We start from the raw sequence: 43,602 nt of genomic DNA on the forward strand, positions 1-43,602 counted from the left end.
CGCGCCGGAGGCGGACGCGCATCTGCGGATGTACCGGCCGTGGGGCTGGTACCAGCGCATCGACCTCGGCGAGCGCTTCCAGGTGAAGCGGATCCAGGTGGTGCCGGGCGGGCGGCTGTCGCTGCAGAAGCACTACCACCGGGCGGAGCACTGGGTGGTGGTGCGCGGCACCGCCGAGGTGACGATCGACGAGCGGGTGGTGCTGGTCCACGAGAACGAGGCGGTCTACCTGCCGATCGGCTCGATGCACCGGCTCGCCAACCCCGGCAAGATCCCGCTCGAGCTGATCGAGGTCCAGGTCGGCTCCTACACCGGCGAGGACGACATCATCCGCGTCGAGGATATCTACGGACGCTGAACAGGTAAGCTTTAATAATCTGAGCGACCGACCTACTTACGCATAGCTTCAGACTTCTTAGTCCGACATGTTATTATTACCGCTTAAAGAGTGCGATCGGAAGGAGTGAAATTAATCGCTTTGCAATAATCCATACTTGGCCGAATATCGGATATGCTGCTTTCGAGGCGACTGAAAGGATCGAGCTTGCTTGTATAAATTGGGGGATAAAGCCGATGTCGTGAACGAGCAGGACTTGATTGTTGGCTCGTAAAATTCAGGATTTTAAATCGTTCGGGCTCTGCTAGAACTCATTTATTCGCACCCTCGATACATCTTCAATCTCGAAAATTGTTATCTTATAAACTGATATTGAGCTTTAGAACTCCATTGATTGTCGTCGTGTATTTGGACTTTTTGCTGTGAACGAGAAAATTTGCAGTTACGGTGATGTTTTATCCTGCGAATCGAAGCAAGTATAATCCGCCCCGGCGCGGTTGACCTGACTGGCTGGCTTTGGACCGGGCTGATTGAGAGGATCAGGCAGGACTGAAGGAGTCGGAGATGCGGCGAGGTCAGAATACGAGCGCGGAGCCGGTGGTGCTGAGGCTGCCCCAGATCGAGGTGCAGACGGTGTCAACGGGCGCCGAAGTCTGGTTCTCCCGCATTTCGTGTGTCGCGGAACGCGTGATCAGGTCGCGGTGAGGGCGCGCTGGCGTAACAGCGCGAAGCCCGCGCGGCCGAACATCGTGCGCTTGAGCATCTTCAGCCTGCCGATCTGCGCCTCCACCGGACTCGTCGACCAGGGCGTCGTGATCGCGCCGGGTAACGCTTCCCTGTCGCGCTCGAGGCCGGCGGCGAACTTCGCCAGCGGCGTCGCGGCGGCCGCCGCGAACCAAGCCTCCAGACTCTCGCCCGAGCGCCGTCGTACGAGGTCGGCAAAGCGCGTCGCGACTGCCACGCTCTTCGCCAGATCGGGTGCCTCCACCCGCAGGTGATCGAGGAAGCGGCGATCGTCCGCAACGATTGCGCTCGGGTCCGCCTGCAGGAGCCACGCCGTCCGGTTGATCGACGGGGGCCGCCATCGCGGCGCGCTCATCGAGCCCGGCGTGGCGTCCATTACGTCCGCGCTCGCGCGACGCCGTCTCATCGCCCAATCCCGCACCACCCTCGGACGGATGTCGGCCCCCGCGCGGATCAGCCCGCGGGCGAGCTCGGCGGCGTTGCGGCAGCCGGCCTGCCAGCGCGCCTCGAGATGATCGCGGTAGGGGTCTAGGATCGTCGGCACGGTGCGGCGTCGCCGCCAGGAGGGCGGCGCGTCCTGGCGCAGCCAGACCCGCACCGTCTTGCGATCGAGATCCTGAGCGCGAGCCATGCCGGCCACCGAAGCGCCAGCCTCGGACAGCCGTTTGAGCTCGGAGTACCGAGCCCAATGCCGCGCGTGCGTCGCCCGCTTCCGAACCTCGATCGCCGTCGGCGGCCGCGTGGCTTCCTTCGCAGCCTGCGCTGCTTCGACCTCCTGATCGATGAGCGCACGACCGACGGCGCGGATCACGCCATGATGATGGGCGACGATCGCACGTAGGGCGACGCTGAGGTTACGCAGCAGGTGAAAACGATCGAGGACGTGCTGGGCTTGCGGCGCGCCCGCGCGGGCGCCCTCGGCGAAGACGTCGGCGCGGTCGCGAGCGATGACCTCGATGCCCGGATGGGCGCGCAGCCAAGCGGCGACGCTCCCGGCGTCACGGTCGGGCAGGAGATCGAGGACGGTGTGACGTTCGAGGTCGACGACCATGGTGCCGTAGCTGCGCCCGCGCCGCCAGGCCCACTCGTCGATGCCGACGACGCGCGGCTCGGGCTTTGTCGGCAGAGGCGCCGCACGCACGAGGCGCACGAGGGTATCGCCGCTCACCGGCATCGCGAGACGCTGCGCCATACGGGCGGCGGGCGCACCACCGAGGGCGAGACCGAGATGGCGCTGGAGCACGCGCAGCCGCTCGGATCGGCGGGCATGAGCGGCGGCGACGTCACCGACACTCTCGCTGAAGGTCCGCCGCGGGCAGGCTGGGTTCGCACAGCGGAAGCGTCGCAGCCGGAGGCGCAGGCGGACGGACCGGCCCTGCCAAGGCAAATCGGCGAGGGTGCGCTCGCAGTGACCGTGCTTGCGGCCCGCGGACGATCGACAGGTGGGACAGCACGTCGGGCCCGGACGGGGTACGACGCGCACGATGAGCGGGTCGGTCGCCGGCTCGATGCCGACGACGGTCAGGCCATCGGGCACGAGGGGCAGGATACGGCGGGGCATGGCGTCCTCCGGAAAGCCGATCTCCGGAGATGGGGCACGTCACGCCGGCCGGCACACTTCGCCACACGATGTGCGGAAGAACCAGTATTCAACGCCCGCTGACACGTCACAACGCCATGCTGAAAACCTTCCGTGACCGGCTCATCGCGACCGGCAAGCCCAAGCTCGTCGCCCTGATTGCCGCCGCTCGAAAGCTGATCACGATCCTCAACGCCATCTTGAGAGACGGAACGCCATGGCAAACTGCTTGACCGACAAGACAGTCGCTCAATCGGCTCGCTCCAAAATACCGGTCAGGTCAGCCAACTATCAGACCATCAATTTAAATGCAGCTGTAATGCTACATGCCAAACCCCTCCCAAATTTCATGAAGTCGGGATCTGTATCGACTGGCGATCGCTTGAACGCTGAAATTATCTCTTACAAATTGCGCCGCCCGAAGGCCTCGCATTTTCGCTTCGTCGCGGTTTGACACAACTTCAAGCATAGCGGCAGCAGCACTTGGAATATTCGGATCAGCCCAGACGCTTCCCCTTTCAACCGAAAGATACTCATCATACCCGACAGAAACGAGATCATAATCGACAAGATAGCTGTTCTTAGGCGTACAGAAATCCATATTTCCGGAATAACCCGTTGCAATCACGGGGCGACCGAGCTGCATGGCTTCTAGCATGCCGAATCCAAAACCTTCAGCTCGATGAAGAGATACATAGCAATCGCAAGCTAATTTCAAGGAAAGGATCTGCTCGTACGTAAAAGTTTCGTCGATAACTCGGATTCGGGGATCGTCTAGAATCAGATCATCGATCGCACGCCAAACGCTAACCTGAAAGGCATTGGAAACCCGGTTCCTGTTCCAAGTCTTGATAATGAGGGCTACATCCCGGTTCTTTTTGTCAAAGGCCGCTTTGAAGGCGCGAACGGCCGCGAGAGGGTTTTTGCGTTCAACAAAAGAGAAGGAGTCAAATGTGGTTAAGAAGGTGAATACCCCATCCTGACAAAAATCACGATGCGGCTCAAGATGTGGTGGAAGGTTCTCGACGGCCATGCCGACATTGACCACTGGTTTATGCGTCCGCGCTGCATAGATTTCACGGACGTAATCCGAAGACGTCCAAATTTCATCCAATAATTCGAGTGCAAGAAGGTGGGATTCAGGGATCTTGTTGATTTCCCAGAAAAAATATCCAATATTATAACTATTCTCATAAGCTGATCTATCAAGTATAGAGAATGAAATAGGAATAAAATCTGAATTGAGATGGAACAAGTTGACGCGATGCGGATGTTTCGCGTGATGATAATCGAGGCGACTCGAAAATCCAACAAGAGCGGGATTTTCAACATTGAACGGTAATGCGGACAGCGAAGGCGTTATGCCCTGCTCGAGGATCTGATAAGAAAGGCGTGTCGCCTGCCCGAGCCCGGAAGTTTTGTCGATAGGACCGATAACAGTCACGCCTTCTTTGATCTCGTTCCGAGCGTCCGCTGTCAGCGCTGCGCCGCTTCCCGCGTTTTGAGCCGCTCTTGGACTGATGGCGACACCATGGGCGTCGCTATACAACCGGGCGGTGTGGGCGAAAGTGCTGGCGTCAGGAGCATCCTGAAGAAGAAACGAGAGATTATCCTCGAAGGAGTTGACACCGTTCAACTTGCTCGCGAGGAGGGCTCGCACCGGTAGGGGCGGAAGAAGATTGGCGACGTAAGGATGCTTGCAGCTCAATAGAAGAAAGTAGTGAAGAGCCGCCAGGCGGCCGGCGCTGCTGTGTAGGTTCAGACATTGCAGCTCGGGGGTTCTGGCGATGTGAAGGCGCATAAACGTGCTGAGCGGGAATTTACTTGTGCATGAAGAATCGATCTTTTGAAGAACTGACGTCTGCTCGGGCGTGACAAGCTTCCGCTCAAGGTTCAGTTGTGGCGTCTTTTCGAAACACCACCAGTACAAGGCCTCATTTTCTACCTCCGGCATTGTGACATCAAGCAGGTCTGGACGATTCCGCCGGAGAAGGTTCCAGAGGGCCACGGTGACGCTTGCGGGGAATTCGGATACCGGCAGCGGAGCATTGAGAAATCGAAGCTGAGTCTGCGAGAGCGGGACGCTCAGCGACCGGCCCCATCGCAGGCTGTACTCCCCGATGTACCATAGGAGTACGTCCATCCGATCCTTCGCCGTGCCAGACAGCTTCGCTTTGAGGTCCGTCCCGCCCGACCGGATCACTTCGTTGTTGAGAAATTTGGAGATCAGGCCGTCTGGATCATCATCGGGATTAGCCGTTTCCAGAAGTATGGCCGAGAGCGGTCTGCCGTTTGGCGAGGATCTGACGTCATCAGAAAGACGAGTCCGATCAGTTCCGCCATGTGTAGTGGGAGCCGCTGCTATGCGCAGTTCGGCAGCCATCATCGTCATCAGCGCCGAGAAAGAGTTCGGAAGCGGCGGAATGGCACGGCAGAGACTCAGGGTGTCTAGGTGAATGTCGTTGGCGAGGATGTGATCGCTGCCGAGGATCGAGATCTCGATGGCACCGTCCGCGCTCGAGAAATTCTGAAGGTCGGCCACGAAACCGTGTCGTCCATCACCGATCCCGTGGTCCTTGAGATCCTGGCGAAAGATGTCGGCTCTCGCGATCTCCTTCTTGCCGCGGGCCGCGGTGATCTGGACGAGAAGGGGCAAATTTGGATTGCGCGCATCGAAGGCCCATCCGGTGATGAAAGGCTCGTCGATGAAGTCGACGAAGCCGCGCCACCTTTGATCGTCGGTCATGTGCAAACTCGTGAATAGGCGTCGTGCCACTGCCCAGGCATGGAAGACGCGGGCTCGGATCCGCTTGGTCCGCCTTCTAGCACTCCCTCGACAGTTTAGGCGATGCTGTGGGTTTTGGTCCTGCCGCGGCTCCTGAGAGGCGGGGATTGCTGGAGCTTCGTTGGGGCAAGATCTCGGGGTGTGCCCCAGCGCGGCGGCAAGGCCGCTAGGATGTCCGGTCCCGGCATGTGGTGTGACGGATCGAGCCTGAAGCGTTCGGGCTCTTTCGTCCAGGTCTGGCAGATGAACTGGTAGGGCGTGAGGCCGCGCAGGGTCTTGAGCCGGCGGCCGTAGTTGTAGGCATCCACGAACAGCTGCAGGTGCTGCCGGAGCTCGTCATGGCTGGCGTAATGGTAGCGCTTGACCGTGGCGTCCTTGATGGTTCGGTTCATCCGCTCGACTTGACCATTCGTCCACGGGCAGCGCGGCTTGGTCAGGCGATGCTCGATCTTGGTCTGCTCGCAGGCCCAATCGAACGAGTGCCAGCGGTAGATGCGCGGCCGATCCTGGGTCGCCCAGTAGGCAACCGCCTTGGCCTCGGCCTCCTCGTCTACCGGATGATTGTCGGCGAACTGGATGCCATTATCCGCCAGCACCGTGTGGATCGTGTACGGCACGGCTACGACCAGACCGTGTAGAAAGGCTGCCGCGATCCGCTGTGTTGCCTTCTCATGCAGTTGAACGAAGGCAAACCTGCTCGTTCGGCATGCCCGCCAGAGCGGTCGGGGGAGTAGAAGTAGGCCACAGCCGGTGGTTCGGGTCCGCCGAAGGGGCGGTCGTCACGCACCACCGTCCAGAGCCGCCCCGTGCGGGTCTTGCCCTCGGCCAGGACCGGTACGGGCGTGTCGTCGAGATGCAGGCGCTCGGCTCCTCGAACATGGGCCTCGATCCGGGCGACCAGGGGCGACAGAGCGGTGGTCACAGCTCCGAGCCAGCCGGCCAGCGTCGAGACGTCAATCGGTACGCCCACGTGGGCGAAGCGCTGACCCTGGCAATGCAGCGGCAGGTGCAGGCCGAACTTGGCCCTCATCACCTCGGACATGAGGTTCGGGCCCGCTCGTCCGCGGGGATCGGATGGAAGGGGGCCGGAGCCTGCGCGATCGTCTCGCTATTGCTGCACGAGAAGCGCTCGCGCCCGTGCTGGATCACGACCCAGCGCGCTGGGATCCGCTCCAGGGTCACGGTGACGTGCTCGCCGAGGTGGCGAAGGCGGGTCCCGCCGCAACAGGCGCAGGTCGTCGGACCGGGATGGACGACGCGCTCGCGCGGCAGGTGCTCGGGGAGAGGCCGGCGGGCGGGCTTGCGCCGCGAGGAAACCGCACCGGAGAGCGCTTTGGACTCGGCGGCCGCCTGCGCTTCGCTCTCGGCCAGCATCTCCTCAAGATTCTCCAGGACTAGTTCGAGTTGGTCGATCCGGGCGCTGCGTTCCGAGGAGGTCCCGAGGCGTTCTCGCCGCGGCCGGGCGACCTCCAGCTTCAGCCGTTCGACCGCGATCTCCGAGGCGAGCCGGGCTGCCCGCTTGGCCAGGATCATGGCATGGGCGGCGGCAAGATCCGTGAGAAGTGGCGGGGGGCGGGCGCGTTCTGCACGCTTAGGCGGAGAGTATATTCCTCAAGTGTTGTAACGCGTCACCCTCAGCCGAGTGCGCTCGGACGCCAGCTCTGCTGCGGCATTCGCCAGTCGATTCCCGAGAGCAAGTAGCCGAGTTGCGCCGTCGAGATCGTCACGGATCCATCGGCAACCGAAGGCACAGGAAACGGCCGCGGTCGAGCCGCTTCGTGTATAGGCACGCCCCTCGCCGTCGTGCCAGATCACCTTGATCAGGTCGCAGCGCCGTTCTCGGAACACGAACAGATGCCCGCCATGGGGATCGCTCGAGCGTCTTCTGGACGATCAGGCCCAAACTGGAAATGCCTTTGCGCATACCGGGTGTGGCCGGTGGCCAGCCACACCCGCACGTTGGCCGGCAGCGAGATCATCGGCCCTCCACGACATCGAGCACCCGCCGCAGCGCCGCGGCAACGATGTCGGAGCCGACCCGCACACGTCGGCGTCTGCCGAGATCGATCTCGATCATCCCGCCGGAGTGACGGCCGCGGTTCGGCCCTCGACTAGGCTCCGCCGTCGTCGTGGCGGGCGTAGGAGTGATCACAACACGCACAAGCGCTGGCGTGGGAGCACCGACACGCTCGCACAGCAGCTTGCGCCAACGGAACAGCTGACTGACGCGGAGACCGGCCCTGCGGGCGACTTCCGAGGCCGACACACCCGGTTCGAACGACGCGGCGACCAGCCGCTCTTTCTCCACCCGCGTCCAGCGTCGACGCCGCTCGGCTCTCACCAGTTCGATCCCGCCTGCGTCATGCTCAAGGTCCTAGGAGCCCGTCCGAGTAACGAGGCTTGAAGCCGGGGTAGAGGGGCGAGACTGGAGCCAATGAGGGCGGATCAGCGGCCTCAGCGTTCGGCCTGTGCCAGCTTCAGGAGGTTGTGGGCCGTGCAGATCATCGCCCACTCGCCCCGGACCTGATCGAGCCCTCTCATCAGGAACTGTCGGAAGCCTCGGGCCTGCTTGATCTGCCCGAACACCGGCTCGACCACCTGCTTCCTGAGACGGTACCGACTGCGGCGCCCAGCCCGCTTCAGGCGGGCGGCCATCGCGCTCATCAACGGCATCTTGGTCAGCCTCCGGCGCCCGGCCGCATCTGCCTCGCCATGACGCGCCCGGCCCGGAGCAAGGTAGCCCGTGATGCCCCGCTCCTTGAGCGCGGCGAGGTTCGCCTCGTTGGCAAAGCCGGCATCGCCCGAGACCTCCTGCGGCTTGCGCCCGAGATGAGCCCGGACCCCGTCCACAAGCGGTACGAGGGCGCGGTAGTCGGCCGAGTTGGTCACGAGCCGATGCACGACGATCACCTGATGCGCCGCGTCGACTGCGACCCGGCCGTCGTAGCCCTGCACGAAGCCATCACGCGTGGGCAGGATCCGGCTGTCCGGGGCGGTGAAGTTGCGCTGCGCCCGGTCGGGCGGACTGCCGTCTTCGCCGCGCAGTGGCCGCCCCTGCCAACGCATGCCCGACGAGGCGCCCGGACCGTTCTCGTTCTCGGGATCGGGCTGATCAGCCGCCTCCGCCTCCAGCGCGGCCTTGGCGGCGCGGATTGCTTCCAGCCGTCGCTGCTTGTCGGCCATCCAGTCCGGCGTCTCGTCGCCGCGCCGGTTCACGCCGTGAGCCTGATCCTCCGCCGCGTCAGCCTCGCGCGCTCGCTCCAGCCAGGCTTGGACTTCAGCGGCTAGGGCCGGCTCGGCCGTCTTCATCCGCCCGTAGCTCATCGCTTTGTGGCGCGAGGCGTTGGCCTTCAGCTTGGTCCCGTCCACCGCCACGGGGGCGAACTCGACCAGACCGGCCGCCCGACACAGGCGCAGCACCTGCACGAACAGGTCCGACAGGGCCACGAGGTGGCGCTTGCGGAAGTCGGCGATGGTGCGGAAGTCGGGCCGGTTCAGGCCGGTGACTGCCATGACATCGACCCGCTCCTCACAGGCGCGGGCGAGCTGGCGCGAGGAGTACAGACCGCGGCTGTAGCCGTAGAGCAGCAGGGCCACCATCATGCCCGGATGGTAGGGCGGGTACCCTCGCTCCTCCGTGTAGGTGTCGAGAATGGCCGAGAGGTCGAGCGCCTCTCGCACTGTGTCGCGCACAAAATGCGCCATGTGCCCGGGCGGCACGAACTCGTGCAGCGAGGGCGGCAGAAGCCAACCCTGATCGACGTCCCAGGAGCGAAACACCTTGGCCATGAGCCGAGTGAATCACCCGCAGCCTCGTCGTCGAGACACTTACTCGGCCAGGCTCCTAGGATTACTCCTATGACCTCAGCCTCAACGGGCCACCTCGCAAGGCGGCCTTCTCCGGACGCGTACTTTGCGAGCGACCGTGCCTATGGTCTATAAAGCGGATCTGTCGTCCGACTTCGATACGAGGGGCGCTGCTCGACGTGACAAATTCGAATTTACAGTTCTGAGATGGTTTCTTATTATACATCTCGATGGATGCTACGCAGTCTCCTCAATGTTTTCAAAGACCGTATGGCGGAGCGAAGACTTGCGCGCTCCGAACTGTTCGATGCTGCGTGGTACCAGGCTCAGCAGGTCCCGGCGTTGTCGCTTGATCAGGCCGCATGGCACTACCTGCAGGAGGGCGCTGCGCTTGGATTTAGCCCCAGTCCGCTCTTTGACGGGCCGCACTATCTCGCCAGCAATCCCGATGTCGCCAATGCAGGCCTGAACCCGCTGCTGCACTACCTCGACAGCGGCCGCGCTGAGGGACGGCCGACTTGCCCTTACGTTGACCCGGAGGCACTGGCACAGGTCGGTGCCTCTGACCTGTTCGACGCGGAATGGTACCGAGTGACTCAAGCTCCCGACGTGGGGTTGGACCAAGTCGCACGGCATTACCTTCAGCAGGGCGCTGCGCACGGGCTGAGCCCCAGCCCGTTGTTTGACGGGCCCTGGTACCTAGCGAACAACCCCGACGTTGCCGCGGCGGGTTTGAACCCGCTGCTTCACTATCTGGACAGCGGACGCGCGGAAGGACGGCCGACCTGCCCAATCGTCGACCCGACGTTAGTGGCGCGGATCGCTGCCTCTGAGTTGTTCGACGCGGAATGGTACCGGGCGACCCAAGCCCCCGACGTGGCACCGGACCTAGCCGTGCGCCACTACCTACAAGAGGGTGCCGCGCGCGGGCTGAGCCCCAGCCGGCTGTTCGACGGACCGTGGTACCTCGAAAACAACGCCGACGTCGCCGCTGCAGGGTTAAACCCGCTACTGCACTACTTGGATAGCGGACGATCCGAGGAGCGTCAGATTTGTCCAGTCGCCGCCCCGGCGTTGGTGGCGCGAATCGCTGCTTCTGAGTTGTTCGACGGGGAATGGTACCGAGCGACCCAGGCACCGGAGGTGGCACTGGACCGGGCCGCACGGCATTATCTTCAGGAGGGCGCCGCACGTGGGCTGAGCCCCAGCCCGCTGTTCGACGGCCCATGGTACCTCGACAACAACGCTGACGTCGCCGCCGCGGGTCAGAACCCCCTGCTACACTACCTGAACGACGGGCACTTGGAGGGGCGGCCGATCTGTCCCTTCGCCGACCCAGTGGCGCTGGCGCGAATCGAAGGCTCCGAGCTGTTCGATGCGGAATGGTACCGGACGACTTACGTCCCCGATCTGCCGCCGAACCAGGCTGCACGACACTACCTCCGCGACGGAGCGGCCCTCGGGTTGAACCCTGGCCCCTTATTCGACGGGGAGTGGTATCTCGGCAACAACGCCGACGTGGCCAGAGCGGGTTCGAACCCGCTGCTGCATTATCTGGAGAGCGGTCGCGCGGAGGGGCGGCCGATCTCCCTGGCATACGTTCGCGACACCGGCGCCCGCGCGATCGAGACACTCCCCATCGTCCTGCGTGAGAGCACGAATGCACGCATCGTCGTCGTCGTTCACGCCTTCTACGTCGACGTGTTCGAGGAACTCCTCCCACACCTCGTGCGGGCGATCCCACACTACGACCTGCTGGTCTCGACCGACCAGCCAGCGAAGAAGAGCGCGCTTGAGGCGGCCGCGGCGCGCGCGGGCCTGATCCACCGCTGTCGCGTCGTGCTGGTGGAGAACCGTGGCCGCAACTTCGGACCGCTCGTCACCGTGTTCGCCCCCGACATCCTGCGCTACGATCTCGTGCTCCACGTGCACACCAAGAAATCGCTGTTCAGCGGCGCTGAGCAGACGCGCTGGCGCGATGAGATCTACCGGGCGCTGTTCGCGAACGCCGCCTGTGCCGCCATCGCCCTGTCCTTATTCGAGGAGGACAGCCGGATCGGCCTGTTCTTCCCGGAGACCAGCGCGCACATCGTCTACTGGGCGCACGCGTGGCTCTCCAACATCGGCACCGGCTACGGTCTGCTCGACCGCCTCGGGTTGCCCTATGACGGGTTCGACGAGTACATCGACTACCCGGTCGGCGGCATGTTCTGGGCGCGGGTCGATGCACTGCGCCCGCTGCTGACCGCCGGATTGACGCCCCAGGATTTTCCCGAGGAGCACGGCCAGACGGACGGGACGCTCGCCCACGCGATCGAGCGGGTCTTCCCCATCGTGTGCCGGTCGCAGGGCTACCGCGCCGTATGCCTCGACTACGACCGCGGGCTTGCCCGCTGTGGCGGCAGCGCCCGCAACTGGCACCAGTACAGCGCCCGCACACAGGACCAAGCGCTGCTTGCGCTGCAGGATGTCGATCTCGTTTCGTTCGACCTGTTCGATACCCTCGTCAGCCGCCCTGCCCGGCGCCCGGACGGGGTACTCAAGCTCGTCGAGCACCGCATCGCGATGGAGGAAGGCCGCCCCATCCCACTCTTCGCGGAGCGCCGGGCGGCCGAGAACCGGGTCCGCGTCCGCAAGCACCATCAGAGCGACGTAAACCTGTCGGAGATCTACGCAGAGCTCGCCGCGTCCGGCACCATCCCCAGCGACGTCATCGCGCGGGCGCAGGCCCTGGAGAAGCGGATCGACCTCGGAGCCCTGCGCCCGCGCCCGGAGGTCATCGCTGTCCTGAGGGCGGCGCACCAACGCGGCAAGCGCATCGTCCTGATGACCGACACCTACTACGAGGAGACCGACATCCGCGGCATCCTCCAGACGATCGGCATCGCCGACCTGTTCGCGGCGCTCTACGTGTCGAACACGGTCGCCGCCCGCAAGGACCGGGGCGACCTGTGGCGCCACGTCGAGGAAGCGGAAGCCGTGCCGCGCGCCCGCTGGCTGCATGTCGGCGACAACGAGCATTCCGACATTCAGGCGGCCTGCGACCGGCGGATCCCCTACTTGCACGTCGCCCACCCGGCCAAGATCCTCGCGCAGAGCGGGTTCGTGCGGGACGAAGGCGATCTCGCGCGGACGTGGTCGTCCGATCTGGTCATCGGCCACGCCATGTTGACGCTGTGCCGGAACCCGTTCCTCGACCGGGCTGCCCCGCCCTACCTGTCGCTCGGCTCGGCCCGCGACGTCGGCTACGTCGTGTTCGGGCCGCTCATGCTGCTGTTCATGTCCTGGCTGATCCGGCACGAGGCCCTGGGCCGGGTCGAGCGGCTGTACTTTCTCGCGCGGGAGGGCGACTTCCTGGTCAAGGTCTACCGGCTGATCCGGGAGCGCTACGGCCTGCGCCATCTGCCCGAGGGTCGGTACTTCCACGTTTCCCGGCAGGTGGCTATCGGTGCGGCCCTCGGCACGGGTTTCCGTCCGGATCTGGTGACCGGGGCAGGCCACTACGTGGGGAGTATCCAGTCCCTGCTCTGGAACCGGGCAAGCTTCACCGCCCCGGCACATCTCGGACTGGACAGCCGCGACGTGCGGCTTCCGGCCGATGCCCCGATCGTCGAGCGCGTCATGACCGACCTTGAGCCGGAGATCATAGCCCATGGGGCGGACCTGAACGCGCGGTTCCGCGCATATGCCCGGCAGGAAGGGCTCGACGCCGGCGGCCTCCACGCCGTGGTCGATGTCGGATACTCGGCCACGATCCAGAAGATGATGCAGCTGGCCCTCGGCCAGCCGCTGATCGGCCTCTACATGACGACCTTCGACGCGGCGCAGATGGTGGAGAGGGACGGCGGCGCCGCCTTCAGCTGCTTCCGCGCGGGCGCCGAGAAGCCCGAGACGTCATCGCTCCCCGTCCTGGCCTACGGCCTCGCGGTCGAGGCTTTTCTGACCGCTCCCCACGGGCAGGTCGTCGGCTACGAGAGCGCGGGCGAACGGATCGCGCCCCTGTTCAAGGCCGATCCGCGGACCCCGGCCGAGCACGGTATCCTCGCCGAGCTGCACGCTGGCGCCGAGCAGTACATCATCGATACGCTCGATCTCTACGGACCGAGCCTCCTCCAAGCCGACATCCCATCGAGAGGGCCACAGGAATTCCTGCGCCTGCTGATGCAGGGGCTGATCGCCACCCCGTCCGAACCGATGCGGACGCTCGGCGTGGAGGACGATTTCTGCGGTCTGCCGATTCACAAGGTGTATGCGGGAGCGGGAAGTCCGGCGTCCGGCTGAGGCGCCGTCAGCGGATGCGCCTCAAGGAGCGACCGTGACCCTCTCCAGAGCCCGCCGCATCGTCGCGGGCGGGACCACGTAGTTCGCGTGCATCGGGTGGACGCCCTCCGCCTGCAGGGTGGTTCCACGGACGAATTGGAGACGCGCCCCGCTGGACTCGACGAAGCTGGTGAAGCCGCGAAAGTAGAATTCCGGGCTCTCGTGGGCGAGCGCCACGACCTGCGCGTCCGGCCGGCAGAAGATGCAGTTGATCAGGGCGGAACTCGCCGATCCGACAATGATGTCGGCGGCGTGGTACATCTCAACCTGCTCGGCGAAGGTGAGCTGCTCAGGCTGGACAACCTCGAACCCGTGGGGCCGCAATGTCTCGACGATCTCCGCCTCGTTGACGAGCTGGCGCTGCGTGAACCCCCGCCGGGACAGGATGATGCGCCTTCCGGTCCGCTGGAGATCGACTCCATCCGCGGCGAGCCGTTGAAGGATCCTGTCCCGCACGGCGGCGAGGATGTCCCGCGGCCAGATCGCGTCGTAGATCGGAATCCCCGGCCGGGTATCGAACGGGAAGAAGGCCGGCACGGGCGCGAGACCGAGTTCGCGGAACCGCGTCGCGATCGGCGGGAGCGTTATGATCGGCCGGTCGCGCGTGTCCACGAGCTCGATGATCTGTCGGTGCGTCTCCGGCATCCCGTCATCGACGCAGAGCGGAAATCCTGCGGGACATTCGGGATCGTTGAAGCACAACATGCGCGGGACGAATTCGAGCAGCCAGTGTCCGTATTGCCGGCTCTGGAAGCCGAACAGCATCAGGCCGGCGTCGATCTCACGAATCTCGGACGGCGCCTCGATCAGGGCGCGTCCGTGCCCCCAGACCGCCGTCATGATCTGACCCGGATTGACCCCGTCCTTGATGTCGGCGACCCCGCTCAGGGGATGGGCCGCTAGATCGTAGATCAGGCGCTCCCCGCGGAGCACGACGTTGCTGCGGGGAAAGGTCAGGCAGTCCTGGAAGAGCGCCACGTATTGCGGCGGCGCATCGAGGGTCCCAGGTTGGGAGGTTAGCGGGATCGGGCCGTCGAGGAAGGTCACGGCCGGGTCGGCGATCTGGCGGCCGGGTCGCAGTTCGTGATAGCGCCCGTGCCCCTCCCCGGCGGCTTGCCGAGCCGTGACGATACCGTAGATGCCGACGGGGCCGAGACCGACGATCGACCGGGTGCTCTCGTGCAGCACCACGGCCTCCTCGTGCCGCCCCGCCTCTGCCAGAGCGTTCATCTGCAGAATGCGCAGGTTCCTGATTTTCCGGCTGAGGCTGTCCCCGTCCACGGTCGCGAGGCCGGTATCGCCGCCGTTGAGGTCGTAGGCGAGGCGGTAGCATTGTACGGCGGGTTCCGCCCGGCCGCGGCACTCGCGGGTCCAGCCGAGTTGCAGAAGCGTCCGCGCGGTCACGTGCAGGATAGTCCCCGCCCTGTCCCGGCTTCGGAGTTCCGCAACGAACGCCGACGCGTCGTGCCAGTGCTCCTGCTCGATGAAGCCGCGCAGGCGTGCCGCGGCGCCGATTTGGTGCCAGCGCTGAGGATCGTGCGGGTCGATCGCGGCGGCGAGCGCATAGGCACGCGCCGCATCCCCGAATTGGGCGCCGCCCTCCAGCCGGAAGCCGAGGGTCTCCAGGTGCCGCAGGGTCGAGGCCGCGCGCGACCCCGACGGGGGCTCCGCTTCGAGCAGGGAGACCAGCCTGTCGAGCACGCGCGCGGCGTTGCCGCTGCCGATCGACCGGACGAGGTCGAGGAAAGTCGCGGTCGGCCGCATGTCGCCCCGTCTCCGATGATTACGGGCCGATGCCAACGCGCTCGAGGCCGCGCAGCACCTGTGCGGGCGGAACCGTGTAATTAGCGTGGAACGGATGCGTCTTCTCACCCGGCACCGTCGAGCCCCGAATATAGAGGACCTGTGCACCGCTCGACCCGATCATGCTGGTGTAGCCGCGAAAATTGAACGACCGGTTCTCGTGGATCAGCGCGACGACGCGGGCCTTGTCGTTGCAGAAGATGGTGTTCGTCATGGCAGAGCTTGCGGAGCCCACGATCACGTCGGCCGAATGATAGAGCGCGATCTGCTCGATGAAGGACAACTTCTCCGGGTACACGACCTCGAAGCCGTGGCGCGCCAAGGCGTTGATGATCTCGGCTTCGTTGACGAGCTGGCGCTGCGTGAAGCCCCTCCGCGACAGGACGATCCGCCGCCCCGTGGAGCGCAGGTCCACCCCGCGCGCTGCGAGCCTGTCGAGCACGGCGCGCCGCATGGCGCCGAGGATGTCCTTCGGCCAGACCGAGTCGTAGACCGGCACGTCCGGCCGAGCGTCGAACGGGAAGAAGGTCGGGACCGGGGCGACCCCGAGTTCCTGGAAGCGGACCGCCTGCGCCGCAAGCGGTAGGATCTCTCGCCCGCGCGTGTCGAGCAGCTCCACAATCTGCCGATGTGTCGCCGGCATGTGATCGTCGATGCAGATCGGGAAGCCCGCTGGGCAGGCGGGATCGTTGAACCACAGCATCCGCGGCACGAACTCGAGCAGCCAGTGGCCGTAGTTCTTGCTCTGGAGCCCGAACATCATCAGGCCGGATTCCAGGCTCCGCACCTCGGCCGGTTCTTCCACCAGGGCGCGCCCGCCCCCGTAGACCGCCGTCATGATCTGGTCGGTGTTCTTGCCGTCCTTGATGTCGGCGATGCCGCTGTCGGGGTGCGCCGCGAGGTCGTAGATCAGGCGGTTGCCCTGGAGCACGATGTTGCTGCGCGGGAAGGTGAGGCAGTCCTTGAACCGGGCGACGTATTGCGGTGGGGCGTCCAGGGTGCCGCACACGGAGGTCAGCGCCACCGGCCCTTCGAGGAAGCGGATCTCCGGCTCCGCGATACGGCGGGAGCCAACCAACTCGCGATAGTCGCCCTCGCCTCGTGTGGCGGCTTGGCGCGCGGAGACGATGTCGTAGATCTGCACCGGTCCGAGCCCGAGGGTCGTGCGCGTCCGCTCGTGCAGCGCCTGTGCCTCCTCGTGACGGCCCGCCTCGGCGAGCGCAGTCATCTGCAGGCTGCGCAGGTTCCGGATCTTGCGCTCCAGCGTGTCGCCGTCGACCGTCAGCGCCCGCCCGCCCAGGGTGTCCCGCGCGATCCGTGCCAGTAGATAGCAGCGCACCGCGCTCTCGGCCTCCCCGGCCAGCTCGTAGTCCCAGGCGATCTGGACCAGCGACGGGTCGTCCTGCCCGCGATCCTGGACCGCCGCCTTGGCTTGGCGCAGCGCCTCCAGAAGGTCCTCGACGCTGTCGAATTCCTGCCGCCGGCACCAGTTGACGATGTCCGTCCGGATGGCGGCGAGATGGTACTGCGCGGTCCGCGCGCGCGAGGCCTGGGCCGCCAGCCTGTAGGCGCGAGCCGCCAGATCGAAGCTGTCCTCGCCCTGATACCGGAATGCGAGGGTCGCGAGGTGCTGCGCGGCGGTCTCGGCGCGCTCCTCCGTCAGCGCCGCGAGGGCGCCTTCAATCGTGTCGAGGGTGGCGGCGCCGTTCGTCTGGTTGGCCTGTGTCAGGATTTGCCGAAAGTCGTCCCGCATCGATACCGACCGTTCCTTCACGCGATCCGCCGCGCCGTCCCGAGCGCCTCAGCGCGTCGCCAGGGCCTGCTCCACGCAGGCGCAGACTTCGCCGATCTGATCCCGGGTGATCGCCGGGAAGAACGGCACCCCGATGGCGCCGGCGGAGACGGAGGCGGTCCGCGCAAGGCCGTCATGCCGGCAGGTCGCGAAGGCGGGGTGCGCCTGGCAGCCGGTCCCGTACCAGCGCCGCCATTGGATGCCGGCCGCGTCGAACGCCGCCGTCACTGCGTCGGCGGCTGCGGGCTCGAACAGCGCGTTGACCGTCATGGTCAGCCACTCCGTGCCGAAGCCGGGCTGCATGCGTACGCCGATCCGGTCGAAGCCCTCGACATAGGCCAGCGAGGCCTCCCGCAACTGCCGGATGCGCGCATCGAGGCCGTCGAAGGCCGCTAGGCCGACCGCTGCGGCGTATTCGGAGATTCGGAAATTGCCGCCGCGCACCTCCGAGACCCGACTGCTCGCCGAGAAGCCGAAACCGGTCATCGCGGTGGTCTGCGCCACCAAGTCGGCATCGGTCGTGAGGATCGCGCCCCCCTCCCCGATCCCGAGCGCCTTGGTGGCGTGCAGGCTCACGCAGAGCGGCTGCGCGCCGACCCGGGTAAGGTTCAGCGTTGCGGCGGCGGCGTCGAACACGACCGGGATCCCGTGCGCCGCCTCGAACGCCTCCCAGGCCGGGACGTCGATCGGTGCCCCGTACGGGCTGACCACCACCACGGCGGCGACATCGCTTTCGGCCAGCGACAGCGCCCGCTTGGCGGTGGCGGGGGTCAGCGACAGGGTCTCCGGATCGACGTCGGCGAAGAACGGCTCAAGGCCGACATTCACCGCCGCGTGCGCGGTGGCGATGAAGGTGTAGCCGGGCATCAGGCAGAGCCCGCCGCGCCGGCCGCCGATCCGGTAGCGCAGGGCGAGTTCAATTGCGCTCGTGCCGTTGCCGGTGATCGTCGCGGCCACCGGCGCGCCGCCGGCGCGCTCCGAGACGAAGCCGCAGAGCTTGGCCGTGAATTCGCGGGAGAGCGGACCGTAGTTGCTGTAGATGTGGGTTTGATCGATCCGGCGCAGATACGGGACGATGGCGTCCGTCTCCGGCAGGCTTGGAATGAGCACGGGGATCATCGTCGAGACACGTCCTGACTGTCGGCCGCCACCATCCTCGTCCGAATGCCCGGTGACGCGGCCGCTATACATGCCCAGGCATCGCCGCGGAAGGCGCCGTTGTCCGCCCTGCCAACCGGACCCCTCAGGCGCGCGGCAGGGTCTGCGGCCTGGGCCGTGTTGGCAAGGGCCGAGCTGGGTTCCCGAACACCGTCTGGCCCGGCGCCACGTTGCGGATCACCACGGCACCGGCTCCGACCACGGCGCGCGCGCCGATCCGGATCTTCGGGATCACGCAGGCCCCCGTGCCGAGAAAGGCCCCCTCCTCCACGCTGACATGCCCGGCCAGGTGGACACCAGGGCTCAATGTGGCGAAATCCTCCAGCACATCGTCGTGCGCCACGGTGCAGCCCGGATTGATCAGCACGTGCTCGCCCAGCCGGGCATCCGCCGTGACGGAGGAATGTCCCAGGATCACCGCACCTGCACCGATCCGGCTGCTCGCGCCGATCAGCACACCGGGATCGATGATCGAGGCAAAACGCGCTCCGATCGCGTCCCGCAGACGCGCGGCGGCCCGGGCCCGGGGCTCCGGCTCGCCGAGGGCGACGACGAAGCGCAGACCGTCGTCACCCGCGAAGGTGCGGGCATCGCGGACCACCGGCCGGCCGCGGAACGTCTCCGGCGCGTGGATGCCGGGATCGACGATGCTCGCCCTTAGCTCCATCGGCGTGCCGTGGGCGTTCAGGCGCTCTAGGGCGTCGACGATCTCGCGGGCGAGGGCACCCGCACCGTACAGGACGAGGCGAAGGGTCATCGCGCCGTGTGCCGCGACCGGTTCTGGCTCTGCGCTGGCGACTGTCTGCCGCTCGGGCGAACGTCCATACGCGGGGTTCCTTGCCTCGGAGTGTCCTGCCTGTCCGGAGCCCTGCCCTACACGAGTCCCCGCGGGCTCTCCAGGGCCGATGCCTCGTCACGGTGCCATCGTTCCAGTACACCGCCGAGATCGGCGCGTCGCATCCGGGCGCGCGGGGGAGGACGCGCGGAGCGTGAGACCGACATGAGGCCGGCGGAGACGTTCATCGACCTGATCCGGACGATCAATCGCGACAACGCGTCGGACGTTCTCCATCGGCTCCGCGCGTGCGTCGCCGCCGAGGATCGCCCCCTCGAAGGTCACGCCGACGCGCGCGTCACCCGGCTGCGGCGGCACCTCGAGACGCTCGCGTTCCGGTTTGAGGGCGATGACCAGCTCGGCGCCGTCGCCGATACCTACGACCTGATCGCTTCGATCGTCCCTGAGGATCGCGAACGCTGGGCGGTGGCCGCTGTCAGCGCGCGATTGCGCGATCTCTGCGAACACGGACGCTACGCGGAGGCCACCGCCGTCATCCTCGACCTGCGCGCAGGGGGCAGCCCAGCCGCCATCCGCGAAGGCCTCGCCACCTTGCTGCGGCTCGGCTGGGTCGCCGAGTGCGGGCAGGAGCCGGAATCCTGCGTGCAGTGCTATCGGTTGGCCTACGAGCTGAACGGCGGTGACGAAGGCGTCACGACTGAGGATGGCTTTGCCCTGAGCACCAAGGTCAGGAATCTCCGCCGATTGCAGATCGACGAGCTGCTCCCGGACGGGCGCTACGCGGACGCGATCGCGCTGCACGAGACGACCCGCCACGTCTACCGCTCGGGACCACTGCGCGCCTACGACATCGTCACGGCCGAGGCCCTCGCCGCAGGCGGGGACGGCGCTTACACAGAATTGCGGCCGAGGCGGCGGATCGCGCCGCCCGACCTGCGCTTCTTCGAGCCGCCCCCTGCCCTGCTCTCCGAGCCGGGCGAGCTCGACATGCCGGCCCAGTACCTTGCCTTTCTGGACAGAGCCCAGGCCTTCCCGCGCAGCAACGTCGTCATCGCCGGTGACAAGCTCGTCTACGACCTCGCCGCGCACCCGCGCCGGCCCGACATCCTGCTGCAGGACGGGATCAATCCCGACCAGATCATGATGGCCGCGTTCGGTGAGACGCGCGCCCTCGTGGAAGTGCCCGAGGATCCACACCGGGTCGAGGCTGGGCTGATGATGTTCGGCCTCCAGAGCCGGAATTACGGGCACTGGTTCTGCGAGTTCGTGCCGCGCATGCTCTGCTACAACGACGCGCGCTGCCCGGACGGGATCCCGCTCTGCATCGACGACCACATGCCCGCCTCGCACGAGCAGATCCTGCGCCTGCTCGACACGCGCGACCGGCCCGTGATCAAGCTCCCGCCCCGGCCGGTCGCGTTCGACCGTCTCGGGATAGCGCCGCCGCCGGCGTTCTTTCCGTTCGAGATGAAGCCGGGGCGGCCGGTCTACGACGCGATCTGGCCAGCCGATATCTTCGCGCCGGTGCGCGAACAGATCCTCGAACGCGCCCGGGAACAGGGCGTCCTCTCGGGCCGGACAGACCGGCGTTTGTTCATCTCGCGCAAGGCCTTCAGCCAGCGCGCCCTCGTCAATGAGGCGGAGATCGCCGAGCAACTCAGCTCCCTGGGCTTCGAGATGATCTACCCGGAGACCATGTCGTTCCTCGAACAGGTCGAGGCGTTCCACTCCGCTGCCCTAGTGGTGGGCTCGTCGAGTTCGGCCCTGAGCAACGCCCTGTTCTGCCGGCCCGGGTGCCGGATCCTGGGCCTGATCCACGAGGAGCTGGCGTTCAACTTCCGGGGTTATGCCAGCTACATCGAGGTGGGCGGCGCGCGGATCCTGTTCCTGCGCGGCCGCACCCTCCACCGGCCGGGCGTGCACGCCTTCCACGTGAGCTATACCGTCGACCCGGCCAAAGTCGTCGCGGCCGTGGCCGCCCTTGAGAACGAGGTCGCGGCCGGCGTGCCGGCCGGGTTCCCGGTGCCGACGGCGGACGACAGGCCGATCCGTCTACCGGATCGCGATGCCGTCCGACCTCACCCTTCGACGGGCACGCCCGCACGCGTCGATCCCGACCGGCTCGCGCGCGTCAGGACGCTTGCGGCCGGGCCGCACGCGGACGCGGCTTCCGGCCTGTGCGCCCTGGAGGCAGTAGCCTACGTGGCCGGCGAGCCCCATTCGGATCAGCCCACCTGCGCGTCGCCGAGCCTCTCCGCCTTCATCCGGACCTGGAGCGATCGCCTGCCGCAGGATGCGCGCGATGCCCTGATCCTGCCGCTCGTTCCGCGCTTCGTCGGCACGCGAGGCTCGGAAACCCTGGAGCGCCGGCGGGTCGCTCTGGCGGCCGATTGGCTCGTCCGCACCCACCTGCCGGCGTGGTTCCGCCTCGCCAAGCTGAACGTGGAAGGGGACGCGCTGGCCGGCCTGCCGGCGCTCGCCGACATCGCCGATCTCGCCGCTTGGTGCGATCATCTGGAGCGGGCGCGCAAGCGGGCATCGGTCGCGAACCTGACCCTGCGGCAGACCGGTGCCGCCGTCCGGGCCGCGGCCTGGGACGGGGCGCATCAGGCCGCGTGGGCTACCGTCCGGGATCAACTGGAGGCCGCTGGTCCACGGATTCTCGCCGCCGGTTGGGACGCGGCCTACGCGGCCGCCTACGCGGCGGCCCGGGCTCACGGAAAGGCGTCCCTGGAACCGACCCGTCACGCCCTTGAGCAATCCGCGTTGGCCCTGGTCGAGCAGATGATCGAGGTGCGCGAGGCAGATCCGGACCAGCTTCCGGATGGCGCGCAGCCGCCCGCCGCGGCGAGCCAGAACGGCGCCGCAGACCGGCCATGAGCGAGACCCGGCCGAGCGCACGGCCGGTCGATCCCGTCGGATCCGGCCAACCCGCATCGTCCCTGTCGGGACTGCGCTGCCTCGTGCTGGGCGGCGGCGGCTTCCTCGGGTTGAACCTGTGCAACCGCCTCGCGGAGGCGGGGGCCGAAGTCACCTGTTTCAGCCGCAGCCATCCGGAGGCCGAGGTCTTGGACTGGCGCGTCGCTCGGGTGATGGGCCAGTTCGCCGACCGACTCGCCCTCGCCAACACGGTAGATCGCCAGGACGTCGTCTTCCACCTGATTGCAGGTTCGATTCCTGAGAGCTCGAACCGGGACCCGTCCGCGGAACTCTCGGCCGCGCCGATCGCCACCCTGCACCTGTTGGAGATCTGCCGCTCGGCTCGGATCGGGAAGCTCGTGTTCGCGTCCTCCGGGGGGGCGATCTACGGAATTCCCCGTGCCATTCCGATCCCCGAGCACGCGCCAACCGACCCGATCTCGGCCTACGGCATCAGCAAGCTGATGATCGAGAAGTCCCTGCATCTCTACCGGCACCTGCACGGGATCGACTACCAGATCCTGCGCATCGCCAACCCGTACGGTCGGTTCCAACTCGGCACCAAGCACCAGGGCCTGATCGGCAGCTACATCCACCGCGTCCTCACTGACCAGCCGCTGGAGGTCTGGGGCACCGGCGCGGTGGTGCGCGACTTCCTGCACATCGACGATGTCAGCGACGCCTTCCTGGGAGCCGTCGCCTATCAGGGCCCGCACAAGGTGCTGAACGTCGGCAGCGGGCGGGGCCTGAGCGTCCATCAGGTCATCGCCGAGCTGAAGGTGGCCTTCGGCCGGGACGATCTCCCCTGCGTGCACCGGCCGAGCCGCGCCGCCGACGTGCCGGCCAACGTCCTCGACACCGCGCTGATCCGGTCTGAACTCGGCTGGCAGCCGCGTGTCCCCCTGCAGACCGGGCTCACCGGCACCATCGCGTGGATGCGCGCTCATCTCGCGCAGGCCCGCGCAGGAGCAGTGGCCCAGGCTCCCGGCCCAGGATGACACGCGAAAGCCGATTAGCGAAGGCGGCACCAGCCACTCGGCCGGCCAGATCGCGGTGTCGCCCCGGAGCGGCCACGTTTGTCGGCGACAGCGCGCGACATCGATCCGCGAGGAAACCCCATGTCCTTCCTGCACGATCTACCGATCGCCGACCTGATCGCGCATTACGGCTACCTGGCGATCTTCGTCATCATCACCCTGGAGAGCGCCGGGCTGCCCCTGCCCGGCGAGACGGTGCTGCTGACCTCGGCAGCCTATGCCGGCAGTACCGGCAACATCAATATCGCCATCGTCGTGGCGATCGCCGCCATCGCCGCCATCCTGGGCGACAATGCCGGCTACTGGGTCGGCCGCCGCTGGGGGCTGCCGCTGCTCCTACGCAAGGGTCACCTGATCGGGCTTGACCACGGACGCCTCAAGCTCGGCCAATACCTCTTCCGTCGACACGGCGGTAAGATCGTGTTCTTTGGCCGCTTCACCGCGATGCTCCGGGCCTACGCGGCGGTCCTGGCCGGCGTGAACAAGCTCGATGCGCGCCGCTTCTTCGCCTTCAACGCCCTCGGCGGGGTGGCCTGGGCCTCGATCATGGGGTTCGGCGCCTTCCTATGCGGCCGCTCGATCGAGAACGTGATGGGGCCAGTCGGCCTCGGGCTGCTGGCCTTCGTCCTGCTGGGCGCCGTCGCGCTGTGGCTGTTCATGCGCAGGCACGAGGCGCGCCTGATGGTCGCCGCCGAAGCCGCGATCCCGGGTCCCCTGGCGGACGGATTGGACGAGGCCCGGCCGCAGGCCGAGCCAGCCTCGGGAAACGGCGGCCTGGACCCGAGCAGTCCGCTCCAGGTGGACTTCCAGAAACAGATCGAGGCGCTCCTGGCGCAGCGGGAGCGCGCGGCGCCGCAGGCCACTGCGCAGGCGCCCGTTCGGACCCAGCGCGCGCCCTGGCCCCTGTGGTTCAAGATCCCCGTGCTCCTCGTCGCCGCTGCCGCCGGGATGGCGGTGATGTCCTGGCACGACGGCGTCACCGGCGGCCTCTACGGACGGCTCATCGGGCATATCGGGATCCTCGGCATTGCCCTGATCCTCGTTCTACCCACCGTCCTCCTTCTGGTGATCGGCCGGCGGCTTCCGCGTCCGGAGGCCGAGGCTGAAGACGCCTTTGAATTGGCGGCGTGAGAGATCAGCGGTTGGCTGGTCAGGACGGTGATCCGTATCGTCGGTCGATGCCGTGTTCCATCAGCGCAGGTGCGGGCATCGAGCCGCGCCGTCGGGTGCCGGGTTGACCGCTCCCGGAGGCGATCGTACAGCCGGCCGCAACCCGACTGGGGCGCCCTGACGCGCCGGCCACCGGCCGATCCCGCTGACGGCTGCGTGCCCGAGACCTGTCGGGCCCCGTGACTGAGACGGAGCCGACCTTGAGCGAGGACGTGGAAGCGCTGCGGGCCGAGCTCGCCGAGACCCAGGCACGGCTCAAGGAGGCGCAGGGCGAACTCGCCCGCTTGGTGCGATTGGCCGAGGCCGATCTACAGCGCCGACGCCCCGGCGAGCAGTCGAGCGTTGTCGCCTCCTCGGTGCGCAGGCCTGCTGCCAAGGAGGTTGCAGCTCGTATCGCCCGGTTCGCCCACCTCTATCGGGAGGCCGCTGCAGCTGTTCCCGACCGCGCACCGGTGGTGCCCGAGGCGACGATGCTCGGCTGGCTGGAAACGTCCGGTCTGTTCGACCGTCAGTTCTACCTCGCATGCAACGACGACGTCGCGAATGCCGGGGCCGACCCGACGCAGCACTATTACAATCACGGCTCCGAGGAAGGACGCCTTCCTAGCACCCTCTGAGGGGTTGGTCTGGGAAAGCGACCCGCTGACGCGCGTTCGAAGGATCTGATCGATGCAGGACGGTGCAGGAGAGGCCGCGCCCGCGCTCGAGCCGTGGCAGGAAGACTTCGCCACGATCTACGCCAGCGGCCTGTTCGACCATATCGGGTACGCGACGCGCTATCCCGATGTCGGCCTGACCGACCTGTCGCCCTTGGAGCACTACGTGAAGTACGGTGCCCGGCTCGGGCGCCGTCCCCGGGCCGACTTCACCGCGCCGCCGGACGAGACGTTCAACGGCAGCTTCGTCAATCCCTTCGCGGCCTGGATCCGGGCGCGCGCCGAGACCCAGCCCGCGCCGGCCTGGAACCGGCCGGTCGTCTCGGTCCTGTGCATCAGCTACAACCAGGCGGCCTTCATCCGGCAGACGCTGGAGAGCATCCTCGGCCAGACCACGGACTTCCCCTTCGAACTGCTGGTCGGCGACGACCGCTCCACGGACGGGACCGCCGAGATCATCGCCGAGTACGCTGCGCGCCACCCCAACCTCGTGGCGGTCCTGCGCAGCGAGAATCTCGGGCCGAACAAGAACTTCGCCGACCTTACGGCGCGCGCCCGCGGGGAATTCGTGGCGATCTGCGAGGGTGACGATTACTGGACCGACCCGCGCAAGCTCCAGAAACAGGTCGATTTCCTGCGAGCGCGCCCGGAATTCACCCTCTGCTTCCACCGCGTGCGCGTCGTCTACGAGGACATGCTGGGGGTCGAGGAGCTGTACCCGAAGCAGTGCAGCCCGCAGCCGTCGCTGTCCGACCTCGTGGCCCACAACTTCGTCCAGACCAACAGCGTGCTCTACCGTTGGCGCTACCACGGCCAGGAAGCGTTCGTGTTCGACGAGGGCATCGCCCCCGGCGACTGGTACGTCCACCTGATGCACGCCGAGGTCGGGCGCATCGGCTTCCTGCCGGAGGTGATGGCGGTCTACCGCAAGCACGCCGCCGGCATGTGGGCGACCTACGCCACCGAACTTGCCCGGCACAAGAAGCTCGGCAATGCCGAGATCGCGTTCTTCCGCAAGCTGCGCGGGCATTTCGGCGGCCGCTACGCGGCGGGCTACGAGGCGTCGCAGAGGGCGATCTTCCGCCGGCTGGCCGAGGCCTATCTCGACGAGGAAGATGTTGCGAGCCTCGGGCGTCTGATCGAGGCCAATTCCGATATCGCTCGGGACGCCTTGAGCGACATGGGCCTCGACGCTCCGGATGACCTTTCAGGCGAGCCGGAGGCGCTGCGCGCGTGGCTGATGGAGCAGCTCACCGTCAGCGTCATCGTCACGGCCTACAACCACGCCGCAGATATCGGCCGCTGCCTCGACGCGGTGCTGGGCCAGCGCGGGCTGTTCCGCCTGCAGGTCGTGATCGGCGATGACAAGTCCTCCGACGGCACCGCCGAGATTGTCGAGCGCTACCGGTCGCGCGATCCGGAGCGGATCGCGGTGCGGCCCCGGCCGCAGAACCTCGGCATGCTGCACAACATGCAGGACTGCCTCTCGGCTTGCACCGGTCGGTACATCGCCTTCTGCGAGGCCGACGATTACTGGCTGTCCGACCGCAAGATCGCCATACAGATGCGGATGCTGCGCAACGACCGCAAGCTGGACATGTGCTTTAACTGGGTACTGCTCCACTACCCGGCGACCGGCTCCTACCTGCCGCATGACGAACAGGGCCGCTATCCGACCGGAACGATCAGTTTCCCGGTGCTGGCCAACTCGCCGCTGACCGCCAACTTCTCCTGCTGCTTCTACCGCGCCGACGCCCTGCGTCGGGTGCCGGAGGCCTACTACGCGAACGCCTCGGCGGCCGACTGGCTGATGAATCTCTACGTCGCCGACAAGGGCCGGATCGCGTTCCTGCGGGAGCTGCTCTCGGTCTACACGGTCCAGGAGAAGGGGCAGTGGTCGGGCCTGCCGGAGGACATCAAGAACGCCCGGATCGCCCAGTACCAGAAGGAGTTCGCCGGCATCTTCGGCGAGGGGCGCGGCTTCGAGAAGTACGAGGTCGGCTGCACCGTGGCCGAACTCGACGGCGAGCTGTCGGATTCCTTCGCCCGCGCCAATCTCGAAGCCCCCCAGGACCGGATCTGGGCCGAGATCCAGGACGGGCAAGTGGTGCTGTCCGGCTGGGTTGTCTCGGCGAGCCGCGCCAAGGTGACGTTGGTCGCGGAGATCGACGGTGAGGTCCAGCGCATTCCCGTCGACGTTCACCGGCCTGACGTGATCGCGGCGGTGCTTGGCGACATGCCGACCACCATGGAGGAGGCCCGCTGCGGCTTCCGCTTCACCCTCCCCTACGCGCTCCACCTCGAGGTGCTGCTCTCCATCGAGGTCGAGCACGAGGTCGTGCCTTGGCTCTCGGTGATCTTCACCCACCGGGTGAAGCGGGTGCCCGAGCAGGGCTGATCGCGAGCGGGGACCTGCGCAAAGCGCAACGCCGCAGCCCCGTTTCAACGCCCTCGGATGCAGTCTTAGCGCCGTGGACCCCTGAACAGCCGCTTCGCCCGCGCTAACGGCATGCGGGCGCGGGCCCGGTCCAGCGCGCCGCGGATCTCGGCGGCCAGCCGCGTCGCGGCGATCTCGCGGGCGGGATCGTCGTAGTGGACGATGTCGTAGAAGGTCCCCTCCTCCCGGTCGCGGAAGATGCCGCTGAGGTCGAGGGCCGTGAAGGTGCGCCGGTAAGGGCGCCGCGCCGCGAGCTGCGCGGTGAACGCCTCCAGCTTGGCGTATTGCCGGTCGAGATAGGCCAGGAACGCCCCCGAGGCGACGCCTCGCTCCACCTCGGTGAGGTGGCGCTTGCGCAGGATCGTCGGCTGCAGGACGCTGATGATCGGCACCCCGTGGTCGTGGGACAGCTTGGTCAGCCGGTGCGCCGCCAGTTCGTAATGGTGGACGATCGCGTCCTCCCAGCCGGGGCTCTGCCAGCCCACTTCGGCCCGCAGCCGCTTCAGTTCCTCGTAGATCAGCGTGATCAGCGCCTCGTAGGACAGGCCGTCCTCGCGGGCCCGCGGATCGTGCGTGTCGAAGAAGTGGTCGTAGAGCCGCTGGGTGATGAAGGCGTTGTAGGGGTGGCCCGGCCGGGGATCGTAGGTCCAGGGCTGGAACAGGTCGGTGCTGCCGCTGAGCACGAGGATCGCGTCGGGGCTGTAGGTGATCAGGCGCGACCAGATCAGGTGGGTCATCTGCGTGAGGCAGCTCGACATCACCCCGAAATTGTAGACCTTCGCGCTGTCGAGCCCGCCCGCCCGCAGGATCCGCTCGATGCGGCCTGGCAGGGTGTTGGCGATGTCGCCGCCGTCGATCGTGGTCGAGTCGCCGACGACCAGGATCCGGGTCTCGCCCTCCGGCTTGCGCGCGCCGATTGGGACGGCGTTCAGGAAGCCGTCCGCGTCGAACGGGACGCCGTAATGGGTCGCCCCCGGCTTGCCGGCGAACTGGATGAACGGGCTCGGATAGCGCGTGTTCGAATCGAGATAGCCGAAATGGTGCAGGAACTTGCGCCGACGCGCGGCGTCCTCGCTCTCCGGCGGGGCCCAGATCTGCTCGACACCCGGGGCGGTCAGAGCCGCCATCATCGCGTCCCTGAGCGCCGCGTAGCCGGCGGCGTTCAGCCGGCCGCCGTCGTCGCTGAAAGCGGGCCTGAGCGCACCCGTCCCGGTCGCCAGGACGGCGTCGTAATCGATGAACTGCGCGCCGTACGCCTGCGCGTGATCGCGCAGCCACGCGTTGACCTGCCCGATGAGCGGGATGGGCAAGCCGGCCGCGGCCGGCGCGGCCGGATCCACCGGCGGGATCGAGCCGACCCAGGTCCGCACGTAGAGGTCGCGCGCGTCCTGCAGCATCGCGGTGAAGTCGGCCACGATGCTGTCCAGCGACGGCGCGGCCTTGCCGCTGAGGATGTCGTCGCGGCCGCCGATGAGGTGAAGGCCACGGGCTCCGTAGAGGGCGATGTCGGAGCGAAGCCGGCGTCCCATGTCCCGGGTCGACTGGCCGGCAATTCCGCGCGCGACCGTCTGGGGTCCGGAGAAGAGAGATGGTGTCTCGGCCACCAGCTCCGCCGTGACCGAATCGCCGAAGAACAGGATCGGCCCGAACGGGAACAGCGGCTTGTCCTGCATCGGCGTGCTCATGCCGTCGCGATCCGGGGCGGCGTCAGCGCGCCGCGAAGATCTCGATCCCGTCGAGGTGCAGGTGCTGCTCCTCGTCGAGATCAATCTTGAGGTAGCGGAACCGCGCGTTGTCGAACCGCAGGTGGAGGGGCAGGCCGGGATGGCAGTGGGCGTCCACGGCGTCGAAGACGAGGCTGTAGTCGTTGTCAGTCTCGCCCAGCCAGACCCGCATCAGCTGCGCCCGCTCGCTGAGCTGCCCCCAGCGGTTGTAGATCCGGATCTCCGAGACCCGCTCGACCGCGCCGAGATCGAGCACGAACCAGGGGTTCCGGTCGAGCCCGGTGTGGAAGAAGAAGGACGGGTCGCCGGTGGTGCGCTCGCCGTAGATGCCGGTGGTGCCCGACCAGGGCGAGGCGGAGCTCGCCGTCCAGGTCTTGCCCAGCGCGATGTTCTCGGAGGGCCGCATCGCCACCAGCGTGTCCATCTCCAGCTCGTCGATCAGCGTCCGGATCTGCTTGGACGGCTGGCGCAGCGGCGGGATCTCCAGGTCGAGCTTGTAGATCAGGTTCGACAGGATGCTCTGGTCGAAGCGGTGGTCGATGAAGCCCTCGAGATCCGGCAGGCCCATCTGATTCGGGCTGTCGGTGACGACCCGCAGATCGCCCGCGTAGCGCAGCCACTCGGCCACGAGCCGGCGGGTGGCGGGGCTCACCATGAAGGCGATCCAGGAAGCCTGGATCTGGTCGGCATCCCAGTAGCGCGCCGCGTCGCACTCCATCAGCACGAAGCAGTCGCGCTTGGTCCAGGCCCGCTGCGGCTTCCCGTGCAGCACACCCACGGCGACCCGGCGCTCCGAGCCGTCGAGCCAGGTGAGCAGCGGCGCCACCGGCGGCAGCGGGTCGTCGCCGACCGCCTGCATGCCGGTATCGCTGAAGACGACGAAGTCGCCGTCGCGGCGCTTCTCCAGCGCCTCGGCGATGACGTAGGGCTTCCAGGCCCAGTTGCCGGCGCCCCGGGACCGGTCGAGGATCTCGCGGTGCTCCCGGTAGAACGGCGTCGCGCGCAGCCGGTCGGGGGACCAGCTCTCGATCGTGTCGAAATCGCCCGTGGCGGCGGCCGAGGCCACCAGCCGGCGCTGGCTCTCGACGTAGTGGTACTTGGCGGCGAAACTGACCAGGGTGGTGTGGCGCGGCCGGAACCGGCGCCGCAGCCGCATCAGAACCTCGGCCCGGTGCATGTCGAAGGCGTTGACGCGCAGGGCCTCCGAGGATGGGTCAGCGCTGGCCAAGTCTGTCCTCCGGCGGTGGCTCGAGGGCTTGTCACCGGTTTTGCCGGCTTCGGCAAGGCGCCGCGGCGCGGCCGGGTTCAGGCGTCGTCGAACGCGAGCTTCTCGGCCGGATACTCGAGCATCAGCGCGCGGCGCTCGGGCGAGTTGTCCCACTCGCCGACCTTCGTGTAGCCGCCGGCAACGTCCAGCACCTCGATCACCCGCCCGATGGTCGGGATGCTCTTGAAATGCTGCGGCCAGCCGGAGGCGAAGTAGAAGACCTGCTCGACATGCTCGGAGAGCTGGCAGACCCCCGGTCCGAAGGTGCCGAGCCCGAAGACGAGGTAGCGCCCGTTCATCAGTGCCGTGACGTCGTCGATGAGAGTGCCGCTCTGCGTCGTCAGCGGCACGCCGAGCGCGGTGATCCAGGCCTCCAGCACCGGGATCACCGGGTTGAGCCGGTTCTCGAACACCATCTTGATCCGCGCGATGCGGCCCTCCGTCAGGAGGCGCCGGATCACCATCTGGTAGAAGGCGAGTGGCGGCTGCGGGTAGGTCGGCGCCACCCAGGTGCTGAAGATGTCGCCCGAGCGGATGTGGATCAGCAGCTCGTCGTCGGGCTTGGCGGGGATGTCCCGCGGCAGCCGGTTGAACAGCGGCCGGATGCAGGTCCGCACGATGTCTCGGGTCTCGTCGGGGCCGAGGGGGCCGGCGAGCTGCTGGATCCCGAGGTCGAAATACATCCCCGACAGGAAGGCGCCCGCCTCCGGCAGCGGCTCCGAGCCGGGGATGAAGGTGAGGCCGCCGCAGGTCAGGGGGCCGGTCAGGCCGATCACCTCGCTCCGGTCGGCGGCCGGGAGCTTGATATATTTCAGGTTCAGATTGCGGGCGATGCCGATGGCGAGCAGCAATTGGATCAGGCAGTTGCCGAAGGCGCCGCACTCGTAGAGCGCGAGCCCGACCAGGGCGCGGGAACGCGGCCGCTCGGCGCTGACGAGGCGGTAGGAGACGTAGGGGTTCGCGCCGGGCCGCTCGTCGGCCATGTCGAACGGCACGTCCAGCACGCGCCGCAGGACGATGAGGTCGAAATCGGCCTGCGCGCACAGAATTCGCACCACCTGACCCTGCGCTCCGGTTGCCGTGACCCGGACATGGCGTGCCCAGGCCCCCTCCCCAGGTGCGAGCGTCAGGGCCGTGGCACCTGTGCAAGCGGGGACCGCGTCGAGGACCGGTTCCCGCCAGACCTCTCCATCGTCGGACAGGGCAAGGCCGGGCCGCGGACCAGCCATGTCACCGGCGATACGGACGGAATGGAGCGGGAAGCGCAGGCCGAGATCCATCTGGATCTGGGTAACCCCGGTCGGCAGCGGCGCGTGATCCGAACGGAGCCACGATCGTCCCGCCGTGAGGTCGATCAGGTCGACCTCCGTCTCACCGAGTGCCTGCGCGCGCATCGCCCTCAATCCTTGCCGCCGGCGGAAGCGGCGGGCCGGGGGTCGCATAGGCCGCGATGCAGGTTTGTACCAGCCGTCGATCGCGCGGGCTGTGTTCTGCGGGAGCCTCGCGTATCCTCCACTGGTCAGGGCCGCGTCGGTGCGAGGGAGCGTTCATGTCCGAGGAAAAAGCCGTGGTCCGGGCCGGCGATGAGCCCGACTACGATCGCTTGCTCCGGGAGAACCTCGCGCGGGTCTTCAACGAGCGCGACGGTGCCCTCCGCGCGTCCGCACTCGCGGACCTGTTCGTGGACGATCCCGTGATGTTCGAGCCGGCCGACGTCGTGCGGGGCCGCGCCGCGATCGCGGAGGTCGCTGGCCGGCTCCTCGAACAGTTCGGCCCGACCTTCCGCTTCACGCCTGTGGGAAGCGCCGTTGGGCATCACGGGCTCGGCACGCTCCTCTGGCAGGCCGGCCCGGCCGGCGGTCCCGTGGCGATCACCGGGACGGATGCGGCCGAGATCGTCGACGGCCGAATCGCGCGGCTCTGGGTGCTCCTCGATCCACCCCCGGCGGCCTGAGCCGGCGCGCCAGGATGATCCGCTCAGGCGTCGAGCCCGAGCATCAGCCCGAGATTCTGCACCGCCGCCCCGGAGGCGCCTTTGCCGAGATTGTCGAGGCGCGCCACCAGCACCGCCTGCCCGTGCTCGGCCGAGCCGAACACACGCAGCTCCAGCTGGTCGGTGTCGTTGAGATCCTCCGGCTCGATCTTCTCGCGGTGCGCACCGGTGGCGGCGCCCGGCACGACCTGCACTAGGGGCTGGCCTGCGTACCAGGCGCGCAGGGCGGCCTCCAAGTCGGCCGCCGTGGGCCGGCCCGGCAGCGTCTCGAGGTGGAGCGGCACGCTTACCAGCATGCCTTGCCGGAAATTACCCACTGACGGCACGAAGATCGGCCGCCGGGTCAGCCCGCTGTAGCGCTGCAACTCAGGCAGGTGCTTGTGGGCGAAGCCGAGGCCGTAGAGCTGGAACGGCGGCGCCGTGCCCTGCTCGTAGGCCTCGATCATGCTCTTGCCGCCGCCGCTATAGCCGCTGACCGCGTTGACGCTGATCGGATGGTCGGCCGGGATCAGGCCGCCCTCCACCAGCGGGCGCAGGAGCGCGACGCCGCCGGTCGGGTAGCAGCCCGGATTGGCGACCCGCCGGGCGCGGGCCACCGCCGCCTCCTGCTCCCGGGTCAGCTCCGGGAAGCCGTAGGTCCAGCCCTCCGCGACCCGGTGCGCGGTGCTGGCGTCAAGGACGCGGGGACCACCGCCGGGCAGGCTGTCAGCCAGCGCCACGGTCTCTTTGGCGGCCTCGTCCGGCAGGCAGAGCACGACGAGGTCGACCTCGGCGAGGAGCGCGCGCTTCGCCGCCGGATCCTTGCGATGCTCCGGCGCGATGCTGCGCAGGGCGACCCGCCCGTCGCGCTCCAGGCGCTCGCGGATGCCGAGACCGGTGGTGCCGGCCTCGCCGTCGATGAACACGGTGGGCTTCGTCGCGCCTGCGCCAGACATCGTCCGTCTCGCTCTCTCAAACATGCCTTGCCGCCCGAGTCGGGCACCGCGGCTGGGGATCAGGTGCGCGCGGTGCGACAGCCTGTCAACGACCACGCCGCGGCCTGAAAACGCGAAAGGGCGGCTCCCGCAGGAACCGCCCTCTCCGTGACACCGGTGTGACCGGATATCAGCGCTTCGAGAACTGGAAGCTGCGGCGGGCCTTCTTGCGGCCGTACTTCTTACGCTCGACCACGCGGGCGTCGCGCGTGAGGAAGCCCTCGCGCTTCAGCGGGCCGCGCAGCTCCGGCTCGTAGTAGGTCAGCGCCTTCGAGAGACCGTGGCGCACCGCGCCGGCTTGGCCCGAGAGGCCGCCACCCGCCACGGTGACAGTGATGTCGTACTGGTCGACGCGGCCGGCGATCTCCAGCGGCTGGCGCAGGATCATGCGCAGCACCGGACGGGCGAAATAGGTCTCCACCGGGCGCTTGTTGACCGTGACGGTGCCGTTGCCGGGCTTGATCCAGACGCGGGCGACCGCGTCCTTGCGCTTGCCGGTGGCGTAAGCCCGGCCCTGCGCGTCCAGCTTCTGGACGTGGACGGGGGCTTCGTTGGCCGGATCGACCGCGCCGGTGTTCGACCGGTTGAGGTCGGCGAGGGATTGCAGGGTCGCCATGATCAAGCGCTCACGTTCTTGCGGTTGAGGGCGCCGACATCGAGCGCCTGCGGCTGCTGGGCCTCATGCGGGTGCTCGGAGCCCTTGTAGACGCGGAGGTTGCCGAGGATCTGGCGGAAGAGCGGGCCGCGGGGCAGCATGCGCTCGACGGCCTTCTCCACCACGCGCTCGGGGAAGCGCCCCTCGAGGATGAACTTGGCCGTGCGCTCCTTGATCCCACCCGGATAGCCGGTGTGATAGTAGTAGCGCTTCTGGACGTACTTGCGGCCGGTGAACTTCACCTTGTCCGCATTGACGACGATGACATGGTCGCCGCAATCGACGTGGGGCGTGTAGGCAGCCTTGTGCTTGCCGCGCAGGCGCATCGCCACGATCGACGCGAGGCGGCCGACGACGAGGCCCTCCGCGTCGATCACGATCCACTTCTTGTCGACCTCGGCGGGCTTCAGCGAGGTGGTCTTCATAGCCAAATCCCTGGGGTTCCGACGGACCGGCCCCCGACGCGTCGGGATCCGCGGACATCGGGGTGCCGAAAAACGAGCCGCCGCGTGTGGCACACGCGGCGGCGGTGCCGGGTGCATAGACGGACCCGCGGGTTCGGTCAATAGCGAAATGCAGTGTCGCAAAAAATCCAGATTTTTGAACCGTTTAACTGATGAGGTATCAGAATACCTTTAGCTGTCGGTGCGCCGGCCCCGCTCCGCGATGGTGAGCTTCTGGACGCCGCGGGCGGCGAGCACTGGCTTCTTCGCACTGAGGATCCGGGAATTCACCCCGGTCCAGCCGATCTCGCCGGAAAGACGGCCGTACTCGATCTTGGGACAGCGGTTCATGATCACTGTGAGCCCACATGCTTCGGCCCGGGCGGCGGCGGCATCGTCGCGCACGCCGAGCTGCATCCAGATCACCTTCGGCAGCGGCGTCAGCGCCAGCGCCTCGCCGACCAGGGGTCCGGCGGCGGCGGAATTGCGGAAGATCTCGACCATGTCGATCGGCTGGTCGCCCAGCGCGGCCTGGACCTCGGCCAGGGAGGCCATCACCCTGCGTCCGAGCAGATCCTGGCCGGCGAGACCCGGATTGACCGGTGTCACTGCGTAGCCGCGGTCGAGCAGATATTTCAGGACGATCCAGCTCGGGCGCGCGGGGTTAGCCGAGGCGCCCACCAGCGCGATCGTGCGCGTGCCGTTCAGGATGGTGCGGATCTGCGCATCGGGGTAGCGGGCGTGCCGCTCCGCGAGCGCCGCCGCGTCGCTGGGCGCGGGCTGCCGGTGATCGTGGCCCGTCTCGTCCATGGCGTGTTCCCTCGTCGTCCGGATGATCGCGGGTCTTGTTGCGTTTCTTGCCGCGATTTTTGCCGCGTTTCTGCCCGCGCGTCTCGCCGCTTTCCCGGCACCGGCGCGGCCGCCGTCACAGCCGCCACACCTCGTAGCCCAGCCGCGCGAATGGTGCCTTCTCGAAGAGCGCCTTCACGTCCACGATCAGGCCGCCAGGCTTCACCTGGGCGGCGATCGCCTCTGGCCCGAGCCGGGCATAGTCGCGGTGCGGGACCGCGATCACGGCCGCGTCCGCGTCGGCGGGCAGGTCGGCCCAGTCGACGAGGTCGATGTCGTACTCGGCCCGGGCCTCCGCCTTGCCGGCGCGGGGATCGTGGACCGACACGGCGCAGCCGAACTCCTCCAGCTCCCGCACGAGATCGGCCACCTTCGAGTTGCGCAGATCCGCGCAGTTCTCCTTGAAGGTCAGGCCGAGGACGATCACCCGCGCCCGCCCGGCGGCGCCGCGCCGGACGATCCGCTTCACGGTGCTGCGGGCCACGTGGGCCGCCATGCTGTCGTTGATCCGCCGCCCCGCCAGGATCACCTGCGGGTGGTAACCGATCATCGCGGCCTTGTGGGTGAGGTAATAAGGGTCGACGCCGATGCAGTGGCCGCCGACCAACCCGGGGCGGAACGGCAGGAAGTTCCACTTGGTCCCGGCGGCCGCGAGGACCTCCTGCGTGTCGAGGTCGAGCTTGTCGAAGATGAGCGACAGCTCGTTCATGAGCGCGATGTTCAGGTCGCGCTGGGTGTTCTCGATGACCTTGGCGGCCTCGGCCACCCGGATCGACGAGGCGGCGTGGAGCCCCGCCTCGATGATCGATCCGTATAGAGCCCTGAGCCGCCCCAGGGTCTCGGGTGTGTCGCCCGCGACGATCTTTACCACCTTGGCGAGGCTGTGCTCCCGGTCGCCCGGATTGATCCGCTCCGGCGAGTAGCCGACGAAGAAATCCCTCTTCCAGCGCAGGCCCGAGGACCGCTCCAGGACGGGGATGCAGACCTCCTCGGTGGCGCCGGGATAGACGGTGGATTCGAACACCACGGTCGCGCCCGGCCGCATGTGCCGCCCGACGAGGTCGGAGGCCCGGATCAGCAGGTCGAAATCGGGGCTCTGGGCCGCATCGACCGGGGTCGGGACGGTGACGATGATCACGTCCGCCGCATGCAACGCGGTCGGGTCATCGGTGATCGCGAGGTGCGCGGCGGCCCGGAACGCCTCGGCGTCGATCTCGCCGGCCGGGTCGCGCCCGGCCCGGTAGGCCGCCACCTTGTCGGCGTCGCGCTCGTAGCCGATCGTGATCTGCGCCCGGCCAAATGCCAGGGCGAGCGGGAGCCCGACATAGCCCAGGCCGACGATTGCCACGCTGTCCGCCACGCCGGATCCCTCTGCGGGCTCAGAAGGCGCCGATGACGATCCGGCCGCCGGGCGCGTATAGGGGCGGCCCGCGCCGGCGTCGACTCACATCGGCCCGCGCGGAGCGCTGGCCCGGACTGCGCACGGGGTGAGACCATGGGGCGTGACAATGCCTGATCTCCGCTGGATCGAGGGGCCGGTCCACTGCACCGACCTTGTCGACGGGACCGGCAAGGTCTTCGGCTACGTCGGCCCGTGCGCCGCGGGCACACGCGGCTACGTCGTCCAATCCGGGTCGGAATGGCCGCCGCGCCCGGCCGCCTTCACCGATCACTCCGCGGCCGCGACGGCCCGCGTCTGGGTCGAGGCCGAGGTCGCCGCGCGCGCCTTCCGGCCCGTCCGCATCCTCCGGGAGGAGGGCACGCTGGCCTCCTGATCGTCCGGCGCAGTTCAGGAACTCGTCAGCTTCGTTCGGCTTTGTTGTGTCGTGGAGTGGAGGCGACCGATGGCCGAGATCTGCATCACGGAAGATCAGAACGGACGATGGACCGTCTACACCGCCGGGTTGGTGGTGACGGACCTGACGCGCGAGGCCGCCGAGGCCTTCGCGGCGAGCTACCGCCGCGTGACCGCCAGCTGATCGAGCGGCCCGCCCGGCGCCGGAGTCGGTCTGACCGATCGGACGGACCGACCGGAGGAACGCGCGGATGGTCGCTGGCCGTGACGGCGGCTTAGTGGCGCCTAAGGTTTCAGCGTCCGCCTCTCATGGGACTGACAGCACGCACCCGAACGTTCGAGCTCCGGGGAGCGCCGTGCTATGAGGGCCGGTCGCCCTGTCGCGGGCAATGAGATCGATCATCATGCGCTCGTTCATGCTCGCCGTCGCCCTGCTGGCCCTGCCCGCCCCTGCCTCCGCGCTGTGTCGCTGCACGTGCATCCGCGGCGAGATGAAGGCGATCTGCCAGGAGACCGACCTGACAGTTCCGATCTGCCAGGGGCTCTGTGAGACGACGATCCGACAGGAGCGGGTCATCACGCCGCTGGCCGGCGGCCGGCAGGCCTTCGAGCCGGCCCAGTCGACCAACCCCGCGCCCGGCGGCCTCGTGTCGCCCGATCTCAGCCTGGACACCAGCCCGAACGGCACGCAGCTGGGAACGCCGAGCCAGCTCTCCGGCAGCGTTGGGTCGAGCCTGTTCTCCGGCAGCGGGCGCTGAGCCACGAAAAAGCCCCGCGCGGCGGTTGCCAGCGGGGCTGAAGGTTGAGGACGCCCGGTGCGTTACGCCGAGCGACTGCGCCTGGAGTAACATAATCGTGCGCGAAGGGAAGCTCTCGCGACGGCGAACCGAGAATATTTTTTCGACAATACTTGAATACAGCGTGGAGATCCCTGCTCGGCCGAACCGGGCGGGGTTGATCGCGATCGATTCGCGGCGGGAGATCTCGCGCCGCGCCGGCCCGGGGCCTGTCCGACTTAGGACTGGGACTTCAGGTAGGCGATGACGTCGTTGATCTTCTTGTCGTCCGCGATGCCCTGGAAGATCATCTTGTTGCCCGGCACCTTCGTCTTCGGGTTCTTCAGCCACTCGTGCAGGTTGGCCTCGTCCCAGGTGATCCCGGAATTCTTCAGGGCGGCGGAGTAGTTGTAGCCCTCGTAGGTGCCCGCCTTGCGGCCGACGACGCCCTTCAGGTCAGGGCCCACGCCGTTCTTCTGGAAGTTGTGGCACGCCTTGCAGGGGGCGAACGCCTTCTCGCCGGCGGCGGCATCGCCGGCCTCCTGGGCCTGCGCTGCGAGCGGCACGACAATGGCGAGGATGGCGCCGATTGCAAGCATACGCATGTATAAACTCCAATCCAGAAGATAAGCTTCACCGTTTTGACAGAAAAGATGCGCGATGCAAGCGAAAAAATCTGTGCCTGAACGCAGATTATATTGGCCGCTCCATCACATTATTTCGAAATCTGTGCCAACCACGGTGACAGGCCTTCGCGGCCGGCGCGCCACCCCGTGACGGGCCGTCGCCCGCGCATCACCCGGCACACCCCTTGGAAGAGGCGGAGCCGGCGGACCTGAGAATTCCTCCAACCTTGGCATGTTGGGATGTTGACGTGCGCCGCGGCGCGATAATCCGTCCCCGGCCGGAAAATCCGTCTCGCCCCGGGGGCGAGGGCGGCGCGCACGAAAAAAGGCTCGCCGCGGTGAGCCCTGCTGGGTCCCGGGGGCGGACGTGGTCGCTGCTAGGCGGCGAGCGGCAGCCGGAGCGCCGGCGGGCGGGGCTTCGGCGCCGCGGCGGCTCGGACCATCGCGGCGCCGGCATCCCAGGCCGCCGGCGCCGCGACCCGCGCGGCAAGGATCGTCGTCTCCAGGATGTGGGGCGCCGCCGTCAGCGGGCGGGGCATCGTCGGTTGTTGGCTGGTCATGACGGCTCAGAGGCTTCCTCCGAGGGGCATGCGCCCGAATGGTTACCGCCGTGTCTCCTCCGGGACGGCGCGCGGAAACGTGATGCACGTCTGTGCAAGCGGAACCCACGCCGAGCCCAACTTTACGCATCGCAGCGTCGCGACGAAGCACATTTACCTATCGCGGCATTTGCTCGGCCCGTGCCCGCTCTGGTCCAAATCCGTTCGATGGCGTCGGCAACGCTATCCGACGTTGGCTGCGCAAGGACGCGGCACCAACATGGCACGCTGGGGTGAGCAGGGCCGCATTACCGACTCAAATCGCCCCTGCCCTGCCCAGCATTTACGCGAAGGCGAGGGCAATGCGAGCCGACTCTGGCAGGAGGTACGCACTCTCTGCTTCTCAGGCGTCGTCGTGGCGGTAGGGGCCCGCGCTGCCAAACTAAGGGGCGCATCCGCTAGGCCCAGTTCCGCTTCCGCCACGGTACGGCACCAATCTGCGGTAGGCGACGCGCCTGTTCCAATTGGGCGACGATGCACCGGAGCGGGAGAGACATTTCCTGACCGCACCCGTCTAAGCTGCTTTTTTGGAGAACGACCGAACGGTGAGCGAGGCGCGCGCCTTCGCAGCGCCGCTGCGGGCGCAAGAGCCCATGGCACTCGATCCGGAACTTGCGCGCTGCCGCGCCAGCACATTGGCGGAGGTTGGTAGATGGCCTCACGCGAGATCGTGCCGCCGTTGAAGTCTTGCTCCCACTACCCTGTTCAACGGAGCCGGTCGAAGGGCGGTTCCGTTGTCTCAAGCTTAAGCTCGTATGTCCGCAGCTCGGGAACTCGCCCTACACTGCGCCTTCAAATGGAGATTGGTTGAGCCGATTCTCCCCGCAGAAGAGCGAACCTTGGCGCAGTATAGCGAGGTTTTGGTCGGGGCCGACGTCGCAAAGGCGCCTAGCGCGATTGCGGTCGCCGAGTCCCACAGCCCATTTGGCGGCCATCTATCACGTCATTGCGCGCGGGATCGGCACTGTCCGATTGCTTGTGCCGCGGTGTCGAACACAGAACGTCACACCGATCGCCTCGCAGACGTAAGAGGCCGGGTGGCGGCAACCGGGATGGCTACAACCAATCACATCCGTCCGATCATTCCTCCCATCGAAAGCCGGCCGCGGATCCTTCGCTTTGGGAGCGGCCTGGATAGGAGTGAGGGATTGATGTGCGGATTTTTCCAGGATTAAAGGGGGCTGAACCTCGGCGCCCTCGCCCTGCCGCCGTTCAGCCCCCCACCAGTGCTGGTTCAGTCCCCCCGGCCAGGCGTGGTTCGGTCCCCTGTACAGGGGCCGGTTCGGTCCCCGCTTTGCGTAGACTCAGGCCAACGAAGCGCGTCTGACGGACGAGTTCTTCCAAGTCGCTCTTCAGGTAGGGCATGCCACCTTCGGAGAGCTGGACAACGAGCGAGCCAGGATCCGGCGAGGTGCTCCGGCGCGTACTGGACTTCCGGCCTTGGTCCTCCGCACGGCGCGCAGGCTCATAGGTTGAAGCTGTCGCGGCCTTCGGCACGGCAGTAGCTTCACCAACGACGGCCGCCGGGCTCACCTTGGGTTTGGTGCCTTTGGGGACGCCACCGTGCGGTGCACGCACCTCACGCCTGGCCGTGCTTTCATTCCACTTCGGGTAGAGGTGCCGCATTAACTTGCCATTGCGCGGCTCCATGATAGATGTGATGTGTCCGTTCCTCTCAAGCTGACGCAGCCCCTCGATCACGGCTGACGGACTGACCCCAAGGGTCTCGGCCATTCGGCCGTTTGTACGCCAGCACGCGGCGGTCTTTGAATTGAAGGCATCCGCCAATAGTGCGGCCATACGTACGCCCGGCAGACCGATGCCTGCGCTCGAGATGACGTTGACCAGCCACGGGCCGATCTCACTCCATTTCTGCCCCCGCGGGTACCTGATAATGCCTTCCTTGGGCTCGCTGAACGGCATGTGCCGGCCCTCCTGATGGGCCGACTGCCGGCCCGGTCAGAAGGTGCTGAAGAGCGACGAAAATCGCTTGCTGCCGATGCCTGGGCCTCGGACCGGAAGGTCCGGTCCGATTCCATTGCCGTCATGTGCACCGCATCGAGCAGCACCCACGTCCAGAGGTGGCGGCCGGTAGATCGGATCTCGAAGCGCATGGCAGGCTTGGTATGCGATTGGACATACGCGCGCCATGCGCCCCGAGAAGGCTCGACGCGTTAATGGCTTGGCCGGCGGAACATCCTGCGTCGGCTAAGATCGGGCTTGCCCCGACATCCTCGCAGATCACAGGCGAGATCTGCCGCAGCCCTTCGGACCGATTTCTAGGTGTGCAGAAGGCGGCGCGGTGCCGTCGTCTAGATCCGCAACGAGAGGTTGATGATATAGGTGCTCGGCTACAGCAGTAGGTGTAGCCCTTCGGGCAACACGGAAGTATGGTCGGCCATGCAATTGCGGAGATATTGGTGAGCGAAGAAGACAAGAAGCTCGATAAAATTATTGACCTGCTCGAGTTTATGAAGCCATATATCGAATGGACTCACAATTATACGCTCGGGCAACTCAGACTACAGAAAATATCTCTGTTAGAGCCGAAGAACGTGATTACTTTCTATTATCAAGGAACGGCGCCCGTTAGTTTTTACATCCCCCGGGCGAGCGTGGATCACATTCAAACCCACTATCTCATGAACGAAACGTTTTGGGATCAAGAAACGGTGGAGGTGCTGGCTCCGTTCGTCGCTGGGAAGCACATCCTCGACATCGGGGCGAACGTGGGCAATCACAGCGTGTTCTGGGGGAAGCTTGCAGGTGCGGCTTCTATCCAGGCGTTTGAGCCAATCACCGAAACATATGACATACTCGAACGCAATGTGAGCCTGAACAATCTCGGCAAGATCGTAAAGACCCACAGGATCGCTCTAGGTGCGGAGAGCGGTTCCGGCGACCCTGTATCGATCCCGTCGAATCGGATGCAGGCCACCGTTCACTCCAGGAAGGATGGCGGGGGAGCGATCCAGATCCGGACCCTAGACTCTTACAAATTTCGCAACGTGCATTTCGCAAAAATAGACGTCGAGGGCCATACCTTCGCTATGCTGCAGGGCGGCCTAGATACCTTTAATCGTTGCGCTCCTGCGCTTTACATAGAATTATTTCCGCATGAGTTCGAAAAGTGCCGGGAGCTGCTCACTAGCAATGCCTACGATGTGATGGGGACTATTGAAGATCATAACTATGTTTTTGTCCATCGCTCCAAGGGGCAGGATGCGGAGCAGCTAAGGGGGATGATCAAGCAGGCCTATCATGCCTGATGGAGCCGCCCAGCATATTCATTGGCATTACTCGATAGGCTCGCGTCGGTGAGACGCCGCGACTTAGCTGCAGGGCGGCCTTGATCGGCCCCCAGGTCTGACCCGGCTTCGTCCTGCAGCCAGAGAAGCGCTCGAACACGATCCGGTCGGGCTCGACGCCGACGGCCGGGCTGGCGTTGACCATCAGGGCGCCGGCATATTCCACGCGCAGGAAGCTGTATTCCGGATGTACGCCGAACAGCTGCTCGGCGGTCCAGCCCAACTGGTGCGCCTAGGCGCCGAACTGGTCGATGAAGGCCAGCGCGTTCGCCCGCATGGGCGGCCACTTCGTCGGCAGAAGATACCGGCACGGCGAGGCGTGCTCGGACAGGCGCTCGATCTGGTCGCGCCAGGAGGTGACGGCAGACGGAAGCTCGGACATGGCGTGGCGGTACGGCCGAATGGTTTCCGAAACGACAAAGCCCGCCGCGGCTGAGGGCCGGGCTCAGGGTCCGTTCAGATCGTGAAGGATAGAGCGCTACACGTCCGCGCGCAGGACGCAAGACCAGGTCACCAGATTGTAATTCGGGATTGGTACGACGCCTGCATTATACAGCTTGAGCGGGGACGAGGAGACGACACTCATGATTACACCCATTCGATCCGAAGAGAAGCCAAAACAGCCGGGATGGTACGTAGTACTCGACCCTCATTCGGGAGAGACGGAGGTCGTCCGCGTCAGGACGAACATGAGGGGCAAGTCAGAGCCGATCTTGAGCGTGACCTGCAGCGGTAGCGGCGACCATCATCCGCTGATCACCACCGACTTTGTTTTTATCGCCCGCATAGATCTCGAGCAGGTTCGTGCGCTTCAGGCCGCTGGAAAATAAAGTGCCCGCCGCGGCGCTTGGCCGGGCGGGCAGTCGCTCTAACGGACTTCCCAGCCGTCAGAGGGATCAGATCAGCAGATCGCTGAAAAGTCTGCGCCGCGCTTACTTCGTGTATGTGTAAGCGGTGGCCGCGGAGGCGAGCGGTCCGGTGACGCCGTTGAAGGCGGTGAGCACCTTCTGGACTTCGGTGAACGGCGCGTTCGACACGTAGATCAGATCGCGGTTGCGCATCCGGAACGCCTGGGACACGAACAGGCTGTTCGGGTCGCGCATGTCGATCCGGTAGACCACCGGCACCAGCGGCGTGCCCAGCAGGCGCGAGCTGGGGCTGAGCCGCCGCACCACGCTGGCCGGCTCGAACCGGAAGATGAAGGTTCCGGCCGGATCGGCGGCGAAGTCGGACAGGCCGCGCGCCTTGGCCAG

Annotated in this window: 34 protein-coding genes and 5 pseudogenes; 13 read left to right on the forward strand and 26 right to left on the reverse strand. The window is 66.7% G+C overall.

The features are described 5' to 3' along the window. Positions 1 to 358, forward strand: a 358-nt coding sequence (locus CIW48_RS29275) for a cupin domain-containing protein (protein ID WP_149308660.1), incomplete at its 5' end; no start/stop codon positions are given. Between the two features lie 670 nt (positions 359 to 1,028). Here CIW48_RS29275 and CIW48_RS29280 read toward each other — a convergent pair. Further along, entirely contained in the window at positions 1,029 to 2,642 is a 1,614-nt protein-coding gene (locus CIW48_RS29280) for an ISL3 family transposase (protein ID WP_149313935.1), read from the reverse strand. Between the two features lie 137 nt (positions 2,643 to 2,779). Here CIW48_RS29280 and CIW48_RS29285 point away from each other — a divergent pair. Further along, a pseudogene (locus CIW48_RS29285) lies at positions 2,780 to 2,893 on the forward strand (IS110 family transposase); the annotation flags it as partial. A gap of 89 nt (positions 2,894 to 2,982) precedes the next feature. On the opposite strand, the gene CIW48_RS29290 reads toward CIW48_RS29285, so the two are convergent. The 7 genes and pseudogenes from CIW48_RS29290 to CIW48_RS29320 all read right to left on the reverse strand — a co-directional run bounded on the left by CIW48_RS29290 (position 2,983) and on the right by CIW48_RS29320 (position 9,234). Then, positions 2,983 to 5,406, reverse strand: a complete 2,424-nt coding sequence (locus CIW48_RS29290; RefSeq protein WP_149313936.1) for a glycosyltransferase family 4 protein — start codon at positions 5,404 to 5,406, stop codon at positions 2,983 to 2,985. A gap of 95 nt (positions 5,407 to 5,501) precedes the next feature. After that, positions 5,502 to 6,149, reverse strand: a pseudogene (locus CIW48_RS29295) (integrase core domain-containing protein); the annotation flags it as partial. Continuing rightward, a complete protein-coding gene (locus CIW48_RS29300; RefSeq protein WP_149313937.1) occupies positions 6,065 to 6,487 on the reverse strand; it encodes a transposase in 423 nt (140 codons plus the stop codon). The pseudogene CIW48_RS29295 and the gene CIW48_RS29300, both read right to left, overlap by 85 nt. Then, positions 6,475 to 6,978, reverse strand: a complete 504-nt coding sequence (locus tag CIW48_RS29305; RefSeq protein WP_149313938.1) for an IS66 family transposase zinc-finger binding domain-containing protein — start codon at positions 6,976 to 6,978, stop codon at positions 6,475 to 6,477. Before CIW48_RS29305 ends, CIW48_RS29300 begins: the two co-directional genes overlap by 13 nt. A 78-nt stretch (positions 6,979 to 7,056) precedes the next feature. Continuing rightward, entirely contained in the window at positions 7,057 to 7,293 is a 237-nt protein-coding gene (locus CIW48_RS34775; protein ID WP_348645146.1) for a hypothetical protein, read from the reverse strand. Positions 7,294 to 7,642: 349 nt separating this feature from the next. Then, positions 7,643 to 7,795 (reverse strand): annotated as a pseudogene (locus CIW48_RS34780) (transposase); the annotation flags it as partial. A 104-nt stretch (positions 7,796 to 7,899) separates the two neighbouring features. Next, positions 7,900 to 9,234: an IS1182 family transposase gene (locus CIW48_RS29320; RefSeq protein ID WP_149313940.1), complete on the reverse strand. Its 1,335-nt coding sequence runs from the start codon at positions 9,232 to 9,234 to the stop codon at positions 7,900 to 7,902. A 360-nt stretch (positions 9,235 to 9,594) separates the two neighbouring features. Here CIW48_RS29320 and CIW48_RS29325 point away from each other — a divergent pair, with 360 nt between their 5' ends. Further along, positions 9,595 to 13,533, forward strand: coding sequence for a rhamnan synthesis F family protein (locus CIW48_RS29325; protein WP_173009441.1), 3,939 nt, complete (start codon positions 9,595 to 9,597; stop codon positions 13,531 to 13,533). Between the two features lie 21 nt (positions 13,534 to 13,554). Here CIW48_RS29325 and CIW48_RS29330 read toward each other — a convergent pair whose 3' ends face one another. The 4 genes from CIW48_RS29330 to CIW48_RS29345 form a co-directional block, all read right to left on the reverse strand. Further along, positions 13,555 to 15,336: a glycosyltransferase 61 family protein gene (locus CIW48_RS29330; RefSeq protein WP_149313942.1), complete on the reverse strand. Its 1,782-nt coding sequence runs from the start codon at positions 15,334 to 15,336 to the stop codon at positions 13,555 to 13,557. 19 nt (positions 15,337 to 15,355) lie between these two features. Then, positions 15,356 to 17,128 (reverse strand): glycosyltransferase family 61 protein, encoded by a 1,773-nt coding sequence (locus CIW48_RS29335; RefSeq protein WP_149313943.1) that lies wholly within the window; start codon positions 17,126 to 17,128, stop codon positions 15,356 to 15,358. A 48-nt stretch (positions 17,129 to 17,176) separates the two neighbouring features. Then, positions 17,177 to 18,286 (reverse strand): DegT/DnrJ/EryC1/StrS family aminotransferase, encoded by a 1,110-nt coding sequence (locus tag CIW48_RS29340; protein WP_149313944.1) that lies wholly within the window; start codon positions 18,284 to 18,286, stop codon positions 17,177 to 17,179. A gap of 124 nt (positions 18,287 to 18,410) precedes the next feature. After that, positions 18,411 to 19,082, reverse strand: a complete 672-nt coding sequence (locus tag CIW48_RS29345; RefSeq protein ID WP_149313945.1) for a NeuD/PglB/VioB family sugar acetyltransferase — start codon at positions 19,080 to 19,082, stop codon at positions 18,411 to 18,413. A 243-nt stretch (positions 19,083 to 19,325) separates the two neighbouring features. Between CIW48_RS29345 and CIW48_RS29350 the strand changes: the two genes are divergently transcribed. From CIW48_RS29350 to CIW48_RS29375, 5 genes and pseudogenes are all read left to right on the forward strand, one after another. Beyond that, on the forward strand, positions 19,326 to 22,001 hold the full coding sequence (locus CIW48_RS29350; RefSeq protein ID WP_246695471.1) for a glycosyltransferase family 61 protein: 2,676 nt from the start codon (positions 19,326 to 19,328) through the stop codon (positions 21,999 to 22,001). Further along, entirely contained in the window at positions 21,998 to 23,038 is a 1,041-nt protein-coding gene (locus tag CIW48_RS29360; RefSeq protein ID WP_149313946.1) for an NAD-dependent epimerase/dehydratase family protein, read from the forward strand. Before CIW48_RS29350 ends, CIW48_RS29360 begins: the two co-directional genes overlap by 4 nt. Before the next feature lie 120 nt (positions 23,039 to 23,158). After that, positions 23,159 to 23,794 (forward strand): annotated as a pseudogene (locus tag CIW48_RS34325) (DedA family protein); the annotation flags it as partial. 653 nt (positions 23,795 to 24,447) lie between these two features. Further along, on the forward strand, positions 24,448 to 24,864 hold the full coding sequence (locus tag CIW48_RS29370) for a hypothetical protein (RefSeq protein ID WP_149313948.1): 417 nt from the start codon (positions 24,448 to 24,450) through the stop codon (positions 24,862 to 24,864). Between the two features lie 52 nt (positions 24,865 to 24,916). Beyond that, positions 24,917 to 27,301, forward strand: a complete 2,385-nt coding sequence (locus CIW48_RS29375; protein WP_149313949.1) for a glycosyltransferase — start codon at positions 24,917 to 24,919, stop codon at positions 27,299 to 27,301. A 65-nt stretch (positions 27,302 to 27,366) separates the two neighbouring features. Here CIW48_RS29375 and CIW48_RS29380 read toward each other — a convergent pair whose 3' ends face one another. The 3 genes from CIW48_RS29380 to CIW48_RS29390 form a co-directional block, all read right to left on the reverse strand. Further along, positions 27,367 to 29,025 carry a GDSL-type esterase/lipase family protein gene (locus CIW48_RS29380; protein WP_149313950.1) on the reverse strand — a complete coding sequence of 553 codons (1,659 nt, stop codon included), beginning with the start codon at positions 29,023 to 29,025 and terminating at the stop codon, positions 27,367 to 27,369. Between the two features lie 22 nt (positions 29,026 to 29,047). Then, positions 29,048 to 30,292, reverse strand: a complete 1,245-nt coding sequence (locus tag CIW48_RS29385) for a discoidin domain-containing protein (RefSeq protein WP_149313951.1) — start codon at positions 30,290 to 30,292, stop codon at positions 29,048 to 29,050. A 77-nt stretch (positions 30,293 to 30,369) separates the two neighbouring features. After that, on the reverse strand, positions 30,370 to 31,725 hold the full coding sequence (locus tag CIW48_RS29390) for a coagulation factor 5 8 type domain-containing protein (protein WP_149313952.1): 1,356 nt from the start codon (positions 31,723 to 31,725) through the stop codon (positions 30,370 to 30,372). A 155-nt stretch (positions 31,726 to 31,880) separates the two neighbouring features. Between CIW48_RS29390 and CIW48_RS29395 the strand changes: the two genes are divergently transcribed. Next, complete coding sequence (locus CIW48_RS29395) at positions 31,881 to 32,285, forward strand: nuclear transport factor 2 family protein (RefSeq protein ID WP_149313953.1); 405 nt, start codon at positions 31,881 to 31,883, stop codon at positions 32,283 to 32,285. A 23-nt stretch (positions 32,286 to 32,308) separates the two neighbouring features. On the opposite strand, the gene argC is transcribed toward CIW48_RS29395, so the two are convergent. The 5 genes from argC to CIW48_RS29420 form a co-directional block, all read right to left on the reverse strand. Next, the gene (gene argC / locus CIW48_RS29400; RefSeq protein ID WP_149313954.1) at positions 32,309 to 33,259 is read right to left on the reverse strand and encodes an N-acetyl-gamma-glutamyl-phosphate reductase; all 951 of its coding nucleotides are present in this window, start codon (positions 33,257 to 33,259) and stop codon (positions 32,309 to 32,311) included. 169 nt (positions 33,260 to 33,428) lie between these two features. Then, positions 33,429 to 33,914 (reverse strand): 30S ribosomal protein S9, encoded by a 486-nt coding sequence (gene rpsI, locus CIW48_RS29405; RefSeq protein WP_091782848.1) that lies wholly within the window; start codon positions 33,912 to 33,914, stop codon positions 33,429 to 33,431. Positions 33,915 to 33,916: 2 nt separating this feature from the next. Beyond that, positions 33,917 to 34,378, reverse strand: a complete 462-nt coding sequence (rplM, locus tag CIW48_RS29410) for a 50S ribosomal protein L13 (protein ID WP_043356851.1) — start codon at positions 34,376 to 34,378, stop codon at positions 33,917 to 33,919. Positions 34,379 to 34,588: 210 nt separating this feature from the next. Beyond that, positions 34,589 to 35,206 carry a CoA-binding protein gene (locus CIW48_RS29415; protein WP_149313955.1) on the reverse strand — a complete coding sequence of 206 codons (618 nt, stop codon included), beginning with the start codon at positions 35,204 to 35,206 and terminating at the stop codon, positions 34,589 to 34,591. Between the two features lie 115 nt (positions 35,207 to 35,321). Next, positions 35,322 to 36,605: a nucleotide sugar dehydrogenase gene (locus CIW48_RS29420; RefSeq protein ID WP_149313956.1), complete on the reverse strand. Its 1,284-nt coding sequence runs from the start codon at positions 36,603 to 36,605 to the stop codon at positions 35,322 to 35,324. A gap of 148 nt (positions 36,606 to 36,753) precedes the next feature. Here CIW48_RS29420 and CIW48_RS29425 point away from each other — a divergent pair, with 148 nt between their 5' ends. The 3 genes from CIW48_RS29425 (at position 36,754) to CIW48_RS29430 (ending at position 37,798) form a co-directional block, all read left to right on the forward strand. Next, the gene (locus tag CIW48_RS29425; protein ID WP_149313957.1) at positions 36,754 to 37,020 is read left to right on the forward strand and encodes a hypothetical protein; all 267 of its coding nucleotides are present in this window, start codon (positions 36,754 to 36,756) and stop codon (positions 37,018 to 37,020) included. Positions 37,021 to 37,089: 69 nt separating this feature from the next. Beyond that, the gene (locus CIW48_RS34650) at positions 37,090 to 37,224 is read left to right on the forward strand and encodes a hypothetical protein (RefSeq protein WP_281407403.1); all 135 of its coding nucleotides are present in this window, start codon (positions 37,090 to 37,092) and stop codon (positions 37,222 to 37,224) included. 220 nt (positions 37,225 to 37,444) lie between these two features. Next, entirely contained in the window at positions 37,445 to 37,798 is a 354-nt protein-coding gene (locus tag CIW48_RS29430) for a hypothetical protein (RefSeq protein ID WP_246695472.1), read from the forward strand. Positions 37,799 to 38,055: 257 nt separating this feature from the next. Here the strand turns inward: CIW48_RS29430 and CIW48_RS29435 are convergent, their stop codons facing one another. From CIW48_RS29435 to CIW48_RS33585, 3 genes are all read right to left on the reverse strand, one after another. Continuing rightward, positions 38,056 to 38,421: a cytochrome c family protein gene (locus CIW48_RS29435; protein WP_149313959.1), complete on the reverse strand. Its 366-nt coding sequence runs from the start codon at positions 38,419 to 38,421 to the stop codon at positions 38,056 to 38,058. 398 nt (positions 38,422 to 38,819) lie between these two features. Next, positions 38,820 to 39,002 carry a hypothetical protein gene (locus CIW48_RS29440; protein WP_149313960.1) on the reverse strand — a complete coding sequence of 61 codons (183 nt, stop codon included), beginning with the start codon at positions 39,000 to 39,002 and terminating at the stop codon, positions 38,820 to 38,822. 1,251 nt (positions 39,003 to 40,253) lie between these two features. Then, on the reverse strand, positions 40,254 to 40,964 hold the full coding sequence (locus CIW48_RS33585; RefSeq protein ID WP_173009442.1) for a hypothetical protein: 711 nt from the start codon (positions 40,962 to 40,964) through the stop codon (positions 40,254 to 40,256). A 497-nt stretch (positions 40,965 to 41,461) separates the two neighbouring features. Between CIW48_RS33585 and CIW48_RS29450 the strand changes: the two genes are divergently transcribed. Then, a complete protein-coding gene (locus CIW48_RS29450) occupies positions 41,462 to 42,310 on the forward strand; it encodes an FkbM family methyltransferase (protein WP_173009443.1) in 849 nt (282 codons plus the stop codon). Here CIW48_RS29450 and CIW48_RS33710 read toward each other — a convergent pair. The 3 genes and pseudogenes from CIW48_RS33710 to CIW48_RS29460 form a co-directional block, all read right to left on the reverse strand. Next, positions 42,288 to 42,572 carry a hypothetical protein gene (locus tag CIW48_RS33710; protein WP_197739395.1) on the reverse strand — a complete coding sequence of 95 codons (285 nt, stop codon included), beginning with the start codon at positions 42,570 to 42,572 and terminating at the stop codon, positions 42,288 to 42,290. The genes CIW48_RS29450 and CIW48_RS33710 overlap by 23 nt on opposite strands. Before the next feature lie 9 nt (positions 42,573 to 42,581). Next, positions 42,582 to 42,731, reverse strand: coding sequence for a hypothetical protein (locus tag CIW48_RS33715; RefSeq protein WP_197739396.1), 150 nt, complete (start codon positions 42,729 to 42,731; stop codon positions 42,582 to 42,584). Between the two features lie 550 nt (positions 42,732 to 43,281). Continuing rightward, positions 43,282 to 43,602 (reverse strand): annotated as a pseudogene (locus CIW48_RS29460) (sugar transporter); the annotation flags it as partial.

The organism is Methylobacterium sp. P1-11, assembly GCF_008329595.1.
GTDB lineage: Bacteria > Pseudomonadota > Alphaproteobacteria > Rhizobiales > Beijerinckiaceae > Methylobacterium.

Coding starts and splice junctions, on each gene's coding strand:
- CIW48_RS29280 (WP_149313935.1), bottom strand. CDS start 2,642: ATGCCCCGCCGTATCCTGCCCCTCGTGCCCGATGGCCTGACCGTCGTC.
- CIW48_RS29290 (WP_149313936.1), bottom strand. CDS start 5,406: ATGACCGACGATCAAAGGTGGCGCGGCTTCGTCGACTTCATCGACGAG.
- CIW48_RS29300 (WP_149313937.1), bottom strand. CDS start 6,487: ATGTCCGAGGTGATGAGGGCCAAGTTCGGCCTGCACCTGCCGCTGCAT.
- CIW48_RS29305 (WP_149313938.1), bottom strand. CDS start 6,978: ATGATCCTGGCCAAGCGGGCAGCCCGGCTCGCCTCGGAGATCGCGGTC.
- CIW48_RS29320 (WP_149313940.1), bottom strand. CDS start 9,234: ATGGCCAAGGTGTTTCGCTCCTGGGACGTCGATCAGGGTTGGCTTCTG.
- CIW48_RS29330 (WP_149313942.1), bottom strand. CDS start 15,336: ATGCGGCCGACCGCGACTTTCCTCGACCTCGTCCGGTCGATCGGCAGC.
- CIW48_RS29335 (WP_149313943.1), bottom strand. CDS start 17,128: ATGCGGGACGACTTTCGGCAAATCCTGACACAGGCCAACCAGACGAAC.
- CIW48_RS29340 (WP_149313944.1), bottom strand. CDS start 18,286: ATGATCCCCGTGCTCATTCCAAGCCTGCCGGAGACGGACGCCATCGTC.
- CIW48_RS29345 (WP_149313945.1), bottom strand. CDS start 19,082: ATGACCCTTCGCCTCGTCCTGTACGGTGCGGGTGCCCTCGCCCGCGAG.
- CIW48_RS29350 (WP_246695471.1), top strand. CDS start 19,326: ATGAGGCCGGCGGAGACGTTCATCGACCTGATCCGGACGATCAATCGC.
- CIW48_RS29360 (WP_149313946.1), top strand. CDS start 21,998: ATGAGCGAGACCCGGCCGAGCGCACGGCCGGTCGATCCCGTCGGATCC.
- CIW48_RS29375 (WP_149313949.1), top strand. CDS start 24,917: ATGCAGGACGGTGCAGGAGAGGCCGCGCCCGCGCTCGAGCCGTGGCAG.
- CIW48_RS29380 (WP_149313950.1), bottom strand. CDS start 29,025: ATGAGCACGCCGATGCAGGACAAGCCGCTGTTCCCGTTCGGGCCGATC.
- CIW48_RS29390 (WP_149313952.1), bottom strand. CDS start 31,725: ATGCGCGCGCAGGCACTCGGTGAGACGGAGGTCGACCTGATCGACCTC.
- CIW48_RS29395 (WP_149313953.1), top strand. CDS start 31,881: ATGTCCGAGGAAAAAGCCGTGGTCCGGGCCGGCGATGAGCCCGACTAC.
- argC (WP_149313954.1), bottom strand. CDS start 33,259: ATGTCTGGCGCAGGCGCGACGAAGCCCACCGTGTTCATCGACGGCGAG.
- rpsI (WP_091782848.1), bottom strand. CDS start 33,914: ATGGCGACCCTGCAATCCCTCGCCGACCTCAACCGGTCGAACACCGGC.
- rplM (WP_043356851.1), bottom strand. CDS start 34,378: ATGAAGACCACCTCGCTGAAGCCCGCCGAGGTCGACAAGAAGTGGATC.
- CIW48_RS29415 (WP_149313955.1), bottom strand. CDS start 35,206: ATGGACGAGACGGGCCACGATCACCGGCAGCCCGCGCCCAGCGACGCG.
- CIW48_RS29425 (WP_149313957.1), top strand. CDS start 36,754: ATGCCTGATCTCCGCTGGATCGAGGGGCCGGTCCACTGCACCGACCTT.
- CIW48_RS34650 (WP_281407403.1), top strand. CDS start 37,090: ATGGCCGAGATCTGCATCACGGAAGATCAGAACGGACGATGGACCGTC.
- CIW48_RS29430 (WP_246695472.1), top strand. CDS start 37,445: ATGCGCTCGTTCATGCTCGCCGTCGCCCTGCTGGCCCTGCCCGCCCCT.
- CIW48_RS29435 (WP_149313959.1), bottom strand. CDS start 38,421: ATGCGTATGCTTGCAATCGGCGCCATCCTCGCCATTGTCGTGCCGCTC.
- CIW48_RS29440 (WP_149313960.1), bottom strand. CDS start 39,002: ATGACCAGCCAACAACCGACGATGCCCCGCCCGCTGACGGCGGCGCCC.
- CIW48_RS33585 (WP_173009442.1), bottom strand. CDS start 40,964: ATGCCGTTCAGCGAGCCCAAGGAAGGCATTATCAGGTACCCGCGGGGG.
- CIW48_RS33715 (WP_197739396.1), bottom strand. CDS start 42,731: ATGTCCGAGCTTCCGTCTGCCGTCACCTCCTGGCGCGACCAGATCGAG.